This window comes from Hyphomonas polymorpha PS728, from assembly GCF_000685315.1.
Classification (GTDB): domain Bacteria; phylum Pseudomonadota; class Alphaproteobacteria; order Caulobacterales; family Hyphomonadaceae; genus Hyphomonas; species Hyphomonas polymorpha.
Genome location: NZ_ARYM01000017.1, coordinates 1 through 56,998, shown reverse-complemented (window position 1 = coordinate 56,998; position 56,998 = coordinate 1). Strand labels below are relative to the sequence as shown.

Genomic DNA, 56,998 nt, shown 5'->3' with positions numbered 1-56,998 from the left:
AGACCGGCGTGAATGTCGACCAGGAAATGGAATCCCTCTTGCTGATCGAGCAGGCCTATGCCGCCAATGCGCGGGTCATTCAGGTGGCCCGTGACATGATCAGTATTCTGATGGAGCTTTGATCCTCATGCGCATCATCCCTCCCAACAGCATCGTTTCCGCCTCTTTTACGCAAAATATTGCCGATCTGCGCGCGCGGGCCACTGTGGTTGCCGAAGAATCGGTCACAGGCCAGTATGCCGATCTCACCAAACACCTTGGCGGGCGTATTGGCGACGCCATGATCGGCAAGAAGGCTCTGAACGACATCGAAGACCAGCGCAGTCTTCTCGGCGTTCGGCAGGGCCGTCTCGATCTCGTCCAGAAGAGCCTCGCCGGCATTCAGGACCGCGTGGACGGCCTCGCCACCCAGATGCTGAGCGCCATTGGCACTGGGGACTATCACGGCCAGAGCGTGGTGGCGCGGGACGCAAAGGCTGCGCTCACGGATGTGTTCACAGCGCTCAATGGCCGCCATGGAGACCGGTTCCTGTTCTCCGGCGACGAGACGGCCACACAGCCTTTCGCGGGTACTGAGCAGCTTCTTGCCGACCTTCGCACGATAGCCGGTACCGCTACCGATGCGGCCGATTTTGAGACGCAGCTCGACGATTATTTCTACTCCGCAACCGGTGGGTGGCAGACCAGCATCTATCGGGGCTCCTCGGTTGCCACCGACCCTGACAGCGTGACAGCCACCGACCCCGCCCTCGTTGAACTGATCTCTGGCCTGGCCATCATGGCCCTCAGCGGCTCCGAGGACAATCTCGCGCTTTTCCAGCAGAACCCGGAAATTGCACGCAGCGGGGCGGAGCGCTTGAGCTCTGGCACAACCTCGCTCGTGAACCTGCGGGCAGATGTGGGCATCATTCAGGAGCGGGTCGCCAAGTCACTGGAAACTCTCGATACTGAACAGACGATCCTCAATAGCGTTTATAACAATATGGTCGGACGCGATCAGTATGATGCAGCCTCCGAGCTGAAGCAACTCGAGGCAAGCCTGGAGGCAGCTTATGTGCTCACCTCCCGCCTGTCGAACCTTAGCCTCCTGAACTTCCTGAGGTAATCCGATGAAATGGTCTTCTTGGCTGATCGCCGCCGCCCTCGCCATATCGCCCTGCCTCATCACCGCCCCGGCGAATGCTCAGGCCCGCATTCGGGATGTGGTGGATGTTCAGGGTGTCCGCGACAACGATCTCGTCGGCTACGGCATCGTCGTGGGCCTCAATGGCACGGGAGATACCGTCCGCAACTCACCGTTCACGGAAGATTCCCTCACCCATATGCTGGAACGCCTCGGCGTCAACGTGCAGGGCGAACAGATCAAACCCAAGAACGTTGCCGCCGTGCTCGTCACGGCCTCCCTGCCCCCCTTTGCACGCAACGGGTCGAGCATTGACGTCAACATTGCCTCTATCGGGGACGCGACCAGCCTTGAAGGCGGCACCCTGATCCTCACGCCGCTCAAGGCTGGTGATAACGAGATCTACGCCGTTGCGCAGGGCACGATCATCGTTAGCGGCATTGACGTGAAGGCTCAGGGCGCACGCGAAACACGCGGCTCCCCCACCACCGGATCGGTGCCCAATGGCGCCAAGGTAGAGCGGGAGGTCAATTACGACTTCAATCGCAATCAGCAGATCTCCCTTGCCCTGCGCTCACCCGACTTTACCACCGCGGCCCGCATCGAGGACACGATCAACGCCGCCATGGGCATCCCGCTTGCCTCCATGCGCGATCCCGGCACTATTGAACTCGACCTGCGCGGCATTTCCGAATCCCCTGCCCGCCTCCTCGCCAGCATCGAGAATCTCCCCGTACAAGTCGCAACACCGGCCCGTATCGTGATCGACGAGAAATCCGGCACCATCGTGCTCGGAGAAGATGTGACCATCTCCCGCGTGGCGATTGCGCAGGGCAATATCGCCATCAAGGTCCGGGAGACGCCGGTCGCCTCGCAGCCCAACCCCTTCGCCCGGGGCGAATCGATCGTGCTGCCCCGCTCGGAAATCACCATTACCCAGACAGGCAGCAACAATATCGCCATGCTGGAGCCAAATGTGACGCTTTCCCAGCTGATTGCCGGCCTCAATGCCCTCGGCGTATCTCCCCAGGAGATGGCCGATATCATCCGCTCAATGAAGGCCGCCGGCGCCATTCACGCTGATCTCGTGATCCGCTAGGCTTCCCCGCATCCGGAAAAACAAAGAAGGCCGGGCAGTCCGTCCGGCCTTTCTGCTGTCAGCGGAAAACTGTGGTCTATTTCGCCCCAGGCTTTGTAATCGTGATAACGCCGCGCCGGCGCATATCCATCAGCGTCGTCAGGAACTCCCTCTGGATGGCTTCCGCTTCGCTGGGCGTAACAGCGGCGATCCCCTTCAGGTCTTCCCGGTACTGATCGGCCATGCGGGAAGATATGTTGCCCAACAGATATTCTGCCACGGCGTCATTGGCGCCCCGGAAGGTCGCCAGTATCCGCAGCACGGTCTGCTGATCGAGTTCGCGGAACACGACCGGCACCGCATTGCGCGGCAGAAGATCCGGCAGGCCCTCAACAGTGAACAGACCTTTCTGGATAATGGGGAGCTTTGTCTCGTAACGTTCCTTCAGGAAGCCGACGAGATTGTCGCGCTTGTCAGACGGAATGAGGCTCAGCACTTCGCCAATCGTTTCAAGATGGCTTTCGTCGCCCCCTTCTCCGTCTTCTTCGCCCTGGGCGTTGAGGAATTCCATTTCGAGCATCTTCTCGATCACCGAGTCGATTCCGGGATCCAGTTTCGGTGCCTCAACCATCTGGCCGAGCGTGGGGCCCAGTTTCTCCTCCTTCAGATGGCAGATGATATTGGAGGCGATCGACGCATCCAGCTTGCGCAGGATGATCGCGATGATGTTGGGCGTAAGCCGGTTGAGATAGCCCGCCACGAGCTTGGCATCCCGGGTGCTGAGGCGGGTCCAGACGTCGCCGGTCTCTTCCGGTTGGACGGCCTGCATTATCGGCGCATCTTCCCCGAAAATGGCCTTCATCCGGTTGGAATCCACAACGCCCTTTATCACTTCGCGCGCCCGGACCGGTCCGCCCCTCAGGGCGCCGGAGGATTTGCGAAGCTGAGTAAGGAAATCGATGACCACCGCAATCAGGTCATCACGCGAGAGATAGGTAACGCTTTCCAGGGAAGACGCGACCCGCGCCAACGCAGCGTCGTCCAGCTTGTTGACGATCGGTTTGGCCGCAGTATCCCCCAACAGCGCAATGATCACGGCGGCGCGCTGCGCCTGTGTCAGCGCCGGACCGGATGTCTCCGGGCGGGCCGCGTCGCCGCCGCCGCGCCGGTTCAGTCTCGTTACTGTGCTCATGTCGCGTAGCCTCTAAGCACCGCTTCGGTGATCTTCAGCCAGCCATCGGCCAGCACAAAAAAGCCGAGCTTGAACGGCAGGGAAACCACCGTCGGCGGAACCATCATCATGCCTACCGCCATCAGGACGGAAGCAACCACAAGATCAATCACCATGAAGGGCAGAAAGATCACAAAACCGATCTGGAATGCATGCTTGATCTCGCTCAGCATGAACGCCGTGGCCAGCAGCGAAAAGGCTGGCGGCTCGCCCTCAACCACTGGTCTGTTGACTGCGTCGCCCAGCGTCAACAGCGCTTCGGGGTCAGTCCGCTGGGTCATGAAGGCGCGAAATGGTTCGGTCGTCAGGGTCCAGGCCTGCTGCTCGTCGAGCGCGCCTTCCATATAAGGCGAAATGCCGTTCTCCCACGCCGACATGAAGACGGGCTCCATGACGAAGAAGGTGAGAAACATCGCCAGAGCCATGATCATCATGTTCGGCGGCGCCTGCTGAACGCCGATCGCCTGCCGCATGAAGGAGAAGACGATCACCATGAACGGCAGGCAGGTGACCATCATCGCGATGCCCGGCACAAGGCTCAGCACCGTCACAAGCAGAACAAGCTGGATAACCGAGCTTGAAAGCTGTCCATCACCGGAAGGGTTCAGCAGGCCATCCAGCGCTGCTGGCGCCTCCTGCGCATGGCCGGAAAAGGCTATGCAGGCCGCAAAGGCGGCCAGAAACAGGATGCGGTAGATGGCCACGAGCCGGATCATTCCACCTCTACGGCCTTCTCGATGATCTCCACGATCTTCACCGCGATCTGGCCCTCATCTGTTTCGACCAGTTCGCCTTTGGCAATCAGCTTGTCATCGATGAACAGGTCCACCGGATCATCCACCTTGGACATCAGCGCAATCACCGAATCGGGCTGCAGCTCCAGGATTTCCTGCACGCTGAGGCGTTTCTGACCAATCGAAACGGTCACCGTTACCGGCACGCTGAAGATAGAGCGGCGATAGGCATTGCGGCCAGACGGGTCGCGCCGGTCCTGACCGTCAAACTCCTGCACCGCCTTTTCGGAAGTTGCCATCACTTGTACTCCGCATTCTGTTTATGTGTTGATCCAAGATCGTTCAGACAGGCCGTCAGGAGACTGTCGAAATCAAACGTCGCCCCGCCCGTGCGCCAGGAAACCTCGGCGCGGCCATCGCCCTGCCCTTCCCTGGAAATGATATTGCACCGCCCCTCCAGATTGGGATGCCGGCCGGTTATTTCCTGCAGTTGCGCGGCTAAGGCGGGTTCCGCGTAGATGTCCACTTTCGGCGCCGCTGCGGGAACAAGACCCGGAAGGTGGTGGCCAATCTCTTCGGCAAGGAAACGCCGCGACAGCTCGGGGAAAAGCTGGCCGGCAATCGCGCGCACGGTATCCACTGTCTGCTGGCGCGCTTCCGCTTCAATCCGTTCGATCGCTTTTGCGAGGCTTGAGATTGTTGCCTGCAGCGCGGCGGTTTCTTGCGGGATGGGGCGAACGGCAACCGGCTCTGCCTTCACGGCCGCAGGCAGCGTGGCGGTTTCTTCGCAAGGGGCCGGATGGGGGGGCGCGCCGCACTCGCCCGCCGTCATGGCGCGCAACCATTCGGCCGGTCGCGGCCCGGTGACGGTGTCAAACCTGGGCAGATGCGAGAAAACCGGATCACTCATTCACGGCCACCTTGCGTGTGTCAAAGGCTGCCGCGATGGGATCAGCCTGGCCCGGCTGCTGGTCTTCTGTAAGCCATTGTTGCAGCAGCGCAGCTGTCTCTTCCTGGCGCTCGCTGGCATAGTCCTTGAGGTAGGCGAAAGGATCGGCCTCCACATCTGCCGCCGCCACCGCGCCTGCTGCCCCCGCAGCGCCAGCTCCGGCACCCAGGCCTTCCGGCGACAGCGCTTCCTTCGGCTTCTGCACCAGCATGGGGCGAACAACACCGACCCCCAGCACAATCACCACCAGCCCCAGCAACAGCGCCTGCAGGCCCGACCAGAAATACCGCTCCATCAGCTGCTCGAAGAGGCCTGGCGCCTGAACCAGATCGTCTGCGGGCACCGCCTGGAAGGGCATCAACTCGACCGAGATCGTGTCGCCGCGCGCCATGTCGAGCCCTGCCGCCGACGCGACCAGCTTCTCGAAATCCGCCGCCATCTGCTGCTGACGCGTGGCCGCATCTGCCGCCGCCGGATCAATCCCCAGCGCCTGTTCATTCAGAAGAACCGCGATGCTGATCTTCTGGATTTCACCCGGCAGTGTTTCCACTTCCGTGCGCGTTTCGTTGATTTCGTAAGAAACCGTCTCGGTCGAATTCTTGTTGGTCGACGTGCCCCCGCCCCCGGTATTGCCCTGTGGCAGATTGCTGGCCACCGTCATGCCGCCGCCTGCCCCACCGCTTGACCCGCTTGTGTCATTGGTCGTCCGGTTACGGATAACCCGGGAATTGGGATCAAACGTCACGGCCGAAGTGCGCTGGCGCTGGCGGCTGACATCCACGGTTGCCGAAACGCGCGCATTGCCCATGCCGACCCGCGGCTCCAGCAGGCTGAGGATCTTCTGCTCCAGCAGGCTTGCCTGCGTCGCAGCCGCAACGGCGGGTTCCTCGGTCCGGTTGGCCTTCGGGCCAGCCAGAATACCCTTCACCGGATCGATCACGGCAACATCTTCCGCATTCAGCCCAGCCACGGCCAGCGCCACCATATACTGGATCGCTTCGGCTTGGCCCGACGTCATGTCCCGCGCCGTGGTCAAGGTCACCGAAGCGGTCTGATGGGGCTGGGACCGCGCGAAACCGGAACGCAGATTCGCGCCGATATGGACGCGCGCAGATGTGACCCCGGGAATCGCCAGGATGGTCCGCGTCAGCTCCCCTTCCTTGGCGCGCCAGTAGGCCGCGTTGTACATCTCCGAAGTGACCGAAAACCCATTTACCTGGTCAAGCAGTTCATACCCCTGCACAGAGGGGCGCGGCAGGCCCTGCTGGGCAAGATTGAAGCGGATCGCATCCCGCTTGCCCTGCGGCACAAAGATCGCTTCTCCCTTGATTTCATAGGGCGTTCCGGACTGTTCCAGCTGCTTGATGATGTCTCCGGCATGGGCCGGCTCCAGGCCCGAATAGAGCAGTGTCATCGGATCACGCGTCGCCCCCTGAACCAGGAACGTCATGGCGGCGATGATACCGGCCACGGCGGCGGCCAGGATCAGCTGCCGCGACGGGGGCAGGGCTTTGAGAGTCTCAAGGAATTTCATGAATGCTTCGGCCCCAGGCAGCTTGCGAGTCAGCTGTAATGATTAATATTTGGCGCCAAATCGTTAAGGTTATCTTTACCCCGGATCAGTCATTAGGAACCTGCCTGACAAGATAACATGGGCGCTAGATGGCTAAGAAACCCGACACGAATGAATCGGGGCAGACAGAATCCGGGAAGAAGTCCGGCGGCGGTATCGCCGGGCTGGCGATTGTTGCGGCCGCCTCTCTGGCCAGCTCATTCGCCCTGTTCTACTTCCTGACTCCGCCTGCTCCTCCGCCTGCGGCCCCCTGCCCTCCGGCAGCGGAGGGCGCGACTGCGCCGGCCATCAAGCCGCTGGCGCAGGATCAGGTCTATGTGGAGATGAAGGAAATCCTCATCACCATCGGCAGCGCGCCCGCCACCCGGTACCTGAAACTCAACGTTACCATCGTCACCGGCAAGGACAGCGCCGCCAAGGTCAAGCAGGCCGAGCCGATGCTGATCGATGCGTTCAACAACTATCTCCGCTCGATAGAGCTGTCGGATCTGGAAGATCCCGGCTTTTACCCTCACCTGCGGGAACAGCTTGCACGCCGCTCCGAACTGGTGGTCGGCAGTGCAGCCTCCAGCGGTGTGCTGATCACAGAGTTTCTGCTGAGGTAGCGCCATGGACATCCAGAGCATCATCAACAGCATTCAGCCCACGGACGTCGCGATCTTCCTCGTGTCCTTCGCGGCCTGCGTATACTGTTTTGTCCTCTCCAAGCGCCTGCGGGCGCTGCAGGACACCAAGGATGGGCTCGGGGCCACCATCACGGCGATGACGAACTCGGTCTCTGCAATGTCCCAGGCCACTCATGACACCCGCACCCGGGTCGAAAGCATGGCCACCCGCCTCGCGCATCTGATCAATGATGGCGAGAAGATGTGCAAACGCCTCGAAGACACGATCATGACCATGGAGCGGTCACAAACGAACGTGACCAATCAGGTTCATGCCGCCCAGACAGAGCTCAACGTGCTGATGCGCGATGTGCTCGACCAGTCCCGCGCCCGTATCGTCGAAATGACCACCCTGATGCGCCAGATGCGCGCCATGAGTGAGGCGGGCGAAGCCGACATCACCGCCCCGCCTCCCCGAGCTAAATCGGCCTGATCGAAAAGAGTTATGCCCATGCACAACCGCTCGAACGTCCTGCTCACTCTCGGTGTCCTCTTCACAATCGGAGGCGCCACCCGCTTCCTGCCTGATGCGCTCGCTTTCGCAGAGCAGGCGCCCGCTACGGGCGCAAATGCAGCTGCCACTCCGTCGGTGCCGAAAGCGGCGCCCGCCCCGCAACCAGCCGCTGCCAGCTCAGGCAACCTCACTCAGGTCTGCTTTTCTTCTGAATCCGCCTCGCTTCTTGAAGAGGATCAATGGCTGTTCGAATCCGAACGCGAAGAAATCAGGCAGCAGAAGATCGAACTTCAGACCTGGGAAAACCAGCTGCAGCAACAAACCGCTGAACTGAAGGTTCTGCAGGAAACCCTCGAGGCCCGGTGGCAGGAAATGCAGGTCAGCTCCGACAAGGACATCGACCACCTCGCCCGCATGTACAGCGCGATGAAGCCCGATCAGGCAGCGCAGATCTTCAACCAGATGGACCCGGGCTTCGCCGCCGGTTTCCTGCGCCTGATGGCGTCTGATCAGGCCGGCCTGATCCTCGCCAATATGGAATCTGAGAAAGCCTATCTTGTAAGCGTGAAGCTTGCCACAATGAATGATGACGTCCGCAACATGGCACTGGCGGCCAACTGAGACGCCGGAAAGACGGGCCCGGCAGCCTATCATTTGTAACAGGTTTTCCCCCAGCCGGTCGCCCCTAGGATGCCTGCTGACGCAGCGTCGTCTCTTTTGGGGCGCCCTGCCCTGCGATATGCCTGTCACAAACTCCTGGGGAGGAGACGATGAGCGATCCAAAATCCTATCTCGGCTGGAAGGTGGACTATACCACTCCGCTAGGTGAGCCGGCCCTGATCCCGCCGGATTCGGTTACATGGCAGGTCTTCAAGAATCCCGTGGCGCTCGCCATTGGCGGCGTTTGCGCCGTGCTGCTGGAATTTGCCGACGCCCGCATCCGTTCCGGCGTCTGGGATCATTCGGTCTTCAAGACAGACCCTATCGGCCGCTCCAAACGCACCGGCATTGCCGCCATGGTCGGCACTTATGGCCCGGCCAGCGCGGCCCGGCGCGTCATTCAGGGCGTCACCAACATGCACGCCCGCGTCAGCGGCGAAACGCCGTCGGGCGAGGCCTACCGCGCCCTTGATCCCGAACTGCTTGATTGGGTAAGCGCCACCGCCGCCTATGGCTTCCTGATCGCCTATCATCGCTTTGTCCGAACGCTGACAGATGACGAGATGAATCGCTTCTTCGCCGAAGGCGAAGCGGTGGCCCGCCTCTACGGCGTCCAGCACCCGCTGCGCTCGGTGGAGCATTTCAATTGCATGATGGCCCATCTCCTGCCCCGGTTCGAGCCCCACCCGATCAACACCGAATTTCTGGATATCATGAAATCGGGACGCGCCGCGCCCGGCGCACCCAAAGGCCTGCAGAGCGCGCTGGTGCATGCCGCTGTCGATATCCTGCCCCGCCCCGTCCGCCAGAAACTGCAGCTCGGCAAGGAGTATGATCTTTCAGCTCTCGGACGGCTCACCGTGAAAGGCATGGCCGCCATCGCCGAACGCACGCCGGATCTCAATGGCCCCGCCGCGCAGGCGGCAGAGCGTCTCGGCCTGCCCCGCAGTTTTGTCTGGAAATCCGCACCCGAACGTCGCCGCCTTATCGAGGCAGCCGGCATCCCCGCAACGGCCAAGGAGGCCGCCGCATGAACCTGTCCTTCACCCCCGAAGAAGAAGCCTTCCGTGATCAGGTGCGGGATTTCCTTGCCGATCATCTCACCCCTGAACTGCGCGCCTATGCCCGGCGGATGACGAGTGTGTATGCGACCAAGGAAGTGGCGCTGGAATGGCAGGCAATCCTGGTCAAACAGGGCTGGGCGGCACCCTCCTGGCCGGTGGCGCATGGCGGCACGGACTGGACGCCCGCCCAGCGCTACATCTTTGACGTGGAAATGGCCCGCGCCGGCGCCCCGCCGCTCTCGCCCATGGGCATCGGCATGTGTGGCCCCGCCCTGATTGGCCATGGCTCGAAGGCGCAGAAGGATTACTACCTCCCCCGCATCCTTTCGGGAGAAGACTTCTGGTGCCAGGGTTATTCGGAGCCCCATGCCGGCTCGGACCTTGCCGCCCTCACCATGTCGGCGGTCCCGGATGGCGACGATTTCATCTGCAATGGCTCCAAGATCTGGACCACCCACGCCCACGAAGCCAACAAGATGTTCTGCCTGGTGCGGACGGACAGTTCCGGCAAGCTGCAGCAGGGCATCACCTTCCTGCTGATCGACATGGATGCCCCCGGCGTGCGCGTTGACCCGATCCTGATGCTCTCGGGCGAGCATATCCAGAACGCGGTCTTCTTTTCCGATGTCCGCGTGCCAAAAGCCAATGTCGTCGGCCAGGTGAACCATGGCTGGACGGTCGCCAAATACCTGCTGGAGTTCGAACGGGGCGGCTCCTCCTACGGACCCCGCCTCCTCGCCCGCGTCCGGGCGCTGCGCGCCGCAGCCGCCGAAGAGGGACTGCTGGAGCCCGGCTTTGCCCGCAAGCTGTCGCTGGCCGAGGCAGAAATCCTCGCGCTGGAAGCGGCCGAGCTTCAGCAGATGTCAGAGCTGGCCGGGGGCGGCACGCCGGGCCTAAAAGCCTCGATGATGAAGATCCGTGGCACCGAGCTCAGCCAGCACCTGACCGAACTCGCCATCGAACTGGCCGGGGACTACGTCGCGCCCTTCCAGCCGCAGCATACGTGCCCCGGCGGTCCGGTTCTGGTCTCGAATTGTCCGGATGTGTCCGAAAATGTCCCGGTTGTGGGCCCGGAAAGCGCCGTCACCGTCTCAGCCAAATACCTCAATGACCGGGCAGGATCGATCTATGCCGGCTCCAACGAAATCCAGCGCGGCATCCTGTCAAAGGGGCAGCTCGGGCTCTGATATCCTTCAGAAGCCGCCGCCCGTCTTGAAGCCGCCTCCCCCACGCCGGCTCCCGCCGGTAGGGAACGAGCGCCCGCCGCTGCGTGAGGGCCGGGAGGGACGTTTCGGCGGCCCCGGAAAGATCGGGCCCGATCCATATCCGCCCCCGCCCCGCGTTGTCTCGCGGATCACTTCCTCCAGCACTTCGCCCAGAACGCCGCCGATCACACCCCCCAGCACATCGGGCAAACCAATCGTCTGGCTGCGGCCCTGCCCCCCGAAATCAGGATGGGCCTGGACCGGCGCCTCCGCCCGCCGTACAGATCGGCTCAGTCGCTGCAACGCGCCGCGCACATCAATCTTGTCGCGCATCAGGTCGGCGATCACTTCCTCGAAGGCGGCTTTGGAAACAATGGCATAAGGGCTGTCAAACCGCGCCTGTTTGAACTGCCGGCGCAGCGCTTCGACCCGGCCCAGCTCATCCCGCAGGGCGCTGGGACGCGCCGCTACCCGGCTCGCTTCCAGCTCCAGGTTCATCTCCTCGGCCCGCAGCCGCACAAGGGTATCCACCAGCCGGTCATCGTCCAGCTCGGCCGTTTCAGCCGCCAGCACCCGCAGATCCGGAAAGCTCGCCTTGCGCAACTCCGCCTCCAGCATCTGGCGGGCTTCCACGGCGGGGCCCACCTCCTGCCGCAAGGCCGCCTCGTGCCGCTCTGCTGTTTCCCGGTAGCGCGCTTCGGCCTCGGCAATCTCCGCGTCGCAGGCCTCGATGGCGGCGCGGAGATTCTCAACCTCCTCCTTCAGCGCCTCCGTGCCTGCCGTCGCCATCGCGGCGGCTTCGGCTTCAACCAGCTTTGCCTCAGCCTCTTCCGCCAGCCGGGCCATATAGGCGGCATGTTCTGCAATGCGCTCGGGCAGCTCGGTCAGACGCTGATAATTGAGGAAGGCCTGATCATACCGGCAGAGCCTTGCCACCCAGCCGTCCAGCATCCGGATCAGAAGCGGCGCCCTGTAGTCCGGGGACCGGAACTTCCGGGCCCAGAGATAGCTGAAGAGCTTGTCATCCCGGTAGGGCCGCCCCTTCTCTTCCCGGTCTGCCCGCGCGATTTCCAGCTTCTCCGCCGCGCGCCCCGTCATCGCGCGCGCCTCTTCGGCAGCGCCGGTCAGCACAGCATATTCATTGCTCTCTTTCAGCCGCGCCTCGGCCTCGGCAACCCGCGCCTCAAACGCATCAATGGCCGCGTCATGGGCCGCCGCCAGATCGGCGCGCGCCGCCTCCTTGGCATTCAGCGCCGCCCCAGCCGCTTCCAGCGCTGCGCGCTCCCGCTCCACGAAAGCCGCATGGCGCTCGGCAATGTCGCTCGTGGAGGCGGCCACCTTCTCAAGGGAAGAGACGCCCCCGTTTCCGGCCTGCGCATAGCTGAGCCTCAGCTGCGCCAGGGCGGCATAGGCGCTCGCCTGCTCCTTCTGGATCGCCGCCCGGCGGGCCTCTGCAGCATCGGCAGCCGACAACGCCTCCGCCAGCGACGCGCGGGTGCGGGCAACCAGCGTGTCGATCTCGGCGAGCGCGTCGCGGCCATTGAAAGTCCTGTTCATCCCGTCACCATTCCAGAATGGTCCCGCCCGGCGTCTCTACGGTAAACTCCGGCGAGAGATACCCTGCAGATTTCCGTCCGATAACGGATTTCTGGATGATCTGATCATCGCCTTTATCGTCTGCCACCGACTGGAATACAGCCTCCGGCACCCGCTGGCCCCAGCGGGTGACCCGGGCCGAGCGGCGATCTTCCTCGCTGGTCACCGGCACCTGAACCAGCACGCCGTTCGGGTCGACGGCTTCCACGATCAGGTAATAGTTCCGTCCGCCCGGCACATCTTCGGGGATGCGGAAAACGCCGGAGCGCGCCTCGCCCGGCCCATAGACAACCCGCACCTCATAAACCGCCGACACATCCTGCTGCAGCAACGCCAGAGCGTCCCGCGCGGCGCGGGCGGCCTTCACATCGCTCGCGGCAATCGCCCGCTCGCCCTCCGCCTTGAATGCATCGGCCTTGAGGCGCGCAGCGTCTTCCAGCGCCACGCCCATTACTGCGTCATGCAGCCGTCCGATCTCGGAGGGAAGCGTATCGGCGATCTCGATCCGTGCCGCTTCTGCCCTTTGCCGCTCAGGCACCGCCACGCCCAGATGCCAGGCAGCGCCCAACGACCCCGCCGCGATCACCGCCAGCACAGCCGGCATCATCCACCGGCCGCGGGCGATATAGATTTTCGCAAGGGTAACCGATAGCGACGGCTTGGGCGGCTCATACTGGAAGCGGCGCTCTTCCAGCGCCTTCACGCCTTCCTTCAGGATGCTCTCCGGCACATCAATGCCCTGGGCCGCATAGATTTCCTTAAGGCGCGCGAGCAGCGCGGCCTCCCGCGCCCCGGCGTCCAGCTCGCTGAGGACAAGCTGTTCCCGGTGGCGCAGCGTATCGACGACATCCATTGCGAGAAGGACATCGTCGAGCTTGCTCGTGTCTTTTGCCAGAGGGGTGGCGGGCTGGTTCACGGCTTGGGAAGCAGCGCGAGGGTCGCGCCCTCCTCAACCAGTTTCGTCAGGCGCCGCTTGCCATCCTCCACCGCTTCCCGGATTTCCTCAGAGTTCTGAGTGGCAAGCTTGCGCATTTCCGCAATGATCGTCTGTGTACGCTCCTGATAGGAAACGACGCTTTCCACCAGCATCTTGACCGAGGCCGCAGACACCGTGGGCCCATAGCCCGCTTTCACCGCCGCTTCCTGGATCTGCCCGCCAATATCGGCCAGCACTTCCAGGCTCTGGTCCACACCCTTCTTCATTGCTTCCAGCGTCTGAGTGGATTCGTGCAGGCCATGCATGCCAGTGAAGCTTGCCGTCAGGGCCGTCAGCACGATCTCATTGGTGGAGAAGAAGCTGACAGACTGGGCATACACCCGCTCCTTGGCGCTCGTGGTCTGAACAAGCCGCGCCATGATCACTTCGGATGTGTTGTAGCCGATGGTGATATTGTCGGAGAGGTCCTTGGAAACCTGATACCGCTTTTCCTCCGCCTGCAGCAGTCGCAGCTGTTCGTCACGGGCAAGCTCGAAGCGGGCGCGCTCGGCCGGGTCTTCACCGGAATAGCCCGCAACCGCGGCCACCGCCTCCCCCACTTTCAACCGGGCGGCTTCCAGCTCCGCCTCAGCCGCTTTGAGCACTTCCAGCGCCAGCACTTCGGACTGTTTCATCGCGCCGCGGAAATCGAGATAGGCCTCAAGGATCTTCCGTTCCCGGTCGATCTGGTTGGCCGATTCGTCCTGAACCTCCAGATAAAGATCCTTGATCTTGCCGAAGCGGGCGGCGATGTCGCCGCGCGTCATCTTCATCCAGACATTCGAGACACGCTCCATGGTGGAGATCTTGCCGTCCGCATACTGGTCCACAAGAGACTTCGCGTCATCCCGGATGGTATTGAAGGCCGTGGTGATGCCCTGATAGCGCTCGCCGATGGTAATCCCGGCCACCTGTTCGCGCACCACATCATTGAAGAGGCTCGCCTGATCCAGCGTGCGGGCAATCGCCGCCACTTTTTCCGGCTCGAGATGAGCAATCTGTTCCAGCAGCGCCACGATGGGCGCCGCGCCATTCTTGCTATTGTCCGGCACAAGGCCGAGCTGTTTCAGGCCGCCCATTGCCTTGTCGAGATACTGAAGTGCCGAGGGGCTGGTTGTCTGCGCCATCTTGCTCACGCCTCCGATGTTTCCCGCAGGACTGCGGACGTTGCGGAAAGGTAGCAAAGCAGTTTTGCCACGCAAGAAATATTTATCGAAAAACGGCAAATATCGAATATTGAAATATGGCCATTCGGGCCTATTGCGGCGCTCAGACCTTGCTGGATGGAGCTGAGCGGCGCCGCTGCATTGAAGCAATAGCGCCGCTTACCCCCTCAGGGACGTGCCTGAACCGGCAGCCGGAAAGGCGCTCCGAGCCGGTTGAAGGCGTTCATAGCCGCGATCGCGATTGTGAGGTCGACCAAGTCCTTCGGCTCGAAAACGGCCGAAGCCGCCGCATAGGCTTCATCTGAGGCGTTGGTCTCGCTCACCAAGGTCACCTCTTCGGCCCAGGCCAGCGCAGCGCGGTACTGCGGCGGGAACAGGTGGGGCACCTCCGCCCAGACCGGAAGAAGAGTAACCTTGTCCGCCGCCATGGTTTTCAAAAGATCGCGTGTATGCAGATCGATACAATGCGCGCAGCCATTGATCTGCGAAACGCGCAGGAACACCAGGTGGATAAGTTCCTCAGGCAGGCTCGTCGCGTTCCTGATATAGTGATGGATGCCGAACAGGGCCTTGGCTCCAGCTGGGGCGATTTCGTGCCAGGTGAGGCGAGGGATCTCAGTCATGATAGTCTCCTTGACTTTGCGCCATTGGGCGGCGCTGCTGGGATGACGAGACGGCAGTTGGAAGCGTGACATCCCGGCCTGATTTTATTTCTGGGGGGGGGCCGTGCGCCCGAGGGGCAGGTAACACGTGTAAGGAAAGTGATATGAGGCGGCACGACAGGAACGATACGGACCCGCCTCTGCGCAACCTCAAGAGCGCGGTGGCGATTGACGTGGGAGCCGCTACGCCCCGCGGCGACCGGAGGACCCAGGAATTTTCCCTGGAACGGGAACGCCTGCTTCGTCTGGGCTACCGGATGCTGGGCTCGATCAGTGAGGCGGAAGATGTGCTGCAGGATGCCTGGTTGCGGTGGGCGTGCGTTGAGGCCGAAGTCCGCACCCCAGCTGCCTATCTCACCCGCATTGTCACAAGGTTATGCCTTGATCGGATGAAATCGGCGCGCGCCCGCCGCGAAGTCTATGTTGGCCCATGGCTGCCCGAGCCATGGATCGAGCCCGCCGATCGGGAGGAGCCCCTCACGGACGATGTCACCGTCACGCTGATGTTGGCGCTGGAGCGGCTCTCGCCCCTGGAAAGGGCGGCCTTCCTTCTCCACGATGTGTTCGACATCCCGCTGACCGAAGTCGCCGTCACGCTTGACCGGGAACCCGCCGCCGTGCGGCAACTGGCGGCCCGCGCCCGAAAGAATGTTCTGCACGCCCGGCCGCGTTTCAGCCTTGATGCAACAGAAGCCGACCGAATTGCCCGCGCCTTTTTTGCAGCCTCTCGCGATGGCAATGTCGCGGCCCTCTCGGCGCTGCTTGCGCGCGATGTCGAGATACATAGCGATGGCGGCGGCAAGGTGCTGGCATTCCGGAATGTCATTCACGGCCTTCAGAGCGCACTGCGGCTATTCGTTTCCGCGCGCCGGAAGGCTGCGGCTCCGCCTGCCCTGCTGCGGACGGCAACCATCGGCGGCTTACCTGGCTATGTTGGCCTGGATCAAAACGGCAAGCTGCAGACAACCGCCCTGGCCATTCGCGATGGGAAGATCTTTGCCATTTATATCGTCAAAAACCCGGACAAGCTGACACGGATTGAGCATTCGGATAGCCACTGAAAGTGAGGCGGTGGTGCAATGCGCTGCGTGGAGCGGTCGATTCTCAAGCTCGGGGAAAGAATGGTGGGCGGTACAAGGTTCGAACTTGTGACCCCTACGATGTCAACGTAGTGCTCTACCGCTGAGCTAACCGCCCTTCTCGGCAATGACCCGTCGGGGCCAATCCTGAAGAAGAGGCGTAATGGACAATCCGCGCTGGCGCGTCAAGCGGCCTTTATGCGAGATGTGCAGCCAGCAGCCCAGCCTGCCTCAGGCCGCCATCACCTTGTCCACCTCTTCGACGATTTCGCGAAGGTGGAAGGGCTTGGAAAGAACCTTGGCGCCCGCCGGCGTGGGCGAGCCCGAAGAGAGCGCCACAGCAGCAAACCCGGTGATGAAGACAATCTTCATTGCCGGGTCGAGTTCGGCGCCGCGGCGGGCCAGCTCGATCCCGTCGAGCCCCGGCATCACGATGTCGGTGAGCAGCAGGTCGAACACTTCGCGCTCAAGCGCCTGAAGCGCCGTTTCGCCGTCCGCATAATCCTGCACATCATGCCCGGCGCGCCGCAGCGCTGAAGCCAGGAAAGTGCGCATCGAATCATCGTCTTCAGCAAGCAGGATTTTTGTCACGCAGGGTCCCCTGTGATGCGACTCACATAATTAACACATTAAGCCCACCGATGGTAAATCGGCGATGAACACGAAGGCTTGCAAGACTGACGCCACACGCAAGCGCTGAAAGGCCTTGACCTTGCGAACGATTGTCAAACCATTGCGCTGATGCCGGATACGTCGCCCGCCTTAAGGATTTATGAAGGAATGCCCGCCGGCCCGAACGGGCTCGACGCGCCCTTCGTGCTGTCGGCGCCCGAAGCAGGCGTGGCCCCCATCGTCTTTGCCAGCCCGCATTCGGGCAATCTCTATCCGGAAACCATGGTCTCGGCGCTTTGCGTGCCCCTGATGGATGTGCGCCGGACCGAAGATGCCTTTGTCGACGAGCTGTTTGCCAATGCCCCCCGGTATGGCGCGCACCTGCTCGCGGCCCGGTTCGGGCGTTCCGTTGTCGACCTCAACCGCGACCCCCACGAGCTGGACCCGGCCATGTTTCATGACGGCCCGCCCCGCGCCTGCGCCCTGCCGACGCCGCGGGTCGAAGCGGGCCTCGGCTGCCTGCCAAAGGTCGGCGCCCGGGGAGAGGCGATCTATGGCCGCCTCCTGTCAAAGGCCGAGGGCGAGCAGCGCCTCGCCGGGGTGCATGACGTCTATCACGGCCAGCTGGCGAGCCTTCTGGACGCCCAGCGCGCCCTGCATGGCCGCGCGCTGCTGGTGGACTGTCACTCCATGCCTTCGGTCCAGCCGGGACGGCGCAATCTGACCGATATTGTCCTGGGCGACCGGTTCGGGTCGAGCAGCGATCCCCGCCTGGTCAACCGGCTGGAACGGGTTTTCCGCAATCACGGCCTCACTGTCGCGCGCAACGCGCCCTATGCCGGCGGCTATACCACCCGGCGCTATGGCCGCCCGAAACGGGGCATTCACGCCATCCAGATCGAAATCAATCGCGGCCTCTACATGGATGAGCAGGCGATCACCCGATCCAGCGGCTTTGCACGCCTCCGGCCTGTCATGGATGCTGCCATCATGGAGATGGTCGAGGCCATCCGGCAGTTTCCCAACCGCTGATACTTCTCTGGTTTTAAAGAAAAAAGGCCGCGCCAATGGGCGCGGCCGAAGTCAAAGGGAGGAAACGCCAGAGGCGTCTGCACCGAAGTGCAAGGCCAATCTATGTTGCGATGCACAAACGACCAAGAACCTATTCGCCGCACCCTGCCCCACCCCCTGCACATGCCCAATCTTCGGGCAGTTTCCCGGCTCCGGCACGGCATTTGCGTAGAAACTGCGCGAATATCCTGTTTTGGGACTGATTGGCGGTCCCGCACCAATATGGAGAGGGATCATGGCTGACGAAACAGACCTGCACGTTGGCAAACGCCTGCGCCGCCGCCGCCGCCTGCTGGGCATGACACAGCAGGAACTGGCGTCCCAGGTGGGCGTGCGCTTCCAGCAAATCCAGAAATATGAGTGCGGGGCAAACCGCATCACCGCCTCGCGCCTTTATGATCTGGCACGGGCGATGAACGTCTCCGTCCAGTATTTCTTTGATGGCATGGCCGTGCAGGGCGCTGTTCCAAACGCCGCCAATGATGCCGAGCAGATGGAAGGCGACATCCTCTCCCAGAAAGAGACCCTGGAACTGGTGCGCGCCTATTACCGCCTCAGCGAACGCCCCCGCCGCCGCCTGCTGGAGCTGGCAAAGGCGCTCGAGCAGGACACCTCCAGCACTGGCGCCGCTTGACCTCTTCTCATGGGCGGGGCATCGCCTCGCCCATGACCGACACCCGTATTATTGCTGATGACATTGCCCTGGCCCGCCGGCTTGCCGATGCGGCCTGGACCGCGATCCGCCCGCACTTCCGGAACCTGAACGGCGTCGACCATAAATCCGGCACCGCAAAATCCGGCTTTGACCCCGTCACCGAAGCAGATCGCGCTGCCGAACTGGCGATGCGCACCATCATTTCACAGGAACGCCCGGCAGACGGCGTAACCGGTGAAGAATTTCCAGACACAGATTCGACCAGCGGCTGGCGCTGGTATTTCGACCCGATCGACGGCACCCGCGCCTTTGTCGGCGGCCTGCCGGTTTGGACCACCCTCATCGCGCTGGTGAACCCCGAGGGCGTGCCGGTTATCGGCGTCATTGATCAGCCGGTCGTCGGTGAGCGCTATATCGGCTGGCCCGGCAGCGCGGTGATGGAAACCGCTTCAGGCACCACGCCTATCCGCGTATCTGGCAATCCAGACCTGCGCACCGCGACGATTGCCACGACCGATCCCTTCATCTTCACCCCGCCAGAGCAAGGCGCCTGGAACCATCTGCGCGCCACCGCCCGCATCACCCGCTATGGCCTCGACGCCTATGCTTATGCCCGCGTCGCCGGGGGCACGCTGGATCTTGTCGCCGAGTCCTGTCTCAAGGCGTGGGATGTGGCCGCCCTGATCCCAGTTGTGCGCGGAGCTGGCGGAATTGCCACCAACTGGCGGGGCGAAGCCCCGGCGCTGGGCGGCCAGATTGTCTGCGCGGCCAGCGAAGGCATTCTGGAACAGGCTCTTCTCGCCCTCCGGCGCGCGGCAGACTGAAAAGGCTGCCCGCCTTACGGCCCTTCGACCGTGTAACCCTCATTGCGCAGCATCTCGATAACGCTGTCTTTTCCGGCGAGGTGGCCGGCGCCGACCGCCACCAGAACCGTTCCCGGCTCCTCCAGCATCGCCATAATCTGCGGCACCCAGAGCGCATTGCGGTCGGTCATCATCACATCATAGATCGGCTGTGATCCCAGCATCTCCGGATTGGCCATCAGCACGCCGATGCCCGTCACGTCGCCGTCCGCCCATTCGTCCACCAGCAGGTCCAGCGCCGCTGTCCCCTCGCCCACGCCATCCACCGTCGCCATGAGAAAGTCGACCTGGTCGCAATAGCTGAGCCCAGCCAGGCCACCGAGCTGCTGCTCCACTGTTTCGAGGTAGGCAAAGCCTGCGCCATGCGACAGCGCCGCGCGCTCGATCACTTTCTCCACCCCCGATTCCGGATCAAATCCCTCGTCCAGCATCTGCGTCACCGAGATATTCACCGCCGCCATCCAAGGCCGGTGGGGCAGCAGGGCCTCGATCGGCAGGCCTACCGTCTCCAGCGCCGCCTTCAGCTCTTCTGTCTCCCCTTCGGAAAGGAAGTTGGTCAGCTGCGCCCCGTCGGTGAAAAAACCCTGCGTCGTGTAAAACTTCATCAGCTCCCGCTGAGCTTCCGGGCTGGTCGTATCCGCTTCGAAAACCACTGTGCCGGCCCCCGCGATGGCGGCTTCGATCTCGGGCGACATCCAGTCCAGTTCGGGGCGCAACAGATGAACCGTGCCTAGCAGGTGAATGGTCGTATCCTCGTCGCGCAGCGTCCAGAGCGCCGGAGAACCACCGCCCCGGCTTGCCTTGGCGGCTTCCAGGGCAGCCGCTTCAAGTTCCGGCCGCACGCTGCGCAGCTCGGCACGCCGGGACACGTCGCAGGCTTCCGCCGTCGCCTGGCCGCCCTCTGCCGGTGTTTTGGTTTCCGTTTCCGTAGGCTGGCAAGCGGCCAGAAGAAGCGCCGCGCAGCCGGCAAGCAGGGATCGGGCAAGAGGCAACTTCATGGCCAACGGAACCTTTCAGGTCAGGTCATCTGGAGTTTCCGCCACCATAAAGAGCCCCTGCCCTGCCCGTCTATGCCCGGCATCAGGCAAAGCCGGTTGCACAGCCCCCCGGCTTCGCATAAACACCGGCCTCGGCCTGCACCCATAGCTCAGCTGGATAGAGCGTTGCCCTCCGAAGGCAAAGGTCAGAGGTTCAAATCCTCTTGGGTGCACCATTAAAATCAAGGACTTACGCCGTACTGTGGTTTTTCAGAAATGGGCGTGTCCGCACCGTGTCCGCACGGATTTGCTCCGATAATAATATGCTCGGCCGGTGATCCCCAGATTCGGATACACTCGCGCATTCATTTTTGTGGGTTCGGTCACGTTGATGAGTAAGACCTATGCTTGATGTTTTGATAGGCTCAACGAGTTGTTGTACGCTTAGCGTGAAGTACAGGAGATCGTTAAGGAATCCCGAAGAAAGAATGAGGTGCACGGCACCGATAAAAATGGCGACCTATGGATAGTTGGAACCGACCGCAAGGACACAGCAGATCATATCGCCCAAACCTTCAAAGACGATGGTTACACCGGCGTCCACATCGTTGAGAACTGACCCCTAAAGATCAGAACGAAGAACAGCGCTCTGCTGATTTCATCAGCAACACTATTGAGATAACCAGCATCACTACAGGCGATGAGCCTCGCGATATAGAAGGCGAAGTACTATGCAGCGCCGCCCCAGAGAGGGGCTGCAAGATTGCCAAGGCTTTAGGGCATCAAAGCTGACGCTGGAGGTACTAACAGAGATTCCCAGGACGACCCCGGCTCGTCGCCGATTACCGGGGACATGTCTTCCCGGCGATCCATGGCAATGGTCCGGTGGATCGCCACGCTATCACCCGAGCCATGAGCCGGATCCGGGAGAAGCTGAACATCGATAACGCGACCGCTCACGACCTGCGTCATACCGGCGCGAGCATGATGGCATCCGAACGCTGCGGCGTGCGCGGAGAAGTGATTGCCCGCATACTCAATCACACCCCGCTCGGCTCACCGGTCGCTCAGATCTATAACCGGTATGATTACGCCGCGGAGAAACGCGCCGCGCTCGAGCTCTGGGCGGAAACGCTACTGAAGATTAGCAGAGTGCGGCAGCTAAAGTAGCAAATGAATTGGAAAACATCGCAGCCATATGCGATGCGACCATGGATACGGCAACCCAGCGGCGTCTTGTGTGGATGCGAATCTTCAGCGCGACCACAAAACCATATTAATATCTTGCGACTACCTAATCGAGAAGCTTTTCCCTCAGCGCGCCCACCTCTGATTCCTGTAAACCGTATACGGTCTTTACGAATGATTCTATGGAGCCGTGCTGTCCCCGCAGCTCGGAGAATGTTGCCATTATGTAGTCGGGATGTGACATAAGAAGCGGCTCGACTACCTCCTCCGCCAGCTCGCGCAATATGCTCTGCCCGTGCAGCTTGGAAGGCGTCTTGTCGTCAAGACCAAGTTCCATGCGGTAATCCACGATGCGGGCAGACAGAGCATAGTCTTCAAAGACGAGATGCTCGGGGACACCTAACAGAGACAGGATAATTGCAGCCAGGACCCCGGTTCTGTCTTTTCCGGCGGCGCAATGAAACAGAAGCGGAAACTCCCCTTTAGCGAGGCATCGCAAGACGGTGGCATAGGCTTCCGCGTGATCGTAGGGCAGACGTCGATAAAGTGACAGCATAAAACCAGTAACCGCTTCGGGACGCAGCCCGGGATCGGTGAGAGTGGCGGCCATCGCTACCAGATTGCCTTTGTCGCCCGATTGGAATCCCACCTGTCTGACAGGGTTGCCACCCCACAGAGTGGGTAGGGCATGACGCTCCTCTGGGGTTCGCAGGTCGAAGACACTCTTCAGTTCCAGCCTGTCGATACGGCGATAGTCGGAAAGGGTCAGCTTGTTTAACCCTGCTGCCCGAAAAACCTGATATCGCCTTACGGCTTTTCCGCAGACGGTAGGATATCCGCCCAGATCACGGAAGTTCTGCGCGCCTTTTAGTTTCAAAACCCGGCTGGGAACACTTCCTGCGTAAGGTTTGAATGTACGTATCCACATAACCGCCTTCTATCGAGTTTATCGCTTACTTGGCCCCACCGGAAATCCACTGGCGCGCTTCCGCCCGAATTCCTGACCTGATCGCTGACTTCCGTTGCCTTTGCGGAGCAAGACCGAGACATCGCGTTCTCAGCACCTCATGATGCGCTGGGCCATGTCCCAGTAAAATGCACTCATGGCCTTGTACTGGGATGCAACCGCCTCCGGGAGATATCTGGACATGGACCCCATGCAGATCAGAATTTCATAAGCGGCATGAACCTTGTAATATCTCAGATCACCAATCGGCTTTCCTCCGACATCCGCATACATCGAGAGCCAGTCGGCTTCCGTTGGCGGAACGACAGGCAGAGTCGAAGTATGCGGCCGATGCGGATCCATTGAGACAATCTGGATCGCCAGATCGAGCTCGGCCGCGCCGACCGAACTCAGCTCCCAGTCAAGCATCGCAGAGACACGATTGTTATGGAGGAGATAATTGCCGAGATTGGGGTCTCCATGCATGAGCACAGGCTGCCTGATCACCGGCGCATTTGCCAGTAGCCACTCGTGGATCGGAAGCAGGCGCTCATAATCGTCGGGCCTGGCCCAATCCCACGTCTTGCGCCACCAGTTGATGAATTTCTCCGGGGGGCACGCGCCATCAGCCTGTTTCGAAAACCCGCTCAGGCCGTAGGCGGCGTAGTCGAGGGTATGCACGGCCGCGAGATTGCGAAGAATGTCGAGATATATTTCACGGCGCTCAGGCGGAGTTGCTTCCACAAGTGGACCGCTGTTGAACAATGACGTTGGAATTGGGGCCCCGGGTGCGCACTCCATCAGGAACCCCGATACGCCCAGCATTTCACCGGACGCGTCCAGGCCGTGGACGCGGGGCACCTTCACAGGCGCGTTCTGGAGTTTTTCAAGCAGTTGATACTCTGTATCGAGATCGTACCGGTAAAATATCCTGTTGTCCGCCTGGGGATCATATCTCAGGACGAGCTTCTTCTCCTCGGTCCCACCCTGTCGCACTATCCCGGCTGAAAAAACCAGGATACCCGATGACGAGCCTGATTTTGCCGCCCCTCCCCCAACTTCGCGCAGGACAACATCGGCCCGGAAGACGTGCTGCAGGAACCCGATCAGCCGGCCGGAATCAATTCTGGCATAGTTCCCCTTCGCGGCCGCAACGCTCTGATCCAGTGCACTCGATATGTCACTCATGGGTTCATCCCGAAACTAATCCGCATCTGCGGACGGATTCAACGTAGGGCGTCCAGGCAAGGATATTCGACCGGCAGCACCTATCTGATCCAACCTGGATCGAAGCTGCGTCTGGTCAGCCCGTCTTCGCAGTTTGCAAACAGCGTGTGAGACACCGCCGCTTCTCCCTGACGCGGATTGTCGATCATGTTGAAGTCGCAGACGCCGGCACGTCCGTTCCAGCGCGGGATCGACAGGGCTTCGATACCCGCCGGAGAGGAACCCGGCCCCCCGTTGTTGAAGTGCGTGGAGGTCACCACCCCATCGACCGTGTCTACATTAATGCGCAGGGTCTCGCCATTCTCCAGCTTCACGACAGACCACCCGCCGATGACAGAGTAGCCGTCACACAGCGTGGAGCTCACGGTATGGAAATCCCGGATGATCTGCCGCTTGCCCAAGAGCATGACCCAGCCGAACTTGTGCAGTTCGCCGCCCTGATCGTGCATGCTGACGAGAGAGTAAGACATGTCCGGCCCGACCGTACCCGCATGCCATCTTGCTGACCGGAACACGGCATGAGGCCGGGCGCCATATCCGTGGTCACGATACGCAATGCCGTTCTCGATATTGATGACACGGTCACCAAACCGGATCCGGCCTTCGAGCCTGCCCGCGCTTTCAGGATGACCGGATGTGCCAACGGTTTCTTTCACCGGCCCTGAGAGCTCCTTGCCGTGATTGGGACCGCCGACAAAGGACCAGTCCTGTGACGGGAACCAGTCGTAAACCCGCAGATCAACGTCTGCATCCTTGTCCCATGCCTCGAACCGGCAATATTTCATGTCAGGAATGGAGTACTTCGCAGTGCCTGAGCTGGCCGTGGTTTCTGTCCGGTCCCCGGGCTGGAGCTTGCGATCCAGCAGGTGGCGGCGGAAGCGGGTCCCGTCCGGAAGGGCCATCCCCCAGTGGGTCTGGGTGGTACCCTGATTGACATAGGCGCCCGTTCTCAGGAAGCCGACGGCTCCGGATATCGGATCACGGAAGACAAGAACCCAGGACTCCTGCCAGTCGGGATGCTCGGTCGGTTTATGTGGCAGGTCTACTTCGGAATAGAGTGACATAGGTCCTCCCTTTGATTTTGTTATATCAGTCTACTGATTTCTGTATCAGGCCGGCTTGAATCGAATTGGCAGTTTCTTGGGACCACTGATAAAATTCGACTGCGTCCATTTCGGAGGTCCCGCAAGTTCTATTGATCGGATACGCGGAAGCAGTTCCTCAAACAGTATCCGCATTTCAAGCCGCGCCAGGTGCTGGCCAAGGCAGACATGCGGGCCATAGCCAAACGATAGCTGCCGGTTAGGGGAGCGATCAATGCGGAAGTGATCCGGATCGTCGAACACGGCCTCATCCCGGTTGGCCGACATGTAAGACAGCATCACCCAATCGCCCGCCTCGATCCTCTTGCCGCCGATCACGTAATCAGACACCGCCGTCCGCATGAAATGCTTCACCGGTGTCGTCCAGCGGATGGCTTCCTCCACGAGACTGGGAATGAGGGAAGGATCAGACTTGACCGCCCGCAACTGATCGGGCGCCTCCGCCAGGGACCAGATGCCGCCGGCGGTGGATGCAGACGTGGTGTCATGGCCCGCCGTGGCCACAAGGACGTAGTAGCTGTTGGCCTCATGCTTTGAGATCGGTTGTCCGTTGATCGTCGCATTCGCAATGACCGACGCCACATCGTCCTGTGGCACCTGCCTGCGAAGCTCTGTCAACTGATCGAAATAGGCATAGAAATCCCTGAGCACAGAATCGAACACCGTCAGGGCCGTGGCAGGATCTGCCATTGCTCCGGCATCCCTGCTCTTCTCGGGGTCACGCGCCCCAAATAATTGTTGGGTCAGGGCCAGCATCATCCCCTCATCCTTTTCCGGGACGCCGAGGATCTCCATGATCACATGCAGCGGATAGTGCAACGCCACATCATCGACAAAGTCACACGCGCCATCCCGCGCGAGCATTCGATCAACGGCCTGCCGGGCTATTTCCCGGATGCGCCCTTCGAGTTTCCTCAGGCTGCCGGCAACAAACCAGGCCTGTGTCAGCATTCGGTAGGTCCGGTGTTCGCTGCCATCCATGTTCACGACGGACCGCGTCAGATGAGGCGAGCCCTGTTTGGCTTCGATCGCCTCTCTCATGTCACTGGGAACGAGAACCGTGGACCTGTCCTCATTGCGGAATATGTCCGCCTGCCGTTCGATCTCAAGGATGTCCGCATGCCTCGTGATCAGCCAGAAAGGGTCAAATCCGGGTGCCTCCACTTTGCGCACAGGATCCTGTGACCTCGCCCATGCCAAAGCCTTATGAATCTGCTCGGGCTCAGCAAAGCTGCGGGGATCGGTAACCAGGCGAGGCAGGCCGGACTCGTATTCCGCTGACAGAGAAGAATGGGTCATAACGCCCCTCTGGAAAGTATAGATCACAAGCGAAACAGACGGACGCGCCTGATCCCTGACGAGCGCTCCACGCCCTTCAGGGATCGTGCATCCGCGCGGGGGCTACTCGGCAGCCAGGACAAACGGGACTGAAAGTCTCCGGTCAATATCGGGGCCACTGACCCCGATCATGCGTCCGGGAACAGCGCCGGTGCAGTTTGTGCCATCCCTGAAAGTGACCTCACCATTGACCATGACAAACTCAATACCTTCTGGCTTGCAGACTCGGCGCCACTCCCCTCCGGGAAGATCATTGGCAATCTCATACTCAAGGCGTTTGTAGCCCAGCTTGTCAAAATCATAGATCAGGATATCGGCCGCAGATCCTTTGACGAGCGTACCGCGATTTGTCAGGTTAAAGACTTTCGCCGGAAGGCCGCTCAACTTGTAGTGCATTTCCTCAAGGCTCATCTGCCCGCTCTCACGGACCATCCACATGATCATATCAGTGGAGAAATGCCCCCCCGACCAGAACTTGACGTGAGCGCCGCCGTCCGACGTGCCCGGAATGGTCCGGGGGTGCCGGAGAACCTCAGCGACTTTCGCAGTATCCGAACTCAGGGCGTCCGGCAGCAGGAAGTCGGACGCCGCGTCGGTGTCTGCAACAATGTCCATGAAGAGATCGGTCACGCTGTCCCGACCCAGGGCCTTGGCGATTTCGTGGACTGTCCTGCCTTCAAAACGAGCCCAAGGCTCCACACCGTACGCCTTGTTGAGTTTATAGGTCTCCAGGGGACCACCTGCAGCGGCAAGATGCACCGGGTCGTAGGCTTCACGCAGCCGGCGGCGGAAATCAGGATCCTTTGCCTTTGCCACTTTTGCGGCCTGATCACCGGCAAAAGTGAATTCCCTGAACACCGGCATAATATTCCAGATATCCCAGTCCATGGGTTTGAATTCATTCCAGCCGCGCATCGTGAGCGTCATCGAATAGACTTCAAGCCCCTCCGCCTCTGCCCGGTCGAGCATCTCGAGCATTTCTTCGTGATACGTCGGGATGTAGTCATTCACGAGCGTCACATTGTGGATGACGGGACGACCTGAACGGCGCGCCACTTCGAGCCCGACTTCGGAGAACCGGGCGCCGGGCGAATCCACGAGCGCCTGAACAACCCCCTCGCCCCGCTCCCGGAGAACATCGGCCAGGGCATACAGGTCCTCCAGATGCATGATATCTGTCGGCATCGGTTGCCCGTCACAGTCGATGTGGGTGTTATTGTTGCCTTGGTATGAAAAACCAAAGCCGATCGCCCCCATGTCCATGGCCTTGTGAAGCTCGGCTTTCATAAGCTCACGCTCTTCATCCGTGGCCGGACGCGATTTGGCAGCTTCCAGCCCCATTACATAGATAAGCAGGGGATTGAGCGGTACCATGTTGAGCACGTTCACCCCCAGCGGCGTGCGCTTGAGATGCTCAAGCCATTCGGGATAGGTGATCCAGTCCCACTCCAGCGCTGCCTTGAGGGATTTGTAAGGAACCTGCTCGGTCGTCTCCATCTGCTGCATGTACCTGTCCCGGTGCTCGGGACGACAGGGCGCCAGACCAAATCCGCAATTGCCGACGGCAATCGTGGTCGTACCATGCCAGCCGGAGTTCGTGACATAGGGATCCCAGTGCAGCTGGGCATCATAGTGCGTATGCGTATCGATTACGCCTGCCGCGACAATCTTGCCGGACGCATCAATTGTCTGCGCCCCTTCCCCGTCAACAGACGGCCCGATCGCGGCGATAACACCCCCGGAAATGGCGACATCCCCGATGAATGCCGGCCGACCTGTTCCATCGACGATCTTGCCGCCCCGGATCACCGTATCAAACTTTGCCATTTTAGCCTCCCGAGAAAAGGATCAGTTTCTGTTTTGCTTTAGATAAACAGATTTCTGATTTGCATTATGTTCTTTTTGGATCTTTTGTCAAATGTTTGCGAACTTTTATCCTGAGGGAATTCAGCAGACCAGGGACTGCGCAAACTCCGGATCTCCCTGTGCCGCCTGCGGGACGGGCCGGGCGGAGACCGACACAAAATAATCCCGGCGGAGTTCCCCCCGCCGGGAGAGTTGGCTGGCGCTGCGACGCGCTCACCAGGAGGAAGACATCAGCGCGCCGATCCAAGTTTCATGGAAAGGCGGACCCCGTATGTGCGCGGCGCCGAAAACTGGCCGACCACAGCTGCTGTTGTGCTTGAGGCAACCAGGCTGTGCGCGTAAATCTCATCTGTGATATTTTCGACAAACAGCTGGGCTTCAAACCGGTCATCCGCCGGACGCCAGACCACCCGGGCATTCGACACCCAGTAGCCATCCTGTATGGTTCCGGCCTGCCCGGGCGCTTTGCCATTGAACACGTCGTGAAACACTTCACTGGTGTAGGACGCTTCACCCCGGAACAGCAGTTCGCCCAGCCGGTCGAGATCGGCCTGATACTGCGCCCCGAAATTCAGCTTCCACTCCGGCGCCCTGATGAGGCTGTTGCCGCCGATGTTAAGAATCGCCGATTCTGTCGGGTCCGCCAGCCACTGATCATCATATTCGGAGTGGATCCATGACCCGGAACCGTCCAGCTGCAACCCCTCAAACGCGTCAGGCCGCAACACGTACTCCACCTCGACACCATAAAGGGTGGCGGCTGCGGCATTCCTGATCGACGAACTGTTGTTCACATAGGTGGTGAACTGAATATCCGAGAAGTCGTAATAGAATGCCGCCGCGTTGAACAAAGCCTGGTTGTTTGCGAAGACCGACTTGAAGCCGGCTTCATAGGACCAGAGGAACTCCGGATCGAAAGTTGCTGTACATTCGGCCGGATTGAATCCACCCGCCTTGTAGCCCCGGGAAACCTTGCCGTAGACCATGGTATCGGAGCTGAGATCATAATCCAGCCCGCCCGTTCCCGTTACCTCGCCCCAGCTCTTACTGGTGTTTGTTTCGCAGAGCGCGGCGGCCGGCACGAAGTTGGAGTGCAGCTGCCGGAAGGCTTTTTTCTCATCCTCTGTGTACCTCACCCCGGCCGACGCCCTGAGACGGTCAGAAAGACGATAGGTCCCGTTAAGGTATATGGCTGCGGATTTCGTCTTCTGGTCGGCGCCAAATGAAAGCGTGCCTATCGGGGAGACTCCTGGACGGTAGAGCGTTGTGCCCAGCACCGGGTCAGCGATCAGCTGCAGGAGATTTGGAATGAGCGGCCGGGACAGGTCGAACGCCGGCGGCGCTGACGGGTTCGTCAGACTACCCGCCAGAGCAACCTGATCCCCGATTGCGGGCAGAAAGAGGTCCGCCTTGAGGATGGCTTCGTCATCAAAATAAAAGGCTCCCAAAACATAGTCCAGTTTGCCGGAGAGGGCTTCTCCTGACAGCGTCAGCTCCTGCGTAAACTGCTTCGAAGACTGAAAGATCGGGTTTGCATTGAGGAGCGCTGCAGATGACCCGTCTCCATCATAACGAATGTCGGCTTCCGATTCCCTGTAGGCAGTAATGGATCTGAGTGTCGCGTTCCCGATGTCATATTCAACTGTTCCGCTCAGACCCTTGACATCAAAGACCTGCTTGGGCGGAAAATCATTCCAGATATCGAGGCTTTTCCGGGGATCGCCGCCGGATTGTCCCGGCGGAGTGAGACCGTAATAGTCAGCAATGCTCCCATTTCCCAGAAGAGCCAGGTCGCCGGGCGACAGCAGCCCGGGAATACCCGCCAGGACGGGCGCGGGGAGAGAGAAGATTCCCAGAGGCGTTTGCGGCGTCACGCCGGAGGCGAGCGGAAGGGAATCCACGAACTGCTGAACGCTTGAAACAGACTGCCTTGTTTTATCTGCACGCAGAATAACCCTCAGATCCGGTGTCAGATCAAACAGGAGTGACCCCTGAGCGCTGAAAAGGTCGTTGCCGTCATAATCCCGGCCATCAAAGAGATTGTGGCGGTACCCGTCCCGGCGCTCGTGCTTGACTGTCAGCCGCCCCGCCACCCTGTCGTCCACTAGGGCGCCCGTTATGCCGCCTTCGGCGACAAGACGCCCATAATTACCCGCGGTCACGGCAAGATTGCTGCCGAAATCATACTCCGGGAGCCGTGTTATATAGTTGATGGCGCCCCCGGTGGAGTTGCGGCCGTAGAGTGTCCCCTGAGGCCCCCGGAGTACCTCGATCCGCTCAAGGTCAAAACTCGGGACAGCCTGTGTAAACAGCTGCCCTACATAGACCCCATCCTGGAAACTTGCCACGGTCGGCTCACCGGCCGTGACGGTCAGATCCGAACCGATGCCGCGCAGAGAGAGCTGGGTGTAGCCTGTGAGTTGCGCGAAAACCAGCGACGGCACACTGAACTGCAGTTGCTGCGGGCCTTCGATCTGCTTGAGTTCCAGCGATTCGGTGTCAAACGCACTCACCGCCAGCGGCGCACTCTGGAGGACCTCTTCCTTCTTCTGCGCTGTGACAACAATGCTGCCGAGCCGCCTTTCACCGCCCGCCTCCGGCATGGCGGCGTCCGCCTCGATTTCGCTGGCGCCCGGCTGGGCACCGTCCTGTGCGGCAGCCACCTGGCCGGAGAGCAGGAGCGCCGTCAGGCATACCCCCAACGAAAGCCTGTTACCGATTGACGACATAAGTTCCTCCCTTGTCGCATGTTATTATTGTAAGCATTCCAATATCCGGGCGCCGCCGCAGACGGCGCGCCGGATTTTTGCGGACAGAAGTCGTCCGGATCTATTCGAGCGTGACACCCAGGGCCCGGGCCTGCGCCCGGCAGAGCTCAGGTCCGCGCCTGAGCACCGGCTCATACGCACTCAGCACCTCAGGCGGAAAATGCTTCATGGCCAGAACGTTGATCACCGCCATCCGGTAGCCGGCGAAGAGTTCGAAATAGTCCATGTGCTGCAAGGTGTAGCCGGACGCCCGCTCATACTCTGCGCGCATCTCGTCATAGGTGAGAACACCCTCCGGCCACGGAACACCATCCAGGAGAATGGAATCTCCGATTTTCAGGTACGCCAGATCGCATTCCCTGGGCCCGAGAAAGCTCATTTCCCAATCAAGAACTGCCGAAATTTCGTTTCCGACATAAAGATAATTGCCAAAATTGGCATCGCCATGGCAAAGAACCTCTTGCATGCCTTCCGGCTCATTCTCGATAAGCCACTGGCGAACTGGCGCAAGCTGGCGGATATATTCCGTATGCCCGCTCCAGACCAGAGCGTCCCAGTACCAGTTTGTTTCGCGCTCGACAGGGCGCACACCCTTTGCCCGCCCCCGCATCCAATCCAGTCCGAGGGATTGCCAGTCCAGCTCATGGATATCCGCAAGCGCACTGACATAGCCTTCACTCATCGCGCGCCTCCCCTCCGGGGGCGCATCATGCAGGATGCCCGATGTCATCCAGGCCATCGGTGTGCTGACACCCGCGACACGCTCCATGACATATCCGGGCCGGCCAAGATACGCCCCTTCCGAATCCAGCCAGAGCTGCTTTGGCACCGGAATGGCGGTCTCCCCAAGGGCGCGCTGCAGGTTGAATTGTTCGGTCACATCATAATGATGAAACAGACCCTTCTCCGGCAGGAAGCGCAATACGAGCTGGCGATCCTGATACCCTTCTTCGGACTGATATCTGGCGCGAAACAGCATCGTTCCATTGGAGCCACCTGCCGCTTCCGCCACGGGCCGGACATCGTCTACGGAAATGACCGCGCTCACATCCGGCTGGGCGGCAAGAAACGCTGCGAGCCGGCTACGCCACTCATCGGGCGTGACACCCTGAAACCGGGCCTTGCGGGAAATTTCCACAATCCCTTTGCTGATGTCCTTAGCATCCATGCGAAAACGCCTCCCTGTTCATCGCCAGTTACCGGCGCTTGTTTGCGTTATTAAAGTTTTATCACGCCCTACGCAATAGGCGCTAATTAGAAATCACTTTTTAATTCGCAATAAGATCCATGTCTGAATATTTTCAATATTCTCCGATCCTGACTGAGTTCAATCGGAAAGGAGGCGCGCATCCCTTTCCGGCGCCCGGATCAGTGCGGCGGGAGCACGCTGCCGGCAGTCTGTGTTCGCAAAATTACGCTGATGGACACCGTTATGGAAACTAGTCTAAGAAAAACAAGGAAAATGCTTCCCATTCACCCCCTCTGCCCCGCGCTGCGCCTGACCGGATACACTCATGATTGCTGACGACCTGGACCTGCAGATCATCGATCTCCTCACAAGCAATGCGCAGCTTACGAACAAGGAGATTGCCGACCGCGTCGGGAGCACAGAGATCACGGTTGCCAACCGGATCCGCGACATGGAGGCGCGCAATATTCTGAGGGTGGTCGCGCAGCGCGATGTAAAGACGCTGGGCCTCGACCTGATTGCCCTGCTGGACATTTATGTCAGCCAGCGCTCACCGGAGGAAGTCGCGGAGGAACTTTCACTGATAGAGGAGGCCGCGTCCGTGTCGGTCCTGCTCTCAGACCCGGATATCTTTCTGCAGCTGAACGTCCGGGATCATCAACATCTGCTCGAGGTCATTGAGACCAAGGTTGCGGCTGTCAAAGGCATCTCCCACTGGGCCGCCAATCTGTCTCTGGAAATCATCAAGCTCGACCTGCGCTACGGAACACTGGGAGCCAGAAATTGAAGAATGACAGCCTTGAGGAAAAGATCCTCGATATCCTGACCGTCGACGCCCGGATCAGCAATCGTGAAGTCGGACGGCTGCTGAATGTCTCGGACGTGACGATCGGCAAAAGGCTGAAAGCCATGCAGCGCTCCGGCGCGATCCGCATTACGGCCCTCGTCAACCCGCAGGCGCTGGGTCTTAACTGCGCCGCCTTCGTCCGGCTGAAGACGGCGCCGGAAATGGCCCGGAAGATTGCTATGTCTGCGGCAGCATTGAAGGAAGTACCTTTCGTCTCCCTCACCGGGGGCCCCCATAATGTCGTAACCCTCGCCGTCGTCGAAGACCGCCAGGCGCTGGCCGATCTGGTCCATCAGCACTTCCGGCGCTGGAAGGGCATCTATTCGCTCGAAACCCACGAGCTCATATCTTCCCCCAAGCACAGGCTCGACGTGGTCAGGATTGTGGACCACGACCAGAAAAGACCGGCCCCCTGATCCAGACCGGTAGCGGAAGGCCCGCCCTTGCGCCTAGTCGCGATATGTCACGCATTGGGACAGCCCCTGCTCGATCACCCCAAAGGTGAGGTCAGACTGATCGGGGATGTATGCGCCGCGACCGGGATTGATGCAGAATTCAAGATCGAGGAATCCCGTCTTTCCGTTATAGAGAAAGGTCGAGATATGATCCTGGCTGACACTGTGGGCCTCAGGAACCGGCGTCAGAAATCCCTGAACCGAATTGCTCTCTATCCGGATTTCTTCACCGGTCTCCAGTGTCAGAATACCTGTGGATCCAAGCGGCGTCAGCCCGTCCCTGTCCATGCGCAGGATCACTCGCAGATCCCGCACGTCATGGTCGACGCCGTTCCGCGCCACGAAACCGGCCACCATGCTGGGCCCGCCTTTCAGGTCCAGAAAGAAGCTCGCGAAACTCAGCTCGGGGCCAACGGTACCCGAGAACATCCGGTAGCGGTGCAGGCTCGCCCGGCTGTTGTCGCGCAGTCCCCATGACCGGTCCCGGTGACAGAGACCATCTATTGTACAGGTCTCACTCCCGATCCGGATCGTTCCCCGGATGCGGCCCGAGCATTCGAGGTGCCCGTCTGAATTGATATTGTTCATGAACGCGTCAGAGTGGCCCGTTTTTGACCAGTCCCTGGGTTCATGGAAGCGCTCGTAGAATTCAAGGTCTGCCTCAGATTCCGCTTCCTGCCAGGTAAACTGCATCCTGCCGTCTCCCAGCGCTTCGGCTGTATGCCCTCCAACGAGCTGCTTGGTGTCCTGGCGGCTGTTCCGGCAAAGGGCGACCTCTGTCCGCGGCCCGGCGCTCAGAACAAACCTCTGCCCCTCTTCCCGGAAGACAAACAGGGTCACTTGCCCCTTCCCGGTCGCAGGCTTCTGCCCGATGCGGTGAAATCCGCCTATCCTCCGCGCCCTGTCGTAAAACCAGTAACAGTCGCTCTCCTGCCAAAGCATATCACCAGATGGCGTGTGCGGTTTGTCCCAGCTTTCATCATACTTCATTCTTAACTCCCCTGGCCTCCCCCGGACGTCTGGCGTCCGTGGGCGCAGCCTAGAGCAAAACAATATTATACGTCCACATATAATGTTTTTTTATTCGCAATATTATTTTTTATTTGATTTTTAGATTATATTGCGATCTTTATCGAGCCTTGCAGTTAGCGGTGCTTGAGATGACGGCTGGGATAAACGGAGACTAGGATTACAGTGAAGCAGGTTGAATGGCGAATATGCAGCTCCCCATCCGAGAGGATGACAGGGCAATCCAAGGACCCGGAAATATGATCTGTATACATACTTCTGTGTTGGCGGCGCCGTCGTCGGCCGCGTGACATTCAGCATCTTCCGGAGCCTGCTCAATGAGCCATTCTGATGATTGCACTGTTATTTCCTGCCGCATCCGGAAGCGGATCGAAACTTCTGGGAAGAGGTTCTTCGCCAATGACAATATTTCAGAGTTCATCCAGGAGGGTGAACTCGATGGCCTCGTAGATGAGGTTGCGCGGAAATTACGGGACGTCCTGGTCAGCCTCGTGATCGATGTCGACAAGGATCACAATACGGCACAGACCGCCGAGCGCGTCGCCAGAATGTACGTCCAGGAAGTATTTCGGGGCAGATACGCCCCCCGCCCCTCCCTGACCGAGTTTCCGAACGCAGAGGCGCTGAATGAACTGATGATCGTCGGACCGATTACCGTCCGGAGTGCCTGCAGCCACCATCTCTGCCCGATCATGGGGCGTGTCTGGATCGGTATCTTGCCCAATTCGGGATCAAACCTGTTCGGACTTTCCAAATATGCCCGGATCGCTGACTGGATCATGGCGCGCCCGCAAATACAGGAAGAGGCCATTGTCCGGCTGGCCGATACACTGAGCGATGCCATCGCGCCGGATGGGATCGCTGTCGTTATGCAAGCAGATCATTTCTGCATGCACTGGCGCGGCGTGAAAGATGACCGGACCCATATGACCAACAGCGTGATGCGCGGCGCCTTTCTGAACGATGCCACATTACGGCGGGAATTCCTGTCCCTGATCAGACTTGAGAGCCCTTGACCGGGGGGAGGAGATTGAATGGGCGGCATGCTCAGAGGTGTTCGTATCATCGATATGACCAGCGTCGTGTTCGGGCCTTATGCCACGCAGATGCTGGCAGGTCTCGGCGCAGATGTAATCAAGGTGGAAGCGCCCCAGGGCGACCAGTTCCGCTATTCCGGGAAGCCTGCCGCATCCCGCGGCATGAGTCCGGGGTTCATGGCCCTTAACTGCGGGAAACGGTCGATTGTCCTCGACCTCAAGACTGAAGAGGATCGCGCTGTCCTGGGGGAACTCATCCGGACAGCAGATATTTTCATCCATAACGTCCGCCTGAAGGCGATTGAAGCCCTCGGCTTTGCGCCGGATCAGTTGGAAGCCATCAATCCAGGGCTCATCTATATTCACTGCACGGGCTTCGGATCGGGTGGGCCCTATGACGGACTGCAGGCCTATGACGATGTAATCCAGGCAGCCTCCGGAGCGGCAACCCTGTCCGGCCGTGTCGATGGGACCGGAACACCGCGCTACATCCCATCGCTGATCGCAGACAAGGTGGCAGGCCTTTATGGCGCGCAGGCCGCACTGGCCGCCTATGTCCATAAACTCCGCACCGGCGAAGGACAGTTCGTTGAAGTCCCGATGTTTGAAGCCTTCACCCATTTCATGATGGCGGAACATCTGGGCGGCCTGACATTTGATCCCCCCAACGCCCCTGAAGGGTATTTTCGTCAGATAGACCCCGATCGCCAGCCCTTCCCCACAAAGGATGGCCATATCAGTATCGTACCGTATACGGCAGACTCCTGGCCCGTTGTGTTTGAAGTGGCTGAAGACGCAGACTTCCTGCATCGCGCCGGGATCAACACCCCCAAAGACCAGGTTTTGAAGCAGCATCTGCTCTATCGCCGGCTCGCCGAACTCACGCCGCAGCGCACGACGGCTGACTGGGTTGCACGATTTACCCAGGCCCGCATTCCCTGCATGCCGGTCCGCGATCTGGCGCACATGCTGGAAGACCCGCACCTCAAGGAAACCGGGTTCTTCAAGCGAGAGGAACACCCGACAGAAGGCACCTGGTATCAGATGTCGTCCCCTGTCCGGTATGCCTGCGCCATTGCGCCTCCGCAAATCCCACCTCCGCTGACCGGTGAGCATACTGAACAAATCCGCGCTGATATTCAGCGCCATTTTCCACACATCCCCACGCCCGAGGAAACCCAATGACAGCCTTTGACCGCGACTACCGCATGACCATCGATGGAAAGCTGGCCACAACAGGAACACAGATCGAGGTGATCAACCCGGCCACAGGCAAAGTTTTCGCGGCTGCGCCCGATTGCAGTCCGGAGCAGCTCAATGACGCTGTTGATGCCGCACGCACGGCGTTCCGAAGCTGGAAGAAAGTGCCCATCGATGAGCGCGCCGCCCTTCTCGACAAGGCAGGCGATGTCATCCTGCAGCATCTGGAAGAACTCACCCGTCTCTTCACGCAGGAACAGGGCCGTCCGACCGAAGGCGCGCGCGGGGAGATTGCCCTTGCCGGAAACTGGCTGAAAATCATCTCAAAAGTCCGTCCCCCGGTGCATGTCTCCGAAGACAGCGCTGAGCAGTTTATAGAGACACGCTATGTCCCCCTTGGCGTCGTCTGCGCGATCGCGCCCTGGAACTTTCCGGTCAATCTCGCCATCTGGAAAATCGCCCCGGCCCTGCTCGCGGGAAACACGATGGTTCTGAAGCCCTCCCCGTTTACCCCGCTCTGCATGCTGAAGATCGGGGAACTTCTCCAGGACGTGTTCCCGCCCGGCGTCCTCAACGTTATCTCAGGCAATGACAGTCTTGGCCCGAAAATGACGTCCCATCCGGGCTTTGCCAAAATCTCCTTCACGGGCTCCACCGCCACCGGCAAGAAGGTCATGGAGAGCGCCGCAAAGGATCTCAAGCGCGTGACGCTGGAACTTGGCGGCAATGATGCGGCCATTGTCCTGCCGGATGTGGATATCGACGCGGTGGCCGAGAAAATATTCTTCGGTGCTTTCTTCAACACCGCCCAGATCTGCGTCGCTACCAAACGCCTCTACGTGCATGAGGACATCTACGATCAGCTGCGGGACCGGCTCGCCGCCATCGCCCGGGCCGTAAAAGTCGGAGACGGCGCCGAGCAGGGCACGGTCCTTGGCCCGATCCAGAATGAGCGGCAGTATACGCGCGTCATGGAACTTCTGGAGGACGCCCGCCACAATGGACTGACCCTGATTGAAGGGGCCGAAGTGCCGGGCAATGGCGGCTACTTCATTCCGGTCACCCTGGTGGACAACCCGCCGGAATCCGCCCGCGTTGTTCAGGAAGAAGCCTTCGGCCCGATCCTGCCCCTGCTGAAATTCTCCGATATCGACGATGTGATCGCCCGCGCCAATGACAGCGAATACGGTCTCGCCGGCGCCATCTGGACCGGCAATCCTCAACGGGGCCTCGATATCGCCCGCCAGCTGGAAACCGGCACGGTCTGGATCAACCAGAACCTCAATCTGCGCCCGGATACACCGTTTGCGGGCCACAAGCAGAGTGGCTTCGGCGTAGAGAACGGCATGGAAGGCCTGCTTGAGTTCATGGTGCCCCAGTCCGTCTATCTCGCCCGCTGACCCCAATCGGCACGCACCATCCCAGACACATGAGGAGCATCCCAAAATGGCGCCTGTCAGTTCGCCCAGCCCCCTACTCTCTGCAGATCTCTCCGGGAAGACCGCGCTCATCACCGGCGCTTCCCGGGGCTTCGGGCGGGCCTTCGCCCGTTTGCTCGCCGCGATGGGCGCCGACGTTATTGCGGCCGCCCGCAGCGCGGACGCGCTCGCCGAACTTGTGGCTGAAATCACGTCAGAGGGCGGCCAGGCACGTGCGGTCGCCATGGATGTCAGCGACCCCCGGAGCATCGAGGATGCGTTCGGGCACATTCCGAAAGTGGACGTTCTCGTCAATAATGCGGGCATCGGCGGCCCAGCGCGGGCTCTCAAGACCAGCCCCGGCCAGTGGCGTGACGTCTACGCGACCAATGTGGACGGCGCTTTCACTGTTGCCTGCGCGGCGGCAAACCGGATGATTGAGGCAGGCACGGGCGGTTCCATCATCAATATTGCCTCCATCACCGGTATCCGGCCCGGCGTGGCTGTACCAGCCTACTCGTCCTCGAAATCTGCCGTGATCGGAATGACCCGCGCGCTCGCGGCGGAATGGGCGCGTTACGCCATACGCGTCAACGCCATTGCACCCGGCTATTTTGCGACCGACCTGTCGAGTGAGTTCCTCGACAGCGACTATGGCAAGGCCATGCAGAGCCGCATCCCCATGCGCCGCTTTGGCGAATTGCATGAACTTGCCGGTCCGCTGCTTCTCCTGGCGTCGGACGCCTCCTCTTTCATGTCCGGCGCCGTCCTGGAAGTTGATGGGGGGCATCTCTGCGCCCCCCTCTGACCGGCTTTGCCCGACCGTCCGCCTTCAGCGTCGCGCCATTGCCGATCAGGCGCCAGGCTCCCACTCGACGGAAATCACTTCTGTGCGGCAAACCGCGGAGCGCTTGAAAGTGGCGGCCTCAGCTTCACGCCCAAGGACTCAGAGTGCGGTAAAGGTGTGAGAATGAAACGTTAGCCAGTGATCTTCATTGCAGGCTGGGATGAGACTCCCTGAATTTTAGTCCGACACGACTTCTACTCCCCGGTATCGTGTGAAGGGATAATACCACCCTGCCCCTGGCGAGGGCTGTGCGAGGGGCCATTGCCCATCGGCCCGGCTCGGCTCCAGTCACCGCGCTGTCCTGCCGGACCGCGCGGCGCTGCGGGGTCTCCCCGGCAGGGCGGCGCACAGGCGCTTCCCATTGGCGGAGCCAAGGGGGTCACCTGTGCGATACGTTCGCCTACACGCGTCTGAAGGCGGCGCCCGATTATCCGGGTTCCACGCGCGACAAGTCGTCTGGCGGCGCCGGCATCTCAAAAGCATCAAAGCCTCTACGCACGGCGTGAGGGGCCGGACGTCGCTTATGCCGGGGCGCGGCGGCCGCGCACGGGGGGCGGGATTGAAGCGTCTGGATTGTTCCTGGTCTCCGACCTGACCCCGTGCCCGCCCGCCTTATACGCCCCGCCAGCGCGCCTTTCTCCGCCCCCTCCCGCCTGATGCGGGAAGGTACGCGGGATAGAGAGGAGCACGGATTATGACTGACCCGATTGAACCAACCCCCGCCGTAGAGGCTGACGCCCCTGCCCGGCCGCGTATCTATGTGGCGTGCCTGGCCGCCTATAACTCCGGCATCCTGCATGGAAGGTGGATTGCCGTTACCACGCCTGATGACGTGAAAGCAGAAGCGGGCGCGATGCTGGGGGAGAGCCCGGTGCCTCGCGCACAGGAATGGGCGATCCATGATTATGAAGGGTTCGAGGGCATCTGCCTGTCTGAACACGCCTCCTTCGACACGGTCTGCGAGCTGGCCAGCTTTGTTGAAGAGCACGGCAGGCTTGCGGCTAAGCTCTACAGCCATTTCGGCAACGGCCTCACCGACGCCCGCGCCGCGTTCGAGAACTATGCCGGGCAGTATCAGACCGCAGGTGCCTTTGCCGAGGAGATGATCCGGGAAACCGGGACCGATATTCCGCCATCGCTGGAATACTACATCGACTGGCAGGCGCTTGCCCGCGATATGGCGCTCAATGGAGAAATCCTCGTCATCCAGACCGGCTTTGATGAGGTGCATGTTTTCTGGTGCCGGTGAAGGTATGTGCCCGCGCTCTGCGCGGGCACGCCGCGGCGCCTCAGCCAGGGTCAGCGCTCTCGTAGTCTGTATGAGCCGTCCACGAACATTCGAGCAGGCCTACTGTTTCAGCGATGCTCCATTCCGCTCAGTCAGTCGGCGCACGCTTTCTTGCCTTCGAAAGCAGATGAGCAGATCGACCAGGCTTCTGCCTGCAGAGAAGGCCGCGACGGTGGAGAGAGGATCACACCGGCTGACACACTTCGTGTGCACGACCAGGCGAACCCGGTTCGTCGCCCCCGCCATGCGGACGACAGGCATAGGACCGGGAACAGGTTTGGCGGTTCGCCGAGTGTCGAGAGCCGTGGGGTTCAGCTTCGGAGCCAGCCCATCAACGGGGGCCATGGGTTCAATGACGCTGTGGAAGCGGATTTCCGAGCCTCTGCTTTTCTTCCCCCGGCTCCGCCCGCCTGCCCCCTTGTTTCCGTCTCTTGCCGTTTGACCTGGACGACCTCCGCCGCGCCTGAAACCGCCCCTGCCCAGGAAATTTCCCCTGCGCCTGCGGCGCATTCCTCGCGGCCCAAATTTCCTCTGCGGGGCGGTGCTCCGCTTCGCTGCGCCCCTTCCGGGTTCAGGCCCGCCGCAGGCCGTCCTTCCGGTCCGGCGTCGACGGGAACAAGGGGTTCCCGGAAAGACACGCCAGGAAACGCAAAGGAGATCCCCATGGCAAACGCACTCGGATACGTCACAGAAACCAAAACCGGCTTTGAAGGCACTCTCGCCATGATGAGCCTCTCAGCCCCCCTCATCATCCGGAAGAACGCCGAGAAGTCCGCCCCGGCCCAGCCCGACTACCGCATCTTCGCAGGCGAGATCGAAACCGAGATCGGCGGCGGCTGGATCATGAAGGCCAAGTCCAGCGGCAAGGAGTACATCTCCCTCACCCTCGCAGACCCGCAGATCGGGCCGCGCCGGATCTACGCCAACCTCGCCCCGGTCAAAGGCAAGAAGGGCCGCTATGCCCTCCTCTGGAACCCCGGAGAGTGAGAACCAGCCAGCCGCGCCTCGGGCGCGGCTGGCCCTTCCCTGCTTACAAGAGCCTCAACTGAAAGGAGGATTGGCGCTTTGCACGCGGTGCGGCGCTGCCTAATATGAACATGATGCGAACCGACCTCGATCACCTCCCCCATGGCAAGCAGCGCGAACTCGCCCGCGTGACGGAGATCCTGTTCGAGGAATTCACCGACGCCATGGCGGGCGCTTCTTCCCCGAAGAAGAAGCAAGGCCGGATCCTCAAGATCATCCTGTTCGGGTCCTATGCGCGCGGGACCTGGGTGGACGAGCCCCATACTGCGAAGGGCTACCTCAGCGACTATGACCTGCTGATCGTCGTCAACCAGCAGAGCGTCGTCGATTTCGCCACCTACTGGTACCGCGCCGAAGACCGGATCATGCGGGAGACAGGTGTCAAGACGCCGGTCAATTTCATCGTCCACACAATGGACGAGGTGAACAGCGCGCTCTCACAGGGCCAGTACTTCTTCACTGACGTCATCAAGGAAGGTATCGCCCTCTACGACCTCAAAGGCAGCACGCATATCGTAACGCCCCAGCCGCAGACGGCTGAAGAAGCGCTGGCGACCGCGCAGAAACATTTTGAGGAAAGGTTTCCCCGCATTGAGCAGGCCCTCACGGGCGCCAGCTTCTACGTGACTCAACGCAATTTGAGAGACGCGGCATTCACATATCATCAAGCCGTGGAGCGCGCCTATACCTGCCTCCTCCTTGTAGAGACGAATTACTCGCCATCAACGCACAGCATCAAATTCTTGCGCTCCCTTGCAGAGCAGATCGAACCGAACCTGATCACAGCCTGGCCGCGTGAGACGAAGCATGACCGGCGGCTGTTTGAATTACTCAAGCGGGGATATGTCGATGCGCGGTACTCAGAGCATTATGCCATTACGGTCGAAGAGCTTGCTTGGATGGGCGAGCGTGCGGAAGTCTTGAGGGACCTTGTTGAAAAGCGTTCGCGAGACAAGATCGAACAATTCGCGGCCAATTCCCTGTCGGGAGATGAAGTCGGTCACAGGAACGATCATCGTTGAGCGAACTGGCACTTCCGAGAATTATTGTCACCACCAGAAAGAGCTCTTCCTCAACATTCAGAGAACCAATGCTCTCTACGTCAGGCCTCCCACAAGGCAGCCGCTTGCTGCCGCATCTGCGCGTCGGGGAATGAGTCGCCTTTGGCGCCCAATCGGTAAGAACGCACGATAATTCTGCTGCTCCCGCATTCAACACCCTGATGCAGAGGCCCGCCCGAGCACCGCCTTGACGCCAGCGGTCATTCACCAGGCTAGCCTCGAATTGTCACCTCGCAGCCCCGAAACCATTGGTGCAGGTGATGGAATAGTTGCCAGTGTTCTCATGATCAATGAAAGCGACACATGCACCACCATCCTTGGCCGTGGAGGGGCGGCACTCCAGATTGCGGCCAGGATGGGTTCTGCGAAACGCCTCAATCTGATCCTTGCACTGCTCCATCAGGCAACTCGCCGTCCGGTTCTGGCCCGAACAATCTCTCCTTGGAGATGAGCTGCCGGAGGAGGATTGCTGCCGGACGACCGGCTGGCCCGTCATGGCGCCGAGCACGTCGTCGGTGTTTCCTCCGAGGGCAGCGGCCAGACCGCCGGCGGCCAGCATGCCCCAGGCTTTTGAATCAGCCTCCTGCTGGCGTTGGCGCTGTTCCTGCGCGCGCTGCGCTTCGGCGCGTTGCGCCTCTGCCTGTTGCTGGGCAAGGCGCTGCTGGTAGGCTTCGTCGGCAAGCTGTTTTTCAAGGGCTGCAAGGTCTTTCGTGGCGAGTTCATGGCCCTGCTTGCTTGCAGCCCGGAACCAGGCCGTTGCGGCAGCCGTGTCTTTGTTGACGCCGTTGCCGTGTCTGTAGGCATTGCCCAGATTGTTCTGCGCTGCGGCAAGCCCCTGATCCGCCGCCAGGCGGAAATAGCGCGCTGCGCGCACATAATCGCGGGGAATGTCTGTCCCGTCATAGAGCATCACGCCCAGATAGTTCTGCGCATTTGCGTTGCCCTGCTCGGCGGCGGCCTCAAACCAGCGCACCGCTTCGGCGCTGTTCTGCGCGACACCCTCACCCTGCCAATACAAAAACCCGAGCGAAGTCTGCGCCAGTGCATATCCCTGCCTGGCGGCAGCCTGATACCAGTGGGCAGCCTCAGCCTGATTCTGCGTGACCCCCATTCCATTATAATAGGCATTTCCAAGATTGTACTGAGCGGCCGCATGGCCCTGGTCTGCTGCCAGGCGGTAATAGAGGGCGGCCTCCGCCTCATCTTGCCGAATACCGTTTCCGGTACTGAGCATGACCCCCAGGTAATTCTGCGCGTCAGCATTTCCCTTGTCGGCAGCGGCCCTGTACCAGCGCGCAGCCTCTGCCCGATCCTGCGGCGCGCCCTTGCCAGAATAATAGGCCGAGGCCAGTTCCATCTGGGCACTGACTTCTCCCTTTTCAGCACGTTTGCGCAGGGCGGCGAACTCGGCTTCCGGCCCTGCAGGGGGCTTTGGTGCAGCCGTCAGCTTCTCGGCCGCAACAATTGCCAGCGGATGATCCGGAAAGCGCGAGAGTATCTCCCGCCGCACCGTGCGCGCGTCCTCAATCCGGCCTGCCTGCTCCAGTTCGTCTGCCTTTGCCAGCATCTGGCCGGGATTGAGCGTCTTCAGGCTGTCGGCCAGTTCTTTCTGCTCGGCTTCCTCTCTTGCCGCAGCTTCAAGGCGTGACTGTTCTGCTGCGGCGGCCTTTTGCGCCTTGGCCTGCTCTGCCGCTGCCTTGTCGGCATCGATTCCAGCCTGTTTCCATGCCTCCAGTTTCCGTTCATAGTCGCCCCAGGCGGCGATGGCCTTATCCTCTTGCGGGCGGCGGGCTTCCAGCGCCACCGCACTTTCGGCCAGCATCGTCATGCGCGGCAGGAAAGGAACCATTTCGCGTTCCCAGACGCTTTCACAGCCTTTGGAAGTCTTCGGATCAGGGCAAAAATGATCCCCATACCGGAAGCCGGAAAGGTCTGTGGACGACAGGTGGGGGTGGTTGTTGGTAGATACCTTGACGTAATAGACCTGCACATCTCCCGCGTTGCCCCGGCAACGCTTGCCTGACAGAGCCTTCTTTTGCGCTGCCGTCATCGTATCCTTGAATTGAGGATAGCATCTCGAGCGCATAGTCGACACGTGGAACTGGTTCCAGTTGAGCCTGTCATGCATCTGGATGGAGGTGGCCGTCGTGAAATCCACATCGGCCGGGCGTGGCCAGCGTGGCGCGAAGGAGGCCTCTGGCCCGGTATTGATCGTTGTTGCCGTGCCCAGCGACGGCACCGTGTATGTCCCGTACTGGTTTCCGTCCAGCTGGGTCTGCGTCACAGGCACGCTCCTCCAGTAACCATAGGCAAATTCAGCATCGTAGGCGCCAAACAACTTGCCCTTGCCGTGCGCACGCCCGTGATGGCATCTGCCATCCCACTCGACCTTGCGCTGCTCTGCCTGCTGCTTCACTGACGCCGCCACACTGCCCGGCAGCCAGCTGACAATTTTGCAGCCAGCGGTCGTTTGCTGAAGAAACTCCCCAGGTAAAAGTCCAGGAGGGTGGGGCTCCGGCCCGACAGTCAGTTCCCTGTTTACCGGTGGCGCGGTTTTCATCAAGCTTTCCAGCGCGGCCAGATCCCGCGCGAGGAACTCTCGATCCTCCCAGTAGAGCTCGTCGCCAGCAAGCTCCCCATAGAGCTTCATCAGGCGGAGCGCTTCGGGATAGTTATTTTCATCCTTGTAATGGTTCGAGAGAATATAGGCGGCCAAATCCGATCCCTGCGCAATGGCCTTGTTGAACCAGAACTTCGCCTCGGCATTGTCATTGGGGGCGCCGTCTCCTCCATAGTAGTAACGCTGGCCCATCTCTATCTGCGCGGCAGCATTGCCCGCCTCGGCCTGGACTTTCAGCTCTGCCAGGGTCAGCTCTGCCAGGGTCTGGGCGCCTGCGATCACCGGCAGGCTGGCAAAGGCCAGCGCCGACAATATCCCGCGCAGGCTCCGCCACAGCGTCTTCAGTTTGCTCATGTTTCTCCCCGCTCCGATCATCCGCGCATTGGAAGATATACTTGCGAAAACCGCGCAATCCCGCATCATCAAAATTGATGACGCGACCGGATCATTCCTCTCCCGAAGGCCGCCTTGAAGCGGCGCGCAGCCTGCTGCTGGAAACAGTGATGGCGCCAGACCGGTGGGACGATGCCCTGACGGCCTTTGCAGGGGCGTGCGGCGGGCGCAGCGGGCAGATCATTGGACTTAATAGCAGCGGGGCCGTCGTCCTGCACCGGCTCACAGAGACCCCTCCCGACTTCATCCGGGATGTCGAGGCGTTCGGCTTGGCCGATGTACGGGCCAATCCCCGCCTGCGGATCGGGCAGTCTGCGCCGGTGATGCAACTGCGGGCTGATCAGGATTTCGTCAGCCCTGAGGACCGCGCGCGCACCCCAATCTACACAGAGATGTTCGACCCCCACGGTTTCCCACATAACTGCCAGATCGTGCTGCTGCGCTCCCCGGAGCTTCTGGTACGCGCCTCGGTTAGCCGCACAAAACGCCAGGGCATCTTCGACGCAGACGCGCTGCGGACTTTCATGGCTCTGGCGCCGTATCTTCAAGCCGCCGTGCAGACACGCGCCGCCCTTGGTCTCGCCGCCGTGCACGCCACGCTGGCTACGCTTGACGCGGTTAAGGCTGCGGCCTTCATCCTGAATACGGATGGAAGGGTGATCGGCCTTTCTCGCCGCGGCGCGGACATTGCCGAACGCGGAGACGGCCTGCGCCTTTCCGGCGGGCGCGTGAAGCTGGAAGACGGGGCCGCGCGCGAAGCACTGGAAGCCTGGCTCTCCAGGCTGGGCAAGGGGACCGCGCCGCCAATGTCTCTGTTTACCGGCAGCGCTATGCTGGACCTTCAACCCCTCCCGCCAGAGCGCGACGGGCTGGGCACCGGCCCCGCTGCGCTCGCCATCCTGCGGGAAGCGACTACGCCGGAAGAACGCAGAATCCTGATCCGTGCCCGGTACAACCTCACCCCCGCCGAAGCTGACATCGCCCTTGCCCTGGCCCGCGGCGTCAGCGTACCCGACATAGCCAGCGGACGCGGGGTCTCCCTGCCCACGGTACGGTCCCAGCTTCAGGCCCTCTATGCAAAGCTGGATGTGCGCCGCCAGGCTGAGTTGGTGGCCAAGCTCAAAAGCCTACAGTCCGAAAGCCTTCCTTAGGCCTCAGCACTCATCGCTCGCAGTCACTATTTCTATCACTGTCACACCCCATGCACCTACCGTGCTTACAGATCGCAAGCGAACTGACATTATATTCCTGATTAAATTTGGAAAATTCGGATTACGATCGGTAGCCGACCCGATTACGCACTTGGACGATGTCGCTCGCAAGTCCGCCAAATACCGCAGATTATATCCGTTTACGGCAGACCCTCAGGGGATGAGGGGATCTCACAATCTTTATTGAGATACGGCGTCTGATAAAACGTACAGCCCACGGACCGGCCGCCGGACAGGAAGCGACCCCGAGTGGTCGGGAATGCGAACCCGTATCGCCGCGACCCAAATTACCTTTAGAAGGGTGCCCTGGCCCCTGCCCTGTCAGACCGTGGCAGGCTTGCGCGTAAATACCGTCTGCGCCTGGCAGAATTCAAGGACGCCGTCTGGGCCGCCCTCAACGCCAATACCGGACTGCTTGAAGCCCCCGAAAGCGGCATGCGGGCTGAGGTGCTGGCTCTCATTTATCCAAACGGTGCCTGCCTGCAGACGGGTAGCAATCTCCTGAGCACGGTCGATATCGCTCGACCAGATCGAGGCGCCAAGTCCGTACTCGCTGTCATTGGCCCGGCCAATGACTTCCTCAAGATCATCAAATCTGAGCAGGGGTAACACCGGACCGAACTGTTCCTCCTGAACAATACGGGCGGACTCAGGGGGATTATCCAGAATTGTGATCGGCACGAAGTAGCCTGGCTGGTCGGACGGCTCACCGCCGATCAGGAACTTGTAGCCATTGTCCCTGGCATCCTGGATCAGTTCCAGAACCCGCCTGTACTGGGCAGAGTTCTGGATCGGGCCGATCTGGGTGCCCTGCTCTGCGCCGTCGCCGATCTTGACCGTCCCGGCATACTCGACAATCGCCGCCTTCAGGGGCTCGTAGACGTCCTTGTGGATATACATCCGCTTGGTCGCGATACAGATCTGCCCGGCATTGCGGAACGCCGCCCAGAACAGATCTTCCGCCACCTTCTTCACGTCCACATCCGGCATCACGATGGCCGGGTCATTGCCGCCAAGTTCAAGCGTCACGCGTTTCAGCGAATGCGCCGCGTTCTCCATCACCTTCCTGCCGGTCTGGGTCGAGCCGGTGAAGCTCACCTTGTCGACGCCTTCATGCGCCGACAGCCAGGGGCCGAGACGGTCTGAACCCGAAATGACATTCAACACACCGTCCGGCAACACGCCGCGCAGGAGCTCGCCGATGCGCAGGGTCGTGAGCGGCGTTGTCGGCGCCGGCTTGAGGACAATCGTATTGCCCGCCAACAGCGCCGGTCCCAGCTTGAAGGCCGCGAGAATGATCGGGAAATTCCACGGCACAATGGCCGCGACTACGCCGATGGGACCATAACGGGTAATTGCGTGGCGCTCAGAGGAGTCTTCAGAGACGTGGACCGGGATGTCGTGCCGGGAGGATTCCATCAGCCAGAACGCTCCGCCCCCGACATCGCCTTCTGCATCAGAGTGCGGCTTGCCCTGCTCGCGGGTCAGAAGGCGCGACAGCTCCGGCAGATTCTGCATGAGGATGCCTGCCATCGCGTTGAGCAGCTCCCGGCGCTTCTCGATGGGTGTGGCCTTCCAGGCGGGCAGCGCGGCACGGGCGGCCGCGACCGCAGAGTCGAGTTCGTCTTTTGTGCAATCCGGCGCCTGGGCAAAGACTGTGCCCGTCGCCGGATTCTCGACACCGAATGTTTCAGATCCGGCAACGGCCTGGCCGTTGATGGTCATCGTGAAGGAATGCTCGGTCATGCTGTCACCTGTCAGTATGGGAAGAGACGATCAGGGCTCTCCCCTTAAAAAAGATCTGTTCTGCCCGGTCAGTCTGGGATCAGGACGGCCTTGATGCACGACCCATCGTGATGGGCTTTCACTGCGGCATTGATCTCACTCAACGGAAATGTCCTGATCATCCGATCGAACGGGAATTTTCCGGCGGTGTGCAGATCAACGAGATATGGAATAAACGTCTCGATATCGCTGTCGCCTTCAATAATGCCTTTGATCTGATGGCCAAATGTGATCACCGACGCGAGATTGATCGAAAGGGCATCTTCCGGTTTGGGCGGAACACCGACTATGCCGAGTGTGCCATGGCTTCCGAGCGAAGCGAGCGCGGCCTCCACCACGGGCACCAGGCCGCTCGACTCAAAGGCAAAATCCACTCCGGCTGGCGCGATCTGCCGCACAGCGTCCGGAACGCTCTGCTCCGCCTTCGGATCAATCACATGTGTCGCGCCAAATTCAGTCGCCAGCATACGCCGCGCCTCAACCGGCTCCACCACGATGATCGGATGGCAGCCGGCTATTTTCGCGGCCATCACTGCGCTCAGACCCACCGTGCCCCCTCCGAAGATCGCCAGTGACGAGCCGGCAGGACATTTCAGCGACCGAAGGATCGCGCCTGCGCCTGTCTGAATGCCGCAGCCGAGCGGGCCAAGCATTTCTATCGGGGCCGAGCTGGCAACCTTCACGACATTCCGGCGCGGAGCCAGAGCATAGGAGGCAAAGGACGACTGGCCGAAGAAGGCCGCCGAAATGTCCTGGCCGTCGAGCTTCAGGGGAGAGGATCCGTCCGCCCGCCGCCCGGAATAGTTGAGGCCGGGAAAGGACTGGCAATATGCGGGCAGTGCTTCATCGCAGCGCGGACAGGTCCCGCAGCTCGAGAAACTCATGACAACATGATCCCCGGGCCGGAGATCGTGGACGCCCGCTCCGACCGCTTCAATTATGCCTGCGCCTTCATGCCCGAGCACCACGGGAAGCGGGATCGAAATGAACTGGTCGCGGGCGATAAGATCTGTATGACAAAGCCCGACACCCCTGATCCGCACAAGCACTTCGTCAGCACGCGGAGTCTCTAGCTCTAGGTCACGCATGACAAAAGGCGCCTGCGCAGCGGTCGCCACGGCCGCAGTAATCTTCATGATAAAATTCCAGTTTGCATGAAAATCCGGAACCCGGATGGAATCGTCTGAGCCCGCACACGAGGCTGCCATTTTGTCATCAGCTCGCCCGCGCCTGTTTGCCTGACCCGGTGAACGCCAGCCGGTACTGAATAGGCGGCACTCCGACGACGTCCCGGAACACGCGGTTGAAGTGGCTCTGGCTCGAAAATCCCAGCTGCTCTGCAATCATCCCTGCCGAACAGGGAGAGGCCTCCAGAAGTTCCTTGGCCCGATCGATACGGATATCGAGCGCGTACTGCTTGGGGGTTTTGCCGGTAATCGCCTTGAAGGTGCGGCAGAACAGTGTCGGTGACATGTTGAGCTCTTCTGCAAGTTCCTCGGTCTTCATGACATCGCCAGGGTTCTGAGCGATCCGGTTCAGGATTGCATGCATGGCGCTCATGTTGCCGGCCGAACCCGGAATATCCAGTTTGGTAATCGTCGCCCGGTCGAGCAGGACGTGCGCCTGCAGCGTCTCCACCAGCTTCTTGACGTAGTCGTCCCGCGACAGACAGCTGGGCTGATAGAGTTCAGCGATAATCTGGCGTGTCAGGGCCATACTGAGAGGGTCAGAAAATCCAAGGCTCAGCTTTGAGAAGTTTTCGGGCAGATCCTTCAGCGTTGCGCTTTCATAGCCGATACTGAAGGTTGCGCAGTCGAGTTCCCCGTTAATGAGCCACTCTGTTTCGACCCCGCTCGGCACGATCGTCACCGTACCGGGAATAGAGGATTTCTCGCTCCATATATCGCCATCCTTGTAGCGGATGGTGCGCGTTCCGCCCAGATGCACGGACATCACCGCTGTCGGCAGAGGGGGCAGCTTATAGGAGCCGATAAACTGGCGCCATCGAACAAGCTGACCAAACCCGTGTGCGGTGTTCACTTCGACCGCAACGTCAGGCTTTGTATGCAGTGTATCGGCGATAATGTCTTCCGCTGTGCAGATGTAGCGAGCCATCATGTCCTCCCTTTTGCCACGAGCATAAGGGATTTCAGGCCATTTATGAAATTGGATCGCAGCCGCTGAGGGGCTTCGGCCAGCTCAAACCCGGAAAAGCGCCGCGCCATTTCGCTGAAAATGATACGCAGCTGGAGTTCGGCGACCCGCTGCCCGATACAGACATGCTGACCGGTGCCAAATCCGAGATGGCGGACATTTGCACGCCGTACATCAAAGGTATCGGGCGCCTCGAACACGGTCTCGTCCCGATTGCCTGAAACATACCAGAGCACAACCTTGTCCCCTTTTCTTATCTTGGTGCCCCCGATCCGGGTATCTTCTGTCGCCGTACGCCGCATGTGCAGGACCGGGGAAACGTACCGGACGATCTCCTGGACCGCACCGGCCCGGATATCGGGATTTTCGCAGAATGCCCTCCATTGATCGGGATGATCGGCAAAAGCGATCAGACCATTGGAAATGGAATTGCGAACGGTCTCATTACCGCCAACCGTCACCAGGATCATATCGGCCACGAACTGCTGAAAGCTCGCAGGCTTCCCGTCCGTTTCAGCATTCGCGAGGGCCGAGGCAATGTCCGCTCCCGGATCCCGGCGCCGCGCTTCATACAGCCAGGACATATAGGCCCCGAATTCACCCAGGCGCGCAGTCATGTCTTCCGGAGAGGCACGGAATTCCGGATCATCCTCCCCGATGAAAGCATTGGTCCAGTGATAGAGTTTTTTCCAGTCTTCCGGGGCAACATTGAGAAGCTCCACCAGGGTCATCAGCGGATAGGGCGCGGAGACACTTTCTACCCAGTCAAAGGGTTCATCTGCAGGTATCGCTTCAATCAGCGTGCGGGCACGGGCTTCGATCCGGCCGGTCATCTCCTTCAGCCTGGCACTGCTCAGACCGGGAACCAGTAGCAGGCGCCGTTTCTGGTGGACCGGCGGATCCATCGAAATGAAGGGAATACCGAGTTCCTCACTGCCCGCGCCTGTCAGGCCAACTTCATTTTCGTTGAAGATGCGGTGCCCTCCATTGGCAGTTGCCGAGGAGAAAACCGATGGATTGCGCGACACCTCATGGATGTCTTCGAACCGCAGCACAGCCCAGAAGCCCGGACCATTGGCCTCTTCATTCCAGTAGACCGGGGTGTTGCGCCGGATATCAGCGATCTGATCATGCGGAACACCGCGCTGCCAGATATCGGGATCCTTGAAATCGAAGCCGGATTTGATGGACACAGCAGACATAGCGCGCTCCCTCAGAACTCGTAACCAAGCGACGCGCCATAGGTTGCGGGTGTGGACGGAACCATGAAATCGTATCCGAATGCGGATCGCAGATCGAGGCCGTAGCCATATGTCTTCTCGTTGAAAACGTTCTTGCCCCAAACTCTCGCCGTCCACGGACCCTTTTTGTAGGAGGCAGCAAGGTTCACCTTGGTGTTCCCGTCCTGCTTGAGACGCTGGTTCCCGTTCAGGCCATTGAAGGGTGAGAACCAGATGTCGGACGTATAGGCGACATTTCCATTGAGCGAGACCGTCCCGCCGGAGACCTCAAACACATCCCAGTCAAAGCCGGCCTGCGCGGTGATATCTGCCGCAAACGGCAGTTTATTGCCGGAGAGATCAACACCCGACAGATTCAGTTCATCATACTCCGTATCAAGAAGGCCGATGGAGCCATTGAGAACGAATGTATCAGTGACGAACGCTTCAAGCTCTGCCTCGAAACCGAGAACGGTGGCTCCCCCGCCATTGCGCAGGAAAGCGACAGGCCCCACGACTTCCTGAACCTGCTGGTTCTTGTATTTATAATAGAACAGCGCAGAACTGTAGCGCGCTCTTCCGCCGAGCACCTCTCCCTTGGCGCCAATCTCGTAGGCATCGATCGTCTCAGGCTTCACATAATCGACCTGACTCGGATCCAGATATCCCCCGCCATTGAACGCCCCGGCCCGATAACCGCGACTGTAAGAAACATATGCCAGACTGTCTGCGAATTCCTTCGTCAGGGCGACCCGGCCCGTTACCGCTGAATCTCCCCGGCTCAGTGTGGGCAGGGTATCTTCAGGAGACGGGAAATAAGTGACAGTGCCACTCCCATCGACCTCAATGGACGGAATGGTGGGGACAAGGAAATCCCCTGCCCGCGTCCCGATATAGGCCTGGCCATCTTCATACTTATTCTCGTCATCCGTGTAGCGCATGCCGAGCGTCAGCTTCCAGGAAGGCTGAAGCTCCCAATCGCCTTGCGCAAACACTGCGGCTGATTCGCGGGTCTGGGTATAGCGCTGTGTAATCGTGCACCCGGCGAGAGCCGCAGGGTCGGGACAATCTGCGCCGATCAGGAAAAAGAAATCGAAGACGTTCTCGATCTTCGACTCGTCTTCCCCAAGATACACACCAGCCTGGAAGTCGAGCGTGGCCCCGGCATAGGCGATACGAAGTTCCTGATTATACTGCTCGAACTCACCGCCCCACAGAATCTTGAGTAGGTCGACCGGCATGCCGTCTGAATCCTGCAATAGCAGCTGCTCTCCCTTGTCATAGGACCCCACATAGGTCAGCTGCCAGGCATCTGTCAGGTCGTACTCAGCGCGCAGATAGACACCGGAGGATTTGGTGGCGTTTTTGCCGATATTGTCCTGTTCGACCTCGAAGAAACCGAGACCCGACCGGGAATATAACGCGTCGTCAGGATCAGGTGTCAGGATGTTGGGATGCGCGATCGGATCGCCTGGCACACCGACACCGATATTGTGGACCGCAGATGCAGCGCCGTTGTCTTCCCCCGCATAGACTTTGAAGCGAAGATCAAGCCGGTCCGTCGGGCGGGCCCGTACGGTGAGTCGCCCGGCGAGCGAATCCAGTCCGCTCGCGTCCTTGCCGCCTGGAAAGAGATTGTCGATCAGGCCGTCATTTTCCCGATAGTTGAACGCCAGGCGGGCGCCCAGGACGTCTTCCGAAATAGTCGTCTCGAACGCGCCGCCAGCTTCCCGGAGCCCGTGTGACCCGGCGCCCACCATGATGTTGCCATTGCTGCCCGAAAGGTCGGGAAACCTGGAAATGAAATTGATGGCGCCGCCGGTCGTATTCCGGCCATAGAGCGTTCCCTGTGGACCGCGCAGTACTTCAACGCGCTCCAGGTCAAAAATCTGCATGCCATGGCTTGTCCGCGAAGCCAGATAGGCGTCATCCGTATACACCCCGATGGGCGACGCCTGGTTGGCATTGTACTCGTTGGCAACGCTGATACCGCGCAACGAAAAGTTCGGCTGAGTGGTGCCGAAAGCCGAGTTGACCTGCAGATTCGGAACAACACCGGCCAGATCGGTGGACGCCAGCACACCCGCCTCGAGAAGCTGGTCCCCTGTCTTGGCCGTAATTGCCAGCGGAACGTCCGTGATCGCCTCATCGCGCCGTTGTGCCGTGACGGTCACGGTCTGGAATTTGCGCTCGGCATCAACAGATGTGGCTTCCCCGGCACCTTCCTGTGCCTGCGCAGCCCCCAGAAGCCCTGCAAGGCAAAAGGCCGTCGCGCATAGCATTTGTTTTCTGTAGAAAGTCATTGTTGTTCCTCCCTGACCGGACTTTGCCGACCCATTTTTATAAAACGACAATACCGGGAGGGGCCGGGAGGGGCATTGCACCGGATAAACTCCTTGTTTGCATTTTCCGGCGGCGCGTTGTTCCGAACCGCGCTGTGGCCCAGTCTGCAAAATTCCGGTCCATCCTGTGCAAAGGAAGACACCGCAGCCTGGTTATGATCCGTTTTTCCGGAGGGATCATCATGACAGCAGACGATAACCCATCAAAAACCGGCCGGTGCCTGTGCGGTGCCGTTGGTTATGAAATCCTCGGGCCTGTTCAGATGACGGCGATCTGCCATTGCCGGAACTGCCAGCGCCAGAGTGGGACGGCCTATTCTGTCATCGCAGGCATCCTCAGATCCGATTATCGCCAGACGGGGGAAACCCGGATTTTCCATGATACAGGCGATAGCGGCCGACGGGTCGAACGCCACTTCTGCGGCGGCTGCGGATCACCTATCCTGTCGATCATCGAGCCCCTGCCCGAGATGCTTTTCATAAAAGCGGGGACGCTGGACGACAGTACTGAGCTGCAGCCCGCCGTTGAGGTCTACTGCGACAGCGCCATGCCCTATGTACCGTTGGTGCCGGGTACACAGAAATTTCCAAAATCAAACGTCTGAGGAGAAACCGCACATGAAGGATCTTAACGGAAAGGTCGCGCTCGTTACCGGAGCTGCCTCAGGGATTGGCCTTGAAACGAGCCGCCTCCTGGCCTCATACGGCGCCCAGGTGGTGATGAGCGATATCAATGCAGAGGCACTGGCAGATTCCGGCGCTTTGGGCTGCCCCGGCGCACGCACGATCGTGCATGATGTGTCCTCCGAAGACGACTGGCGCAAAGTGTTCGCGTTTATCGAGGCCGAGTACGGCCACCTCGACATTCTTGTGAACAATGCTGGCATTATGCGGCCGGAACCGTTCGAACAGGCAAAACTCGAGACGTTGCGATTGCAGAACCGCATCAATGTCGAAAGCGTCTACATCGGCATGCATGGCGCGCTCCCGCTGATGAAGAAAGCGCTGGCACAGGGGCGCCTCTCAACGTCCATTGTAAATGTTTCCTCCGTCTACGGTATGGTAGCAGGATCCGCGTTTTCAGCTTACAGTGCCACAAAAGGCGCCGTGCGGGCGCTGACGAAGGCGGTTGCCCTGGAACTCGCCGGAAGCGGTGTGCGGGTCAATTGCATTCTTCCCGGGCCTGCCGCGACAAACCTTTCCGCAAGCTGGGAGCCGCCACGGGACGCCGACGGAAACCTGCTCAGTGCCGAAGAGGCACTTGCGCCCTGGGTGAGTCTGATCCCTGTGGGACGTATTGGAATGGCCGACGATATGGCACCTGTGATCGCCTTTCTCGCAAGCGATATGGCAAAATTCATTACCGGCGCAGAATTTGTCGCAGATGGTGGCTACACAGCGCAATAACTCAGCATTCTGCAAATCCCCTCAACCTGCGCATAGCTTGATGAGGCGAAGACAGGGAGTTTGAAGTTTTTCTGAGCGGGACGAAGGGCGGCTTAGCGCTCCGCTTCCCGGTCACGCTGCACCTGCTTCTGCCGCAGGCTGACGTTCAGGCTGCTCGTGGAATCCGCGCTTCGGGCTGCGCCAGAGATCTTCTGCAGCAACCGCATGGCCTGATGGCTGACTGTCGGTGTGGAGGCCTCTGCAGCGTGGGTATTGGCAGCTGGTGACTTCAGGCCGGGAGTAGCCTCGGCCCTTTCCCGGGCCTGCTTGAGGTCAAAGCCCAGCGTGCGCGCCTCGTGCTTCCAGGCTTCGAAGAGGGCAGCACGTTCGCGCGGGCGCTTGGCCTGCCGGGTGCGGAGCGCGGCGAGTTCCATGCCTTTGGGCGTTCGGTAGCCATGGGTCTCTGCTGCCTGCTCGATGGCGAGGCGCCGTTTCGAGAACGCCCGCTCGACACTGTAGGGGATAGCGCCCAGCCGGAACCCGGTGCCCTGCCAGCGGACCGCGTGGCCGTCGCGTTCCAGCGCCCGGCCGAGATGCTCCCGGTAGACCGCGCCGACCTCCTTCTGCGCCTTGTAGAGATCCCGGCTGACAATGGATCCCCAAGACCCGTCCCGCCTTGGCGCGCTGTTGAAGATGAATGCATGCGTGTGGAGCTGAGGATCAAGATCGCGGCTGGTGTGATGGTGGAAGCGTGCGATGACCAGCCCCGCGACCGGCTCCCGAATGGCCCCGCCCCTGCCCCGGCGCGTGACGGCGTGATTGTCCTCCAGATGGCGCGTGGCGGCCGTGACGGCCTTCCGGTGAGCCTGCTCGATCCTTGCCCGCTCGGCCGGAGGCGAGAGCGCCCACATCACCGAAACCGACTTTGGCGCGGAGAAGGTCATGTCCCAGCCAGGCGCATGCGTCCTGCCAATCTGGTTAAGGCGCTCACCGGTTCTTGGGTCACGGCCGTTTAGGGCGGCTTCGAACTCAGCCTTGGTGACGGCCCCCTCCAGTGCCAGGCGTTCGGCGCCCCGGCCGGACCATTCTCCGTCGGCCTCGCGGTCGCCGGTGTAATACTCGTCCTGCGCCATATGCTTGTAGTAGGCGACCGCCGCACCGACAGACTTACGGGCAGAGATCGAGGCGACCATCAGTGAAGGTCGCGCTTCTTTCCGAGAATCTGGGAAATGTCCCCTTCCGTCAGTCGAGGTGTTGGTGCTGCTGGTGGTGGCGGAGCCTCAGGGCCTTGGGGCGCTTCACTGCCTTCCACCGCTTTGGGCGGGGTGAGTGTCCACTCTGCCGGGACATGAGGGAGGCGTTCGCAGCGCAGCGTGCAATAGGGAACATTGATGATGTAGTAGTCCTGTCCGACACCGACGAGCAGCACACGGATATGCTTCTTGCGGGGGCCGAGCTCGCTGGCGATTTCAGACGCGGTCATGACAGGGCGGGTCTGAACCTGCATTGAGGTTGAGTCCGATACCTTCCCCCCGGAATAGCTCTGTGACCGGACCGGCACTTCCACCTCAGCCATGCCGAGCGCGCGGCTGACATCTTCGGCGCCCTCCCCGATACTCATGCGCGTGATGATATGGGTGCGCTCGATCGCGATGCCCAGC

The 56,998-nt window shown here is 60.5% G+C and carries 51 protein-coding genes, 2 tRNA genes and 1 pseudogene (1 of these 54 cut by a window edge); 26 read left to right on the top strand and 28 right to left on the bottom strand.

The genetic code is table 11. The features are described 5' to 3' along the window. The 3 genes in view from flgK to HPO_RS14160 are tightly spaced (at most 22 nt apart) and all read left to right on the top strand, a layout consistent with a single transcriptional unit that may run on beyond the window. A protein-coding gene (flgK, locus tag HPO_RS14170; protein WP_035600129.1) for a flagellar hook-associated protein FlgK crosses the window boundary here: on the top strand, positions 1 to 122 show its end. 1,330 nt of this gene lie to the left of the window's left edge; only the last 122 of its 1,452 coding nucleotides appear in the window; its start codon lies beyond the left edge, outside the window; the stop codon is at positions 120 to 122. A 5-nt stretch (positions 123 to 127) separates the two neighbouring features. Beyond that, entirely contained in the window at positions 128 to 1,105 is a 978-nt protein-coding gene (locus tag HPO_RS14165) for a flagellin (protein ID WP_035600128.1), read from the top strand. 22 nt (positions 1,106 to 1,127) lie between these two features. Further along, on the top strand, positions 1,128 to 2,222 hold the full coding sequence (locus HPO_RS14160; protein WP_051612646.1) for a flagellar basal body P-ring protein FlgI: 1,095 nt from the start codon (positions 1,128 to 1,130) through the stop codon (positions 2,220 to 2,222). A 76-nt stretch (positions 2,223 to 2,298) separates the two neighbouring features. Here HPO_RS14160 and HPO_RS14155 read toward each other — a convergent pair whose 3' ends face one another. From HPO_RS14155 to fliF, 5 genes are read right to left on the bottom strand one after another with little or no spacing between them, the layout of a single operon-like run. Next, entirely contained in the window at positions 2,299 to 3,393 is a 1,095-nt protein-coding gene (locus HPO_RS14155; RefSeq protein WP_035600126.1) for a FliG C-terminal domain-containing protein, read from the bottom strand. Further along, positions 3,390 to 4,148 carry a flagellar type III secretion system pore protein FliP gene (gene fliP / locus HPO_RS14150; protein ID WP_035600122.1) on the bottom strand — a complete coding sequence of 253 codons (759 nt, stop codon included), beginning with the start codon at positions 4,146 to 4,148 and terminating at the stop codon, positions 3,390 to 3,392. The genes HPO_RS14155 and fliP overlap by 4 nt, the downstream gene beginning before the upstream one ends. Beyond that, positions 4,145 to 4,465, bottom strand: a complete 321-nt coding sequence (locus HPO_RS14145; RefSeq protein ID WP_051612643.1) for a FliM/FliN family flagellar motor switch protein — start codon at positions 4,463 to 4,465, stop codon at positions 4,145 to 4,147. Before HPO_RS14145 ends, fliP begins: the two co-directional genes overlap by 4 nt. Continuing rightward, positions 4,465 to 5,076, bottom strand: coding sequence for a hypothetical protein (locus HPO_RS14140; RefSeq protein ID WP_035600120.1), 612 nt, complete (start codon positions 5,074 to 5,076; stop codon positions 4,465 to 4,467). The genes HPO_RS14145 and HPO_RS14140 overlap by 1 nt, the downstream gene beginning before the upstream one ends. Beyond that, positions 5,069 to 6,649: a flagellar basal-body MS-ring/collar protein FliF gene (gene fliF, locus HPO_RS14135; RefSeq protein ID WP_035600117.1), complete on the bottom strand. Its 1,581-nt coding sequence runs from the start codon at positions 6,647 to 6,649 to the stop codon at positions 5,069 to 5,071. The genes HPO_RS14140 and fliF overlap by 8 nt, the downstream gene beginning before the upstream one ends. A 128-nt stretch (positions 6,650 to 6,777) precedes the next feature. Here fliF and HPO_RS14130 point away from each other — a divergent pair, with 128 nt between their 5' ends. The 5 genes from HPO_RS14130 to HPO_RS14110 all read left to right on the top strand — a co-directional run bounded on the left by HPO_RS14130 (position 6,778) and on the right by HPO_RS14110 (position 10,718). Continuing rightward, entirely contained in the window at positions 6,778 to 7,293 is a 516-nt protein-coding gene (locus HPO_RS14130) for a flagellar basal body-associated FliL family protein (RefSeq protein WP_035600116.1), read from the top strand. Between the two features lie 4 nt (positions 7,294 to 7,297). Beyond that, positions 7,298 to 7,786: a hypothetical protein gene (locus HPO_RS14125; RefSeq protein ID WP_035600114.1), complete on the top strand. Its 489-nt coding sequence runs from the start codon at positions 7,298 to 7,300 to the stop codon at positions 7,784 to 7,786. Between the two features lie 18 nt (positions 7,787 to 7,804). Continuing rightward, the gene (locus HPO_RS19890) at positions 7,805 to 8,428 is read left to right on the top strand and encodes a MotE family protein (protein WP_157532852.1); all 624 of its coding nucleotides are present in this window, start codon (positions 7,805 to 7,807) and stop codon (positions 8,426 to 8,428) included. Between the two features lie 149 nt (positions 8,429 to 8,577). After that, positions 8,578 to 9,501, top strand: coding sequence for an oxygenase MpaB family protein (locus HPO_RS14115; protein ID WP_035600113.1), 924 nt, complete (start codon positions 8,578 to 8,580; stop codon positions 9,499 to 9,501). Then, positions 9,498 to 10,718: an acyl-CoA dehydrogenase family protein gene (locus tag HPO_RS14110; protein WP_035600111.1), complete on the top strand. Its 1,221-nt coding sequence runs from the start codon at positions 9,498 to 9,500 to the stop codon at positions 10,716 to 10,718. Before HPO_RS14115 ends, HPO_RS14110 begins: the two co-directional genes overlap by 4 nt. A gap of 6 nt (positions 10,719 to 10,724) precedes the next feature. Here the strand turns inward: HPO_RS14110 and HPO_RS14105 are convergent, their stop codons facing one another. The 4 genes from HPO_RS14105 to HPO_RS14090 all read right to left on the bottom strand — a co-directional run bounded on the left by HPO_RS14105 (position 10,725) and on the right by HPO_RS14090 (position 15,097). Then, positions 10,725 to 12,293 (bottom strand): coiled-coil domain-containing protein, encoded by a 1,569-nt coding sequence (locus HPO_RS14105; RefSeq protein WP_035600110.1) that lies wholly within the window; start codon positions 12,291 to 12,293, stop codon positions 10,725 to 10,727. Between the two features lie 4 nt (positions 12,294 to 12,297). Next, entirely contained in the window at positions 12,298 to 13,248 is a 951-nt protein-coding gene (locus HPO_RS14100) for a DUF6384 family protein (RefSeq protein ID WP_051612641.1), read from the bottom strand. Then, the gene (locus tag HPO_RS14095; RefSeq protein WP_035600108.1) at positions 13,245 to 14,435 is read right to left on the bottom strand and encodes a hypothetical protein; all 1,191 of its coding nucleotides are present in this window, start codon (positions 14,433 to 14,435) and stop codon (positions 13,245 to 13,247) included. Before HPO_RS14095 ends, HPO_RS14100 begins: the two co-directional genes overlap by 4 nt. Positions 14,436 to 14,641: 206 nt before the next feature. Beyond that, entirely contained in the window at positions 14,642 to 15,097 is a 456-nt protein-coding gene (locus HPO_RS14090; protein WP_035600107.1) for a carboxymuconolactone decarboxylase family protein, read from the bottom strand. 143 nt (positions 15,098 to 15,240) lie between these two features. On the opposite strand from HPO_RS14090, the gene HPO_RS14085 reads away from it, so the two are divergent. After that, on the top strand, positions 15,241 to 16,197 hold the full coding sequence (locus tag HPO_RS14085) for a sigma-70 family RNA polymerase sigma factor (RefSeq protein WP_084324336.1): 957 nt from the start codon (positions 15,241 to 15,243) through the stop codon (positions 16,195 to 16,197). A 61-nt stretch (positions 16,198 to 16,258) separates the two neighbouring features. Here the strand turns inward: HPO_RS14085 and HPO_RS14080 are convergent. Both HPO_RS14080 and cpdR read right to left on the bottom strand, forming a co-directional pair. Further along, positions 16,259 to 16,333: transfer RNA gene (locus HPO_RS14080), tRNA-Val, on the bottom strand. 113 nt (positions 16,334 to 16,446) lie between these two features. Further along, positions 16,447 to 16,806, bottom strand: a complete 360-nt coding sequence (cpdR, locus tag HPO_RS14075; RefSeq protein ID WP_035600105.1) for a cell cycle two-component system response regulator CpdR — start codon at positions 16,804 to 16,806, stop codon at positions 16,447 to 16,449. 189 nt (positions 16,807 to 16,995) lie between these two features. On the opposite strand from cpdR, the gene HPO_RS14070 reads away from it, so the two are divergent. From HPO_RS14070 to HPO_RS14060, 3 genes are all read left to right on the top strand, one after another. Beyond that, entirely contained in the window at positions 16,996 to 17,859 is an 864-nt protein-coding gene (locus tag HPO_RS14070) for an N-formylglutamate amidohydrolase (protein ID WP_051612640.1), read from the top strand. Between the two features lie 274 nt (positions 17,860 to 18,133). Next, positions 18,134 to 18,532, top strand: a complete 399-nt coding sequence (locus tag HPO_RS14065; protein WP_035600103.1) for a helix-turn-helix domain-containing protein — start codon at positions 18,134 to 18,136, stop codon at positions 18,530 to 18,532. 32 nt (positions 18,533 to 18,564) lie between these two features. Beyond that, the gene (locus HPO_RS14060; RefSeq protein WP_035600101.1) at positions 18,565 to 19,377 is read left to right on the top strand and encodes an inositol monophosphatase family protein; all 813 of its coding nucleotides are present in this window, start codon (positions 18,565 to 18,567) and stop codon (positions 19,375 to 19,377) included. Positions 19,378 to 19,391: 14 nt separating this feature from the next. Here the strand turns inward: HPO_RS14060 and HPO_RS14055 are convergent, their stop codons facing one another. Next, the gene (locus HPO_RS14055; RefSeq protein ID WP_051612639.1) at positions 19,392 to 20,414 is read right to left on the bottom strand and encodes a TraB/GumN family protein; all 1,023 of its coding nucleotides are present in this window, start codon (positions 20,412 to 20,414) and stop codon (positions 19,392 to 19,394) included. A 138-nt stretch (positions 20,415 to 20,552) separates the two neighbouring features. Here HPO_RS14055 and HPO_RS14050 point away from each other — a divergent pair. Together HPO_RS14050 and HPO_RS14045 are read left to right on the top strand one after the other, a co-directional pair. After that, positions 20,553 to 20,629: transfer RNA gene (locus tag HPO_RS14050), tRNA-Arg, on the top strand. Positions 20,630 to 21,257: 628 nt separating this feature from the next. Next, positions 21,258 to 21,563 (top strand): annotated as a pseudogene (locus tag HPO_RS14045) (tyrosine-type recombinase/integrase); the annotation flags it as partial. A gap of 124 nt (positions 21,564 to 21,687) precedes the next feature. Here the strand turns inward: HPO_RS14045 and HPO_RS14040 are convergent. The 7 genes from HPO_RS14040 to HPO_RS14010 all read right to left on the bottom strand — a co-directional run bounded on the left by HPO_RS14040 (position 21,688) and on the right by HPO_RS14010 (position 31,997). Then, complete coding sequence (locus HPO_RS14040; RefSeq protein WP_084324335.1) at positions 21,688 to 22,509, bottom strand: tyrosine-protein phosphatase; 822 nt, start codon at positions 22,507 to 22,509, stop codon at positions 21,688 to 21,690. A gap of 129 nt (positions 22,510 to 22,638) precedes the next feature. Next, positions 22,639 to 23,715, bottom strand: coding sequence for a phosphotransferase family protein (locus tag HPO_RS14035; protein ID WP_035600095.1), 1,077 nt, complete (start codon positions 23,713 to 23,715; stop codon positions 22,639 to 22,641). A gap of 80 nt (positions 23,716 to 23,795) precedes the next feature. After that, positions 23,796 to 24,818, bottom strand: a complete 1,023-nt coding sequence (locus HPO_RS14030) for a DUF7064 domain-containing protein (protein ID WP_035600094.1) — start codon at positions 24,816 to 24,818, stop codon at positions 23,796 to 23,798. 45 nt (positions 24,819 to 24,863) lie between these two features. Continuing rightward, entirely contained in the window at positions 24,864 to 26,156 is a 1,293-nt protein-coding gene (locus tag HPO_RS14025) for a cytochrome P450 (RefSeq protein ID WP_051612638.1), read from the bottom strand. Positions 26,157 to 26,258: 102 nt separating this feature from the next. Next, positions 26,259 to 28,022 carry an N-acyl-D-amino-acid deacylase family protein gene (locus HPO_RS14020; RefSeq protein WP_035600093.1) on the bottom strand — a complete coding sequence of 588 codons (1,764 nt, stop codon included), beginning with the start codon at positions 28,020 to 28,022 and terminating at the stop codon, positions 26,259 to 26,261. A 269-nt stretch (positions 28,023 to 28,291) separates the two neighbouring features. After that, a complete protein-coding gene (locus HPO_RS14015) occupies positions 28,292 to 30,790 on the bottom strand; it encodes a TonB-dependent receptor (protein ID WP_084324334.1) in 2,499 nt (832 codons plus the stop codon). A 100-nt stretch (positions 30,791 to 30,890) separates the two neighbouring features. Then, the gene (locus tag HPO_RS14010; RefSeq protein ID WP_035600089.1) at positions 30,891 to 31,997 is read right to left on the bottom strand and encodes a phosphotransferase family protein; all 1,107 of its coding nucleotides are present in this window, start codon (positions 31,995 to 31,997) and stop codon (positions 30,891 to 30,893) included. Between the two features lie 346 nt (positions 31,998 to 32,343). Between HPO_RS14010 and HPO_RS19885 the strand changes: the two genes are divergently transcribed. Then, positions 32,344 to 32,805, top strand: a complete 462-nt coding sequence (locus tag HPO_RS19885) for an Lrp/AsnC family transcriptional regulator (RefSeq protein WP_051612637.1) — start codon at positions 32,344 to 32,346, stop codon at positions 32,803 to 32,805. After that, positions 32,802 to 33,281 (top strand): Lrp/AsnC family transcriptional regulator, encoded by a 480-nt coding sequence (locus HPO_RS19880; RefSeq protein WP_051612636.1) that lies wholly within the window; start codon positions 32,802 to 32,804, stop codon positions 33,279 to 33,281. The genes HPO_RS19885 and HPO_RS19880 overlap by 4 nt, the downstream gene beginning before the upstream one ends. A 33-nt stretch (positions 33,282 to 33,314) precedes the next feature. Here the strand turns inward: HPO_RS19880 and HPO_RS13995 are convergent, their stop codons facing one another. Continuing rightward, on the bottom strand, positions 33,315 to 34,310 hold the full coding sequence (locus HPO_RS13995) for a DUF7064 domain-containing protein (RefSeq protein ID WP_157532850.1): 996 nt from the start codon (positions 34,308 to 34,310) through the stop codon (positions 33,315 to 33,317). 356 nt (positions 34,311 to 34,666) lie between these two features. Here HPO_RS13995 and folE point away from each other — a divergent pair, with 356 nt between their 5' ends. From folE to HPO_RS13960, 7 genes are all read left to right on the top strand, one after another. After that, entirely contained in the window at positions 34,667 to 35,365 is a 699-nt protein-coding gene (gene folE / locus HPO_RS13990) for a GTP cyclohydrolase I (protein WP_035600086.1), read from the top strand. A gap of 18 nt (positions 35,366 to 35,383) precedes the next feature. Then, entirely contained in the window at positions 35,384 to 36,571 is a 1,188-nt protein-coding gene (locus HPO_RS13985; RefSeq protein WP_051612635.1) for a CaiB/BaiF CoA transferase family protein, read from the top strand. Beyond that, on the top strand, positions 36,568 to 37,986 hold the full coding sequence (locus HPO_RS13980; protein ID WP_035600085.1) for an aldehyde dehydrogenase family protein: 1,419 nt from the start codon (positions 36,568 to 36,570) through the stop codon (positions 37,984 to 37,986). The genes HPO_RS13985 and HPO_RS13980 overlap by 4 nt, the downstream gene beginning before the upstream one ends. Positions 37,987 to 38,032: 46 nt before the next feature. After that, positions 38,033 to 38,812 carry an SDR family NAD(P)-dependent oxidoreductase gene (locus tag HPO_RS13975; protein WP_035600084.1) on the top strand — a complete coding sequence of 260 codons (780 nt, stop codon included), beginning with the start codon at positions 38,033 to 38,035 and terminating at the stop codon, positions 38,810 to 38,812. 733 nt (positions 38,813 to 39,545) lie between these two features. After that, entirely contained in the window at positions 39,546 to 40,100 is a 555-nt protein-coding gene (locus HPO_RS13970; RefSeq protein ID WP_051612634.1) for an antirestriction protein ArdA, read from the top strand. Between the two features lie 702 nt (positions 40,101 to 40,802). After that, complete coding sequence (locus tag HPO_RS13965; protein WP_035600081.1) at positions 40,803 to 41,126, top strand: DUF736 domain-containing protein; 324 nt, start codon at positions 40,803 to 40,805, stop codon at positions 41,124 to 41,126. 113 nt (positions 41,127 to 41,239) lie between these two features. After that, positions 41,240 to 42,187: a HEPN domain-containing protein gene (locus tag HPO_RS13960; RefSeq protein WP_035600177.1), complete on the top strand. Its 948-nt coding sequence runs from the start codon at positions 41,240 to 41,242 to the stop codon at positions 42,185 to 42,187. A 265-nt stretch (positions 42,188 to 42,452) separates the two neighbouring features. Here the strand turns inward: HPO_RS13960 and HPO_RS19875 are convergent, their stop codons facing one another. Next, entirely contained in the window at positions 42,453 to 45,200 is a 2,748-nt protein-coding gene (locus HPO_RS19875) for a tetratricopeptide repeat protein (RefSeq protein ID WP_051612633.1), read from the bottom strand. A 77-nt stretch (positions 45,201 to 45,277) separates the two neighbouring features. On the opposite strand from HPO_RS19875, the gene HPO_RS13950 reads away from it, so the two are divergent. Continuing rightward, positions 45,278 to 46,390 (top strand): helix-turn-helix transcriptional regulator, encoded by a 1,113-nt coding sequence (locus tag HPO_RS13950; RefSeq protein ID WP_035600079.1) that lies wholly within the window; start codon positions 45,278 to 45,280, stop codon positions 46,388 to 46,390. Positions 46,391 to 46,771: 381 nt separating this feature from the next. Here HPO_RS13950 and HPO_RS13945 read toward each other — a convergent pair whose 3' ends face one another. From HPO_RS13945 to HPO_RS13925, 5 genes are all read right to left on the bottom strand, one after another. Beyond that, positions 46,772 to 48,196 (bottom strand): aldehyde dehydrogenase family protein, encoded by a 1,425-nt coding sequence (locus HPO_RS13945; RefSeq protein WP_035600077.1) that lies wholly within the window; start codon positions 48,194 to 48,196, stop codon positions 46,772 to 46,774. A 68-nt stretch (positions 48,197 to 48,264) separates the two neighbouring features. After that, on the bottom strand, positions 48,265 to 49,371 hold the full coding sequence (locus HPO_RS13940) for an NAD(P)-dependent alcohol dehydrogenase (RefSeq protein WP_035600175.1): 1,107 nt from the start codon (positions 49,369 to 49,371) through the stop codon (positions 48,265 to 48,267). Positions 49,372 to 49,450: 79 nt separating this feature from the next. Next, positions 49,451 to 50,350 (bottom strand): helix-turn-helix transcriptional regulator, encoded by a 900-nt coding sequence (locus tag HPO_RS13935; protein ID WP_051612632.1) that lies wholly within the window; start codon positions 50,348 to 50,350, stop codon positions 49,451 to 49,453. Continuing rightward, positions 50,350 to 51,591: a cytochrome P450 gene (locus tag HPO_RS13930; RefSeq protein WP_035600075.1), complete on the bottom strand. Its 1,242-nt coding sequence runs from the start codon at positions 51,589 to 51,591 to the stop codon at positions 50,350 to 50,352. The genes HPO_RS13935 and HPO_RS13930 overlap by 1 nt, the downstream gene beginning before the upstream one ends. A gap of 11 nt (positions 51,592 to 51,602) precedes the next feature. Continuing rightward, positions 51,603 to 53,912, bottom strand: coding sequence for a TonB-dependent receptor (locus HPO_RS13925; protein ID WP_035600074.1), 2,310 nt, complete (start codon positions 53,910 to 53,912; stop codon positions 51,603 to 51,605). 194 nt (positions 53,913 to 54,106) lie between these two features. Between HPO_RS13925 and HPO_RS13920 the strand changes: the two genes are divergently transcribed. Together HPO_RS13920 and HPO_RS13915 are read left to right on the top strand one after the other, a co-directional pair. Beyond that, positions 54,107 to 54,556 (top strand): GFA family protein, encoded by a 450-nt coding sequence (locus HPO_RS13920; protein ID WP_206742166.1) that lies wholly within the window; start codon positions 54,107 to 54,109, stop codon positions 54,554 to 54,556. A 13-nt stretch (positions 54,557 to 54,569) separates the two neighbouring features. After that, the gene (locus tag HPO_RS13915; protein ID WP_035600073.1) at positions 54,570 to 55,358 is read left to right on the top strand and encodes an SDR family NAD(P)-dependent oxidoreductase; all 789 of its coding nucleotides are present in this window, start codon (positions 54,570 to 54,572) and stop codon (positions 55,356 to 55,358) included. 92 nt (positions 55,359 to 55,450) lie between these two features. Here HPO_RS13915 and mobF read toward each other — a convergent pair whose 3' ends face one another. Both mobF and HPO_RS13905 read right to left on the bottom strand, forming a co-directional pair. Continuing rightward, the gene (gene mobF / locus HPO_RS13910) at positions 55,451 to 56,530 is read right to left on the bottom strand and encodes a MobF family relaxase (protein ID WP_035600070.1); all 1,080 of its coding nucleotides are present in this window, start codon (positions 56,528 to 56,530) and stop codon (positions 55,451 to 55,453) included. After that, a partial coding sequence (locus tag HPO_RS13905) for a TraM recognition domain-containing protein (protein ID WP_035600068.1) occupies positions 56,530 to 56,998 on the bottom strand: 469 nt, incomplete at its 5' end. The genes HPO_RS13905 and mobF, both read right to left, overlap by 1 nt.

Coding starts and splice junctions, on each gene's coding strand:
- HPO_RS14040 (WP_084324335.1), bottom strand. CDS start 22,509: ATGTGGATACGTACATTCAAACCTTACGCAGGAAGTGTTCCCAGCCGG.
- HPO_RS13950 (WP_035600079.1), top strand. CDS start 45,278: ATGACGCGACCGGATCATTCCTCTCCCGAAGGCCGCCTTGAAGCGGCG.
- HPO_RS13995 (WP_157532850.1), bottom strand. CDS start 34,310: ATGAAGTATGATGAAAGCTGGGACAAACCGCACACGCCATCTGGTGAT.
- HPO_RS14035 (WP_035600095.1), bottom strand. CDS start 23,715: ATGAGTGACATATCGAGTGCACTGGATCAGAGCGTTGCGGCCGCGAAG.
- HPO_RS14115 (WP_035600113.1), top strand. CDS start 8,578: ATGAGCGATCCAAAATCCTATCTCGGCTGGAAGGTGGACTATACCACT.
- HPO_RS13965 (WP_035600081.1), top strand. CDS start 40,803: ATGGCAAACGCACTCGGATACGTCACAGAAACCAAAACCGGCTTTGAA.
- HPO_RS14165 (WP_035600128.1), top strand. CDS start 128: ATGCGCATCATCCCTCCCAACAGCATCGTTTCCGCCTCTTTTACGCAA.
- HPO_RS13940 (WP_035600175.1), bottom strand. CDS start 49,371: ATGAAGATTACTGCGGCCGTGGCGACCGCTGCGCAGGCGCCTTTTGTC.
- HPO_RS13980 (WP_035600085.1), top strand. CDS start 36,568: ATGACAGCCTTTGACCGCGACTACCGCATGACCATCGATGGAAAGCTG.
- HPO_RS14010 (WP_035600089.1), bottom strand. CDS start 31,997: ATGGATGCTAAGGACATCAGCAAAGGGATTGTGGAAATTTCCCGCAAG.
- fliF (WP_035600117.1), bottom strand. CDS start 6,649: ATGAAATTCCTTGAGACTCTCAAAGCCCTGCCCCCGTCGCGGCAGCTG.
- HPO_RS14140 (WP_035600120.1), bottom strand. CDS start 5,076: ATGAGTGATCCGGTTTTCTCGCATCTGCCCAGGTTTGACACCGTCACC.
- HPO_RS14085 (WP_084324336.1), top strand. CDS start 15,241: ATGAGGCGGCACGACAGGAACGATACGGACCCGCCTCTGCGCAACCTC.
- HPO_RS13975 (WP_035600084.1), top strand. CDS start 38,033: ATGGCGCCTGTCAGTTCGCCCAGCCCCCTACTCTCTGCAGATCTCTCC.
- HPO_RS13930 (WP_035600075.1), bottom strand. CDS start 51,591: ATGTCTGCTGTGTCCATCAAATCCGGCTTCGATTTCAAGGATCCCGAT.
- folE (WP_035600086.1), top strand. CDS start 34,667: ATGAGCCATTCTGATGATTGCACTGTTATTTCCTGCCGCATCCGGAAG.
- HPO_RS14125 (WP_035600114.1), top strand. CDS start 7,298: ATGGACATCCAGAGCATCATCAACAGCATTCAGCCCACGGACGTCGCG.
- HPO_RS14025 (WP_051612638.1), bottom strand. CDS start 26,156: ATGACCCATTCTTCTCTGTCAGCGGAATACGAGTCCGGCCTGCCTCGC.
- HPO_RS19890 (WP_157532852.1), top strand. CDS start 7,805: ATGCACAACCGCTCGAACGTCCTGCTCACTCTCGGTGTCCTCTTCACA.
- HPO_RS13985 (WP_051612635.1), top strand. CDS start 35,384: ATGGGCGGCATGCTCAGAGGTGTTCGTATCATCGATATGACCAGCGTC.
- HPO_RS13920 (WP_206742166.1), top strand. CDS start 54,107: ATGATCCGTTTTTCCGGAGGGATCATCATGACAGCAGACGATAACCCA.
- HPO_RS14060 (WP_035600101.1), top strand. CDS start 18,565: ATGACCGACACCCGTATTATTGCTGATGACATTGCCCTGGCCCGCCGG.
- HPO_RS14145 (WP_051612643.1), bottom strand. CDS start 4,465: ATGGCAACTTCCGAAAAGGCGGTGCAGGAGTTTGACGGTCAGGACCGG.
- HPO_RS19875 (WP_051612633.1), bottom strand. CDS start 45,200: ATGAGCAAACTGAAGACGCTGTGGCGGAGCCTGCGCGGGATATTGTCG.
- HPO_RS13915 (WP_035600073.1), top strand. CDS start 54,570: ATGAAGGATCTTAACGGAAAGGTCGCGCTCGTTACCGGAGCTGCCTCA.
- mobF (WP_035600070.1), bottom strand. CDS start 56,530: ATGGTCGCCTCGATCTCTGCCCGTAAGTCTGTCGGTGCGGCGGTCGCC.
- HPO_RS14105 (WP_035600110.1), bottom strand. CDS start 12,293: ATGAACAGGACTTTCAATGGCCGCGACGCGCTCGCCGAGATCGACACG.
- HPO_RS19885 (WP_051612637.1), top strand. CDS start 32,344: ATGATTGCTGACGACCTGGACCTGCAGATCATCGATCTCCTCACAAGC.
- HPO_RS14020 (WP_035600093.1), bottom strand. CDS start 28,022: ATGGCAAAGTTTGATACGGTGATCCGGGGCGGCAAGATCGTCGATGGA.
- HPO_RS14090 (WP_035600107.1), bottom strand. CDS start 15,097: ATGACTGAGATCCCTCGCCTCACCTGGCACGAAATCGCCCCAGCTGGA.
- HPO_RS14155 (WP_035600126.1), bottom strand. CDS start 3,393: ATGAGCACAGTAACGAGACTGAACCGGCGCGGCGGCGGCGACGCGGCC.
- HPO_RS13970 (WP_051612634.1), top strand. CDS start 39,546: ATGACTGACCCGATTGAACCAACCCCCGCCGTAGAGGCTGACGCCCCT.
- HPO_RS13960 (WP_035600177.1), top strand. CDS start 41,240: ATGCGAACCGACCTCGATCACCTCCCCCATGGCAAGCAGCGCGAACTC.
- HPO_RS14055 (WP_051612639.1), bottom strand. CDS start 20,414: ATGAAGTTGCCTCTTGCCCGATCCCTGCTTGCCGGCTGCGCGGCGCTT.
- HPO_RS14070 (WP_051612640.1), top strand. CDS start 16,996: ATGCCCGCCGGCCCGAACGGGCTCGACGCGCCCTTCGTGCTGTCGGCG.
- HPO_RS14065 (WP_035600103.1), top strand. CDS start 18,134: ATGGCTGACGAAACAGACCTGCACGTTGGCAAACGCCTGCGCCGCCGC.
- HPO_RS14110 (WP_035600111.1), top strand. CDS start 9,498: ATGAACCTGTCCTTCACCCCCGAAGAAGAAGCCTTCCGTGATCAGGTG.
- HPO_RS14130 (WP_035600116.1), top strand. CDS start 6,778: ATGGCTAAGAAACCCGACACGAATGAATCGGGGCAGACAGAATCCGGG.
- HPO_RS14030 (WP_035600094.1), bottom strand. CDS start 24,818: ATGTCACTCTATTCCGAAGTAGACCTGCCACATAAACCGACCGAGCAT.
- HPO_RS13925 (WP_035600074.1), bottom strand. CDS start 53,912: ATGACTTTCTACAGAAAACAAATGCTATGCGCGACGGCCTTTTGCCTT.
- HPO_RS13945 (WP_035600077.1), bottom strand. CDS start 48,196: ATGACCGAGCATTCCTTCACGATGACCATCAACGGCCAGGCCGTTGCC.
- fliP (WP_035600122.1), bottom strand. CDS start 4,148: ATGATCCGGCTCGTGGCCATCTACCGCATCCTGTTTCTGGCCGCCTTT.
- HPO_RS14095 (WP_035600108.1), bottom strand. CDS start 14,435: ATGGCGCAGACAACCAGCCCCTCGGCACTTCAGTATCTCGACAAGGCA.
- HPO_RS13935 (WP_051612632.1), bottom strand. CDS start 50,350: ATGGCTCGCTACATCTGCACAGCGGAAGACATTATCGCCGATACACTG.
- HPO_RS14015 (WP_084324334.1), bottom strand. CDS start 30,790: ATGTCGTCAATCGGTAACAGGCTTTCGTTGGGGGTATGCCTGACGGCG.